This is a genomic window from Burkholderia sp. 22313 (genome assembly GCF_052045245.1).
Lineage (GTDB): Bacteria > Pseudomonadota > Gammaproteobacteria > Burkholderiales > Burkholderiaceae > Burkholderia.
Genome location: NZ_JBQEON010000013.1, coordinates 1 through 57,000 on the forward strand (window position 1 = coordinate 1; position 57,000 = coordinate 57,000).

Here is a 57,000-nt window from a genome sequence, read left to right on the forward strand (position 1 = left end):
GCTCCAGCCCTTGTAGTCCTTCACGTTGTCGCGCGTGACGAGCGTCGGCTCGATCAGGATCATCGGGTTGGCCGGCTTCCGGCCGTTCATGATCCCGTAGCCGACGTTGACGGCCTGCTGCGCCATCGCCCACGGATCCTGGCTCGACGACGCCTGCACGAGCGTGTTGGACTTCAGCGCCACCTCGATGTCGGGCGCGCCGTCGACCGACGTGATCACGATGTTCGGGCGGTTCAGCTGCTTCGCCGCGAGATCGCTGCCGATCGCCTGCGGGTCGTTGATCGTGAACACCCCGTCGAGCTTCGGAAAGCGCGTGAGGTAGCCCTGCATCGTGTTCATCCCGCCTTCGCGCGAGCCCTTGCCGTCCTGGTCGCTCGACAGCAGCTTGATGCCCGGATTCTTCGCGAGCACGGCCTTGCAGCCGTTCACGCGGTCGATCACGGCCGACACCTGCGGGCCGTTCTCGATGATCACGTTGCCCTTGCCGTTGAGTTTCTTCGCGAGGTAGTCGCATGCCAGCTCGCCGGCCTTCACGTTGTTGGTCTGCACGGTCGCGTTCGCGCCCGCGGCCGCGACGTCCACCGCGACGACCGTGATGCCGGCCGCCTGCGCCTTCTTCACCGCCGGCTCGATCGCCTTCGGGTCGGTCGCGTTGAGCAGGATCATGTCGACGTGCGCGGAGATGAAGTTGTCGATCTGCGTGAACTGCTTGTTCAGGTCGTAGTCGGCCGACACCGCGGTGACCTTCGCGTTCGGACTGAGCTGTTTCGCGCGGGCCTCGGCGCCTTTCACGATCGTGACGAAGTACGGGTTGCCGAGCGAGCCGACCGTGACGCCGATCGATTTCAGCGGCTTGTCGGCGGCATGGGCGGCGGCAGCGCCGAAGGCGAGTGCGCAGGCGACGGCGGTCAGGGCGGCGTGGTGCTTGAACATGTCGTTGTGTCTCCGGAAGGTCCGTTGGCAAACGGGCGCAGGAGGACCTGCCTGCGCCCCGATGGTTGAACAGCGAGGGAAGCGGTATCAGGTGCGGGCCGAGTCGCGCTGGCGATAGCGGTCGAGCGCGACCGCGCCGATGATCACGAGCCCCTTGATGATGTACTGCCAGATGTCGGACACGCCGAGCAGCACGAGGCCGTTGGTCAGCACCGCGATGATCAATGCGCCGATCAGCGTGCCGACGATCGACCCGACGCCGCCGACGAAACTCGTGCCGCCGAGGATCACCGCGGCAATCGCGTCGAGCTCGTACGACTGGCCGAGCTGCAGGCCGTTGGCCGCGTAGAGCCGGGCGGCCGACATCACCGCGCCGAGACCGGCGAGCAGGCCCGATGCCGCATACACGAACAGCTGGATCGCCCGCACGTTGATGCCCGACAGCCGTGCGGCTTCCGGGTTGCCGCCGACCGAATAGATGCGCATGCCGAGCACCGTGCGGCGCAGGATGAACCACGACAGCGCGATCACCGCGACCGCGATGATGACGAGCCAGGGCACGCCGAGCACCGTGCCGTTGCCGATGAACGCGAACGGCAGTTGCGGGTTGAAGATGGTCGTGTCGTTGCCGATCAGGCGGGCGACGCCGCGCACGGCGGTCATCGCGCCGAGCGTGACGATGAACGGGGGCAGGCGCAGGAACGAGATCAGGCCGCCGTTGATCGCGCCGAACACGAGGCCGACGGCGAGCGCGAACGGCACGCCGAGCCAGCCCCAGCCGGGGAGGGTCGAGGCGAGCAGCGCGGCGACGGCCGACGCGGCGAGCACGGAGCCGACCGACAGGTCGATGCCGCCCGTCAGGATCACGAAGGTCATGCCGGCGGCGAGCACGATGTTGATCGATGCCTGCTGCGTGACGATCGACAGGTTCTGTAGCGTGAAGAAGCCGTCGGTCAGGAAGCCGAAGCCGATGCACAGGACCAGCAGCACCGGCAGCATGCCGGCGGTGCGCAGCAGCGACTGCATGCGCGCGCGATGATCGGCGCCGCGCATCAGCGGCGTGCGGTTGGCGACCGGTTGGGCCGGCGCGGAAGCGAGGTTCCGCTGCTTGGTCGGGTTGATCATTTCGGTACCTTGAATGAAGAGGGAAATGAAGGGGCCGTGGTCAGTGCGCGTCGGCGAGTTCGGCTTGCGAGCCGGTGGCGAGCGCGATGATCGCTTCCTGCGTGATCGGGGTGTGCGTGTGGCCGCCGAGTTCGCCGGCGATCTCGCCTTCGCGCATCACGAGCACGCGGTCGGCGACGCCGATGATCTCCGGCAGTTCGCTCGAGATCACGATCACGCCGACGCCCGCGCGGGCCAGTTCGTTGATGATCCGGTAGATCTCGGACTTCGCGCCGATGTCGACGCCGCGCGTCGGTTCGTCGAGGATCAGCACGCGCGGCTTCGTCTCGAGCAGGCGCGACAGCAGCACCTTCTGCTGGTTGCCGCCCGACAGCGCGCCGACGTTCACGTTCGCGTGCGGCACGCGGATCGACAGCGATGCGATCGCGTCGCGTGCGCGTTCGGCGCCGCGCGGGAGATCGAGCGCGCCGAGCCGTGCATCGCGGTTGCACACGGCGATGTTGATGTTGTCGCGCACGCTCATGTCGAGGAACAGGCCCTGGCGCTTGCGGTCTTCCGTCAGGTAGACGAGGCCCGCGTCGATCGATTCGCGTGGCGAATGGGCGCCGAACGCGCGCTCGCCCAGCTTCACGTCGCCGCGCGTGCGCGGCTCCGCGCCGAAGATCAGTCGCGCGAGCTCGGTGCGGCCCGCGCCGACGAGCCCCGCGATGCCGAGCACTTCGCCGGCATGCAGGTCGAGGCTGCAGCCGCGCACGCGCTCGCCGTCGGCGATGTCGCGCACCGACAGCAGCAGGTGGCCGGGGTCGTACGGTGCGTGTTCCTTCTTGTAGAAACCGGAGATGTCGCGGCCCACCATCATCGCGACGAGCCGCTCGGCCGACAGCGCGTCGCGCTCGAGCGTGCCGATGTACGACCCGTCGCGCAGCACCGACACGCGATCCGACAGTTCGTAGATCTCCGCCATCCGGTGGCTGATGTAGATGATCGCGAGACCTTCCTCGCGCAGTTGCCGGATCAGGCCGAACAGGTGCTCGGTCTCGCGCGAGGACAGCGGCGTCGTCGGTTCGTCCATCACGAGGATGCGGGCGCGGGTGTGCACGGCGCGCGCGATCTCGACGAGCTGCTGTTCGGCGATCGACAGCGTGCCGACGAGCGTGTCGGGCCCGAACGGCGCGCCGAGACGCGCGAGCACGTCCTGGCAGCCGCGCGCCATCGCCGCGCGGTCGATCGTGCCCCAGCGCCGGTTGCCGTGCCGCAGTTCGCGGCCGACGTAGATGTTTTCCGCGACGGTCAGGTTCGGGGCGAGGCACAGCTCCTGGTAGATCACGGCGACGCCCGCATCGCGCGCGGCGAGCGGGCCGTCGACGTCGATGCGCTCGCCGTCGATCAGGATCTCGCCGCCGGCATCGGCGCGGTAGGCGCCCGACAGGATCTTCATCAGCGTCGATTTGCCTGCGCCGTTCTCGCCCATCAGCGAATGGATCTCGCCGGGGTAGACGGTCAGGCTGACGTTGTCGAGCGCGCGCACGGCCGGAAACGTCTTGCTGATCCGGCGCATCTCGAGCAACGGCCGGGGCGACTCAGTACGCGACATAAGCGACCTCTTGCGTATCCAGGCTCGCACCTCGCAGGATGCCGGAGCGCGGGGAGAAGTTGAAGAACATCGGCAGCGTCGCGGCGCCGATCGCACCGGCGTCGGCGCCGAACGAACCGCGCACGAGTTCCGGCGCGCTGCGCGCTTCCGGCGTGATGTCGGCGAGCGCTACGCCCAGACGCTGGATGAGCGTGTCGAGCAGGCCGACATCGACGTCCGAATCGAGGACGACAACGGGCAAATCGAGTACCGACAGCACCGCGCGCAGGGCGAACGCGAGGGCATCGACACAATCGTCGATCCATTCATCGACGGCCGGCACGCCGCGTGCGATGCAGTCGTCGAGATCCGCGCGGCTGTCGACGGTCTCGCCGCAATAGCGAAGATGCCGGATCAGCGCGCTCAACGACGCACGCGTAAGGAGGATGTCCCAGGCGCTGTGTGGGGCGGGCGCCGAGCGCAGGCGGCTCGGTTGCACGGGCATCACGGCGAAATCGCCGGCGTTGCCGGTGCGGCCGTGCAGGCAGTCGCCGTCGATTGCGATCCCGCCTCCGATGACCGGCCCGAGGAACAGATAGACGAAATTGTCGCGCTGACGGCCACAGCCGTAAAAGAGCTCGGCGATGGCGGCCGCATTGCCGTCGTTTTCGCTGAACACCGGCAGCGGAATGACGCCGGCGAGTTCTCTGGCCAGGTCGATCTCCGCCCACGCGCGGAAGGCTTCGGCCGGAAGGCCGAGTTCGCGTAGCCAGCTTCCCAGGTTGAAGGGGTGGGCCACGCCGACGCCCGCCAGCCGGTCGCGGTCCTTTGCGGGCAGAAGCCGTTGCATCTCCTCGATGTCGCGGCGGACGAGTTCGAGCACGTCGGCGGGCGGGGGGAGCAGCGTGTCATGGGAGCGGCAGCCGATCACGTCGCCCGCGAAATTGACCAGCGCAGTTTCAATGCGCATGCGGTCTACGCGTACGCCGATACCGAATGCGCCATTGGGATCGAGGCGGATCAACGAGGCCGGCTGGCCACGCTGGCCTTCGGTACGGCCGGCGAATTCGATCAGTTTCGCATCGGCGAGCGACGCAATGATGCCGCCGACCGCCGCACTCGTCATGTTCGCGTGGCGGGCGAGGTCGGCCTTCGACGCGCTGCCGGTACGGCGCAGCGTCTTCAACAGCAGGCGCTCGTTGTAACGGCGCACGTTGACCGAGTTGCTCCCCTGGCCGATGTGCGGACTTCTCATGGCGCCTCCCTCCCTGTTGCGCCGGCTCCCGACGCATTAAATAAATCAAGTTGATTTATTTAAGCACGCGCGCCTCATCGCGTCAGTTAGGTAAACCCCGGAAATGGCAGGTTCGCGGACGGAGGCGGTTGCAAACCTCGATAAATCAGACCGGAGGGCGGTGGTGTCCGCAGCGGGGGCATGGAATATGCGTCCGCGCCGGAACGCCGCTGAAAGTCGTGACGTCTATCGCCACAGAGCCATCCATCGTCGACCGACGTGGATGATCGTTCGGCTGCCATTCCACTGGAGAATTCACATGACGCTCATGCACAAGCTATCCGTCGCGGCACTGCTGTCCACGCTGTCGCTCGCCGCCTCTGCGCAAGGCACGCAACTGACGGACCCGCAGATCGCGGCGATCGTCTTGACGGCCAACCAGGTCGACATCGACGCCGGCACCCTCGCGGAAAACACGACGCATACGAAACCGGTCAAGAACTTTGCCGAGTTGATGGTCACCGATCACACCAATGTGAACAAATCGGCGGTCGCACTCGCGACCAGGCTGAACCTGAAACCCGAATCCAACGCGACGAGCGACGCGTTGAAGAAAGAGGGCGACGACAACGTCGCCGCGCTCAAGGCGCTCAAGGGGCACGCATTCGACAAGGCCTATGTCGATCACGAGGTGGCCTATCATCAACAGGTGATCGATGCGATGGACAAGCAACTGATTCCGTCGGCGAAGAACGACGAACTGAAGGCGCTGCTGGTGAAGGTGCGGCCGGCGTTCGTCGCCCACCTCGAGCATGCTCGCGCGCTGCAATCGACGCTCGGCGGCGGCAATGAGAAGAAGTCCTACTGAGCCGCGGCGCGCCGTGTGCCGGATCGTTGTACTGGCGGCGCTGGCGTTCGCGGCCGCGGACGTTGCGGCCGGCACGACGCACCAGGTCACCATCGAAGGCATGCGCTTCAACCCGGCCAGCCTGACGGTCGCGCGCGGCGACACGATCGTCTGGGTGAACCGGGATCTCGTCGCGCACACAGCCACCGCCACGGGCGTATTCGACTCGCATGAAATCGCGCCCGATGCGGCATGGACGTATGTCGCCAATACACCGGGCCGCCACGCGTATCGCTGCACATTTCATCCTACGATGAAAGCAACACTGATCGTGAAGGGCCAGCCATGATGCGCAATGCAGGCGTTCCCGAGCCGCACCCGCTGCCGCTTTCCGAAGAAGACGACCGCGCGCTCGCTGCGCGAGTCGCGCGCGGCGAGCGCGCGGCGTTCGAACAGTTGATGCGTCGCTACAACCGGCGGCTGTATCGGCTTGCGCGCACGACGTTGCGCGACGACTCGGAAGCCGAGGACGCGCTGCAGGATGCGTATCTGGCCGCGTTCCGCGCGATCGCAGGCTTTCGCGGCGACGCGTCGCTGTCGACCTGGCTGTCGCGGCTCGTGCTCAATGCGTGCCATACGCGTCAGCGCCGCGGCGCGCGACGCGACACGATCGCACCGATGGTCGCGATGTCGGCGATCACCGATTTCGAGCGGGACATCATGGATGCAGATCACAATGATTCGCCGGACCGCGCGCTGATGCGGACCGAATTGCGCGCCTTGCTGGAGCGCAAGCTCGATGCGTTGCCTGAAGCGTTTCGCATCGTGTTCGTGATGCGCGGCGTCGAGGAATTCAGCGTCGAGGAAACCGCCGAGTGCCTGGGGATACCGGAGGCAACCGTGCGTTCGCGGCATTTCCGGGCAAGGAGCCTGCTGCGCGAGTCGCTCGCCCGGGAAATCGACCTGGCTGAACGCGACGTGTTTTCGTTCGACGGGGAACGCTGCGACCGGATCGTGAGCGGGGTGCTGGCGAGACTGGGGGCGCGTTGACCTTGGCAAGGAGCAAGGCATCCTCGCCCAGCCGGTAGAAGCCCGCGGTCATCCCGGCACGTGCGATCACGGCTCCACGTCGATGCGGCCATAGAGCCCGTCCGATTCGTTGTTCGAGCCGGCCGCGAAGAACAGCGTATGAGTGGGCTGACGGTTGAGCCCGTTCTTCGAGCAGGCCGGCCTGGTGATTCACGGTGCCACGACAAGCGCCGTGTGCATGCCGGATTCATAGTGCCCCGGCTTGTTGCAAATCAGCACGTAGTGGCCAGGCGTGAGCTTGATTGACACGCGCTTGCTCTTGCCGGGCTCGATATCTTCGACTTCCCCGATTTTTCTCAGCTTGCGCTCCGTTACCGTTCCGTGGCTAACCGGGAGCGCACCGTCAGCGAGATCCGTCTTGAGCACGACGAGTTCGTGCTCCATGTTGTTGTCCGCGGCATTCTTGACATCCAGTGTGACGCGACCCGACTTCACGTTGTGCGTCTTGAGCTGGATCGAACTCGACAGCAATGTCGCATTGATCGTTTGCTGCGCCCGGCTCGCCTGTGATGCCGCGCCAAGCGCGGTCACTCCGGCGACGATGATGATTCTGCAACTGACATGCATGGCAGCCTCCCTATGCGTTCGAGCATCGCGCCTGCCGAGCGTCGAGCGATCGCCGTGCACGATTCGTCGAGCACACACGTGCCCCTGCCGGTGCGACGGCATGAACGTTGTCGGTGGCGCGCGATACGTTCCATAAACGTTCGCGCCGGGCGACTTATTCCGGGTGTCGTACCGACATCGTGTCGAGCACGGCGCGCGCCTGCTCGAACGACGGGGCGTCGTCGACCGGCCGCATCGGCGTGGCCTATACCCCTCCCCCCTATATGGAAAAATCGATTTGGTATATAGTCCCCCCCGGTATATGAAGGGACTGCCATGAGCCACACCATCAAGGAAAAGCAAAAGCTGCTGAACCGTGTCCGCCGCATCAAGGGACAGGTCGAAGCGATCGAACGCGCGCTGGAAGACGAGCGCGGTTGCAATGAAATCCTCCGCCTCATCACGAGCGGCCGCGGCGCGATGAACGGCCTGCTCGCGGTCGTGCTCGAGGATCACATCCGCAGCCATCTGGTCGACGCGGAAGATCACCACGACGAGGGCAGCGCCACCGAACAGCTCATCGAAGTCGTGCACAGCTACTTCAAGTAACAAGGGATTGAAATGAACGACTTCACAAACGACGCCTTCGGCGCAGGGCACGACCACATCTTTCTCGGCGCCGCACACGAGCAGAACGAACGCCGGACCTGGATGGTCATCGCGCTGTGCGCGGCGATGATGGTGGCCGAGATCGTCGGCGGGTCGATTTTCGGCTCGCTGGCGCTGATCGCCGACGGCCTGCACATGTCGACGCACGCGGGCGCGATGCTGATCGCCGCGATGGCGTACACCTATGCACGCAAGCATGCGAACGACCCGCGCTTCGTGTTCGGCACGGGCAAGCTCGGCGATCTGGCGGGGTTCACGAGCGCGATCGTGCTCGCGATGATCGCGCTGCTGATCGGATACGAAGCGATCGCGCGATTGCTCGCGCCGGTGCCGATCCATTTCGGCGAGGCGATTCCGATCGCGGTGGCGGGCTTGCTCGTCAACGTCGCGAGCGTCTGGCTGTTGAGCGGCGATCATCACGGCCATGGTCACGGTCATGGCCACGGCCATCATCACGGTCATGCGCATGACGATCACCACGATCACGGCCATGAAGAGGAAGCACACCGGATCTTCGATCGGCAGGGCGTATTCGTCGTGTCCGTGTTCGAGGAGGGCGTGCCGCCGGTTTTCCGCGTGGCACCCGCGACGAACGACACGCAGCGCGTCGATGCGAGCGCCGTGTCGGTGACGACGATCCGTCCGGACGGCAAGCGGCAGACATTCGCGATGCAAAGCCGCGGCGGCTACCTGGAATCGACCGAGGCCATTCCCGAACCGCACGAATTCAAGGCGATTGTCCGGTTGAACGGCCGCGAGCATGAACTGGCGTTCGAGGAACACGACCACGGCGCATCCGCGGCCGCCGCGCGCGATCACAACATCCGCTCGGCCTACATCCACGTGATTGCCGACGCGGCCGTGTCCGTGCTGACGATCGTCGGGCTGCTGCTCGCGCGTGCCTTCGGCTGGCTCTGGATGGATCCGCTGGCCGGCATCATCGGCGCGCTGGTGATCGCGAACTGGTCGTACGGCCTGATGCGCGACACGGGCGGCATCCTGCTCGACATGAATTCGGACCGGCGTCTGACCGACAACGTGCGCGGCGCGATCGAAGGCCACGGCGACCGGGTCGGCGACCTGCACGTGTGGCGGCTCGGGCCGGGGCACATGAGCGCGGTCGTGTCGGTGGTGACGGACGATTCACAGCGGGATGCGCGCTTCTATCATGGTCTGCTCCAGCGCTTCAAGAACCTGTCGCACGTCACCGTCGAAGTCGTGCCGGCGACGCGGGGGCAGTGAACATGGCGGTCAAATCCCCTTGCGTCGACGTGTGTTCGTTCGACGGCCGCACCGGCTACTGCGTCGCGTGCCTGCGAACGCGCGAAGAAGCACGCGGCTGGAAGAAGATGACGGATCACAAACGTCATCAGATCGTGAACGACCGCGCGCGGCGGCACGCGAAGCTGACGCGGGAAACCGCCGACTGATTGCCGGCCCGGGCGGGCGGCATTCGGACGGCACCTTCGCGGCGAGCGCCTTCGCATGCCGGTGCGTCCGATGGGCGAGCGGCGTCGCCGTCGCGGGGTGCCGTCGGCGCCCGGCACGGCGCGTGCGATCCGCGATGTCGCGTGGCAGAATCAATCCGGCTTGCGAACCCCGGGAGAACATCTTGCGCGTACTCGTCATCGAAGACGACGCCGGCATTGCCGCCAATCTCTACGACTATCTGGAAGGTGCCGGCTACGAGGTCGACATGGCGATGAGCGGCCCCGCGGGCCTGACGCTTGCGGTGTCGCAGCCGTGGGACGCGATCCTCCTCGACTTGTCGCTGCCGGGCATGGACGGGCTCACGCTGTGCCGCAAGCTGCGCGAAGAGAACCATCGCGATACGCCGGTGCTGATGCTCACGGCCCGCGACACGCTCGACGACAAGCTCGACGGATTCGATCATGGTGCCGACGATTACCTGGTCAAGCCGTTCTCGCTGAAGGAAGTCGGCGCGCGTCTCGGCGCGCTGGTCAAGCGTTACCGCGGGCAGGTTGCCGAGACCGCGCTGTGCTGTGCCGACGTCAGCCTCGACCTGAAGACGCTGACGGTCGAGCGTGCGGGGCGGCCGGTCAGGATGCCGCCCAAATGCCTGCATCTGCTGCGCCTGCTGATGCAGGCGCCGGGCCGTGTGATCGGTCACGCGGAGCTCGAGGCGGAGGTGTGGGGCGATGCGCTGCCGGACAGCGACACGCTGCGTACGCACGTCTATACGCTGCGCCGCGCGCTCACCGCGCAGGGTGAAGCGGATCCGATCGAGACCGTGCATGGCATCGGCTACCGGTTCGTGGCGGGCGAAGACCGTGCGCGTTAGCCTGCGCGCGAAGGTCGCGCTGTTCTTCTCCGCGCTGACGATCGTGCTGCTCATCGCGCAGGCATTGGGCGTCAAGGCGCTGGCCGAGGCGCAGGAGGAGCGGCTCATCACCGCGCTGATTCGCGACGATCTCGCGAGCGTGCTGCGTTCGTATCGCAGCGATCCGGCGCTGGTGCCGCCGTTCGACGTCCGGTTGAACGGCTATGTGTCCGCGGCGGACCGGCCGCAGCCGACCTTGCCGGATTCGGCGCGACAACTCACGGACGGCACGCACGAGATCATTCTCGACGATCGCGAGATCCACGTCGCGATCGTGGCGTTCGGCAACGGCCGCCTCTATCGCGTGTACGACTTCAGTGCGTATGAACGGCGCTTCCGGCAGGCGATCAACGTGCTGATGGCGGGCACCGGCGTGTTCGCGCTGTTCACGATCTGGTGCGCGTTCTGGCTGTCGGGGCTGCTGGTGCGCCAGGTCGCGAGCCTGGCGCAGCAGGTGAAGACGCTGCGGCTCAGTGGGGCGGCCGCGATCAATACCGGAAAGTACGACGAACTGGAGGTCGGCGAACTCGCGGACGCGTTCAACGATTACCACCGGCGCATGGCGGAGATGGTCGCCCGCGAAAAGGAGTTCGCCGGCAACGTCAGTCACGAACTGCGCACGCCGCTGACCGTGATCAAGACCAGCTGCGAGCTGCTCGAGCACGACGCGTCGATCGGCGCGAAGTCGCGCGTCCGGCTTCAGCAGGTCGAGCGCGCGGCGGACGGCATGAAGGATCTGGTCGATGCATTGCTGCTGCTCGCGCGCGAGCAGCAGCCCGCCGATGTCGAGGCCGTGCCGCTTGCCGGCGCGATCGAGGCGGCCGTCGAGCCGGCGGCGGCGACGCTGAACGCGAAGGGTATTCGGGCCCGCATCGACGTCGGGCGCGGCGTGCAGGTGGAAGCGAGCCGGCCCGTGCTCGGGCTGGTGCTGTCGAACCTGATCGACAATGCGGTCCGCTACACGGATCGCGGCGAGATCGCGTTCTCGTTCGCGGACGGCTGGCTGCATATCGACGACACCGGGCACGGGATCCCCGCCGACGCGCTGCCGCACGTGTTCGATCGCGGCTACCAGGCGCGCACGGCCGCGCCGGGATTCGGCATCGGCCTGTCGATCGTGAAGAAGATCTGCGATCGTCATGGATGGGCGATCCGGATCGGCAGCGAACCCGGCCGGGGCACGCGCGTGTCGCTGCGGTTGCCGGCGGTCGACCCGGCGGGCACCGAGCCGACCTGACCCTTTGTTGACGAAAACTTCACAACCGGTTGCGTAGTATCCGGGCCGGAAGCCGACCTGCCGTCGGCAAGGACCCTGGATATCCGTATGCGCGGAGCGCTGCTTGTCGTCGGTGCGTTGCTGGGCGGCTGTGCGACCTATCATCCTCAGCCGATCGCGCCGTTACAGCTTGCTCGTCAATTCGAGAACCGGACGCTCGCGAGCGACGAACTGCATGCGTACCTCGCGCGCGAACTCGGCCACGACGTCGCGCCGTGGCCGCTGCCGCGCTGGAATCGCGAGACGCTGACCCTTGCCGCCTGGTACTACAGCCCGGCGCTGGATATCGCACGCGCGCAGTGGGGGACGGCCAAGGCCGGCATCGACGTGGCCGGCGCGATCCCGAATCCGGTGCTGCAACTGCCGTTCCAGTGGGCGACGCCGAATCCGGGGCCGGGCGCACCGTTTACGACCGGCCCGGCGCTCGATATCCCGATCGAGACCGCGGGCAAGCGCGGGTACCGGATCGATCAGGCGTCGCACCTGTCGGAATCGGCGCGCCTCGCGATCGGCAATGAAGCATGGAAGGTCGGCGCGCAGGTACGCGACGCGCTGCTTGGGCTCGACACGAGTCGCACACGCAGCGCGCTGCTGTCGAGCAAGGTCGACGACGAACGACAGATCGTCGCGATGGTGACGAAGCGGCGCGCCGTCGGCGAAAGCGCCGGGCCGGACGTCGACGCGGCCATCGCCGCGCAGACCCAGGCGCAGGCCGATCTCGCCGCCAGCCGGGCCGCCGAACAGGACGCCCGCGCGCAACTGGCCGCGGCGATCGGTGTGCCCGCACCGGCGCTGGAGCACGTTGCGTTCGATCTCGACGGATTCGACCACGCCGCGCCGCCGCCACCCGCGGCCGATGCGCAGCGCGATGCGATCCTCCATCGTGCGGACCTGCTTGGTTCGCTCGCCGACTATGCGGCCGCCGAATCGGCGTTGCAGCTGGAAGTCGCGAAGCAATATCCGGATCTTCACCTCGGCCCCGGCTACACGTACGACACCGGCACGCACAAGATCGCGTTCGGGCTGGCCGGCATCACGCTGCCGATCTTCGATCAGAACCAGGGCGGTATCGCGCAGGCGGAAGCGAAGCGCAAGGAAGCCGCCGCGCGCACCGCCGCGCTGCAGGACACGATCCTCGGTGATCTCGACCGCGCGCTGGCGCGCTATCGCTCGAGTCTCGACGCGTTGACGCTGGCCGATGCGCACCGGGCCGCGGCACGCCGGCAGCTCGACGGCCAGGAAGCCGGATTCGCGGCCGGCGACGTCGATCGCCTGACGCTCACGCAGGCGAAGGCCGACTACCAGGCCAGCGAGATCGCTCGTCTGGACGCGGCCGTCGCGGTTCGCCAGGCGGGCGGCGCACTGGAGGACGCGATGCAGCGTCCGCTCGTGCCCGATGCCGGCCCGACTTTCTCCCTGTCACGCCAGAGGGCGCGATGAAACGCCGACTGCTCGTCTTCTCCGTCATTTCGATCGCGCTGCTCGCCGGCGCCGGGTGGTACATCTACCGGACGCTCGGCCCGGGCGCGCCGGCGCCGGTCGCCGCGACGCCCGCCGCGGCCCAGCCCGCCGTGCAGACCGTGAACGGCGAAACCGTCGTCGTCGTGCCGCTGGACGCCCAGCGCGCCAGCCGCATCGAGGTGACGCCGCTGGCCGCGGCCGCCGTGCGCACCGACCGCATCGCCTATGCGACGGTCATCGATCTGCAGCCGCTGTTCGATCTGCGCAACCGGCTGGCGTCGGCCCTCGCGGACCGCGCTGCCGCGCGCGAACTCGCGGCAACGTCGCAAGCGCAATACGAGCGAAGCCGGACGCTGTTCGCCGACGATCGCAACGTGTCGCAAAAGGCGCTGCAGGACGCGCAGGCGGCCGCGCAATCGGCCCGCGCGAAGCTGCAGTCCGCCGACGCGGCGCAGGGCGCGCTGGCCGCGACGATGCGCCAGCAGTTCGGCGACGCGCTGACGACGGCGGCGATGGCACCGCAATCGGCGTTGTTCCAGCGGCTGCTCGCCGCGCAGGCGGTCGTCGTGCGCGTGACGTTGCCGGCCGGCGACGCGGATGCCGCCCCCGACCGCATCACGCTCGACGGCCCGGACGGGCAACCGGTGGCCGCGCAGAAGCTGTCGGCGTCGCCGCAGGGCGATCCGGCCGTGCAAGGCATGCCGTGGCTTTACGCGGCGGCGCGCGCGTTGCCGGTCGGGACCCGCACGAGCGCGCACGTGCCCGGCGCGCATCCGGCGGCGGCCGCGCTGGCGATCCCCGACCGCGCGGTGGTGTGGTACGGCGGCCAGCCGTGGGTCTATGTGCGCACCGCGCCCGAGCGCTTCACGCGCCGTGCCGTGCCGGCCGATGCCGGCGGCGGCCAGGGTTTCGACGTGACGACGGGGTTCCATGCCGGCGATGCCGTCGTGACGCAGGGCGCGCAATTGCTGCTGTCGGAGGAACAGAAGCCGCAGGGCATCGCGACGGCCTGCAAGGATCCGCCCGAATGCGACGACTGAACCCCGCGGCTGCCGTGCCCGCCCCTCATCCGAACCCTGCCCATGCTTGACGCGATCATCCGGTTCTCGCTGCGCTTTCGCGGCATCGTGTATGCGCTCGCCGTGCTGGCCGCCGGCTACGGGCTCTTTTCGCTGACGCGCGCGAAGCTCGACGTCTTTCCCGAATTCGCGCCGCCGACGAGCATCGTCCAGGTCGAGGCACCGGGCCTGACCGGCGAGCAGGTCGAAACGCTGGTGACGCAGCCGCTCGAGAACGGACTCGGCGGCATGGTCGGCCTGCAGTCGATGCGGTCCCGCTCGATGCAGGGCCTGTCGTCGATCACGCTGATATTCGATGCGCATGCGAACGTGATGCAGATTCGCCAGCTCGTGTCCGAACGCGTGAATGCGCTGGCCGCGACGCTGCCGGCCGGCGTGCTGCCGCCGCACCTGTTGCCGTTGACGACGACGACCAGCGTGGTGCGCACGATCGGGCTGACGTCGAGGACGCGCTCGCTGGCCGACCTCTACGACGCCGCGCAATGGATCATGCGGCCGCAGCTGATGAGTGCGCCGGGCGTGGCCGATGCGATCGTGTTCGGCGGCCAGGTGCGCCAGCTGCAGATCCAGGTCGATCCGGCGAAACTGATGCGCTACGGGCTGTCGATCCAGGACGTGATCGCCGCGGCGCGCCAGTCGACGGGCGTGCGCGGCGCCGGCTTCATCGAGAACGACAACCAGCGGATCGCCGTCAACGCGGACGGCCAGATCGCGACACCGGCCCAGCTGGCGGGCGTGGTGCTGCGCTGGAGCAACGGGGTCGCGGTGCGCCTGTCCGACGTCGCGACCGTCACGTGGGGCGACGCGCCGGCGATGGGCGCCGCGTCGATCATGGGGCGGCCCGGCGTGATGCTCGTGCTCGAAAGCCAGTACGGCACGAACACGCGGGCCGTGACGCGCGACATCGACAGGGTGCTGGCCGGGCTGCGTCCGGTGCTGGCGAAACAGGGCGTCGACGTCGAGCCGGACGTGTTCCGGCCGGCCGCCTTCATCGACGCGTCGGTCGGCCACCTGCGCACCGCACTGCTGGTCGGCGCGGTGCTGGTGATCGCGGTGCTGTTCCTGTTCCTGCTCAATGTCCGCACCGCGCTGATCTCGGCCATCGCGATCCCGTTGTCGCTGCTGGTCGCGATCATCGTGCTCGTGTCGTTCGGCGTGAGCCTGAACACGATGACGCTGGGCGGCCTCGCGATCGCGCTCGGCGAGGTGGTCGACGATGCGATCATCGACGTCGAGAACATCTACCGGCGGCTGCGCGAGAATCGTGCGCGAGCGACGCCGTTGCCGGTGTTTCGCGTCGTGCTGCGCGCGTCGCTCGAAGTGCGAAGCGCGGTGGTGTTCGCGACCTTCATCGTGATGCTGATCTTCCTGCCGGTGCTCACCCTGTCGGGCGTGGCCGGCAAGCTGTTCGCGCCGCTCGGCACCGCGTACATCCTCGCGGTGCTGGCGTCGCTCGGCGTCGCGCTGACGCTCACGCCGGCGATGGCGCTCGCGCTGCTCACGCGCGGCCCGCTGCCGGCCAGCGAGCCGCGCCTGATGGCCGGCTTGAAGAAGCGCTACACGGCACTGTTGCTGAAGGTCGAGCAGCGCGTGAAGGCCGTGATGGTCGCGGTCGCGCTGATGTGCGTCGCGGCCTTGGCGGCGCTGCCGTTCATGGGCGGCAACTTCATCCCGGAATTGCGCGAAGGGCACTACATCGTGCACATGGGGCTCGCGCCCGGCACGTCGCTCGCCGAATCGATGCGCATCGGCACGCAGGTCACGCATGCGCTGATGCAGGTGCCGGGCGTGCGTCTCGTCGCGCAGCGCGCGGGGCGGGCGAACGAAGTGGTCGATCCGATGGGCGTGCAACTGAGCGAATTCGAGGTCGACCTGGTGCCGATGAGCGCGTCCGGGCAAAGTGAAGCGCTGCGTCGCATCCAGCAGTCGCTGGCACGGTTTCCCGGCCTCACGACGTCGGTCAACACGTTCCTGGTCGAGCGCATCGACGAGACGATCTCGGGCGTCACGGCGCCGGTCGTCGTCAACGTGTTCGGCGACAACCTCGACGTGATCGACCGCAAGGCGCGGGAGATCGCGCATCTGCTCGGCACGCTGCGCGGCGTCGCCAGCGTCGGGGTCGAGTCGCCGCCCGGCATTCCCGAGCTCGACGTGCGGCTCAAGCCCGACCAGCTGAGCCGCTGGGGCTTCCGGCCGGTGGACGTGCTCGATGCGATCCAGAGTGCGTACCAGGGCACGACCGTGTCGCAGGTCTATCAGGGCAGCCGGACTCACGATGTCGTCGTCATCCTGGCGCCCGACGCGCGCCGCGGCTTCGCCGACATCGGCGCGCTGATGCTGCGCAATCCGGACGGGCTCGCGGTGCCGCTGCGGGCGCTCGCCACGCTCGGCCAGGTGTCGGGCCGCTACCAGATCACGCACGACGGCGGCCGGCGCATGCAGACGGTCTCGGTGACGCTCGGCAGCCGCGCCGTCAGCGATTTCGTGAAGGAGGCGCAGGCACGCGTGAGCCGCGACGTCGCGATGCCGCAGGGCACCTACGCGGTGTTCTCCGGCGAAAGCGCGGCGCGTTCGCAGTCGCAGCACGATCTGCTCGTCTACGGCGCGATGTCCGCCGTCGGCATCGCGTTGCTGCTGTTCCTCGCGATGCGCAGCCGCCGCGGGGTCGTGCTCGTGATGGCCAATCTGCCGTTCGCGCTGGTGGGCGGCGTGCTGAGCGTCGTGCTGACGGGCGGTGACCTGTCGCTCGGCGGGATGGTCGGCTTCGTCACGCTGTTCGGCATCTCGTTGCGCAACTCGATCATGCTGATCAGCCATTACGAACACCTGGTCCATGTCGAGGGCCTGCGATGGGGCATCGATACCGCGGTGCGGGGCGCGTCGGAGCGGCTGATCCCGATCCTGATGACCGCGCTGGTGACCGCGCTCGCGCTGTTGCCGCTCGCGTTGACGAGCGGCGCCGCGGGCAACGAGATCGAGGGGCCGATGGCGATCGTGATCCTCGGCGGCCTGCTCACGTCGACCGCGCTGAACCTGATCGTCCTGCCGACGCTCGCGGCGAGATACGGGCGATTCGAACTGGACACGCCGGCCGACGCACCGGCCGCTTCGTCGAACGGGTAAGCCATGCGCGTTCGGACTCTTTCTCGCTGACCGGAACTGTTCATGCATGCGTGGCTTGTCGGTATCGCGGCTCATCCGGCGCTCGTGCTGTGCGTCGTGTTCGGCGTGGCCTGCGCGGAGTCGCTCGCCATCGTGGGCACGCTGGTCCCGGCCGGCATCGTGATGTTTGCGGCCGGCGCGCTGATCGGCGCCGGCGTGCTGGACGTGTGGGCGACGCTCGGCATCGCGGCGCTCGGCGCGATCGCGGGCGACGGCATCAGCTTCGAGCTGGGCCGCCGACATGCCGGCGACGTGCGCGCCTGGTGGGCCGGCCACGGCCAGGCGGCGGCGTGGGCGCGCGGCGAGCAGTTCGTCGAGCGGCACGGCCGCGCGAGCATCGCGATGGCGCGCTTCCTGGCGCCGGTGCGCGCGATCGTCCCGCTCGTGGCCGGCGCCGCGCGGATGCCGCGCCACACGTTCTATCCGGTGAATGTCGCGTCGGCGCTTGCATGGTCGCCCGCGCATATCGTGCCCGGAATCGTGTTCGGCGCGTCGGCCCAGCTCGCGGCGGCCGTGAGCGAGCGCCTTGCGGCGATGCTGCTCCTGCTCGCCGCGCTGATCTGGTTGATCGTCCGGGCCGTGCGCGTCGCGATGCGATACGGCGTGCCGGCCGCGCGGACCGCCGCGTGGCGGGCCATGGCATGCCTCGGACGCCGGCATCCGCGCCTCGTCGCCGGGATGTCGGGCATCGTCGGCCGCGAACACCCGGAATCGCCGACGCTGATGGTGCTCGCGCTGCTGTTCGTCGCGAGCGTATGGTTGTACGTCGGCATTCTTCAGGACGTGGTCGCGCACGATCCGCTGATCGATGCCGACGTCGCGATCGACAATTTCCTGCGCACGCTGCAAACGATGCCGGTCGACTACCTGATGACGGCGGTCGTCGACCTGAGCGGATGGGGCGTGGCCCTCATCGTCGCGGCCGTGGTGCTGCTGTGGCTGGCGGCGCGGCAATGCTGGCGCACGGCCGCCTACTGGCTGCTGGCGGTCGGCGTCGCCGCGGCCGTCAGTCCCGTGCTCGAGCCGTCGGACTACACGCGGTCGCTGGCCTGGCAGGCCGGCATGCCGCACGCGCCGTCGCCGAGCGGCAACGCGACGCTCAATCTGCTCGTGTACGGATCGTTGGGCTGGATCCTGATTCGCCGCTGGCCGTCGCGATGGCGCGGCGCGGTGCTCGTCGCGATCACCGGATGGATCGTGCTGGTCGGCTTCGCGCATCTCTATCTGGGGGCGAACTGGCTGGCCGACGTGCTCGCCGGATGGGCGCTCGGACTGGCATGGTTTGCCGTGCTGGCCGGCATTCACACGCACTGGGACGTGCACGACGACGTGCGGCCGGCCCTGCTGACGTGCGTCGTGGCCGGCACGCTGGCCGTCTACGGCGTGTGGGGGAGTGTCGGCGGCGCGAATCGCGAGGTCGACCGGACCCGCCTGGCCTCGCCCGCGACGGCCCTGACGGTCCGGCAGTGGACCCAGGGCGGCTGGCGCGCGCTGCCGGCGACCCGCATCGACCTGAGCGGCGATCGCGAGGAGGCGCTGCCGCTGCAATGGGCCGATGCCCCGGCCTCCGTCGCCATGCGGCTCGACGCGACCGGCTGGCGGCCGGCGCCGGCATGGTCGGTGCAATCCGCGTTGCTGTGGCTGACGCCGCATGCGTCCGTCGGCGCGTTGCCGGTGCTGCCGCGGCTGTCGAACGGCCGTGGCGCGGCGCTGACCTTCGTCCGGATCGATCCGGCGCGGCCATCGAACCGTTCGGTACTGCGGCTCTGGCGCTCCGACTACGAGGTGGCGACCGACGGGGCGGCGCGCGTGCCGGTCTGGTATGGTGCGCTGTATCCGGAGACGTTCAGGCGACCGTGGCGTCTCGCGACGGTCGGTGTCACGAACCGGCCGGATACTGCCGGGATGTCCGGCCTGGCGGACGTGGCGGCGGCGGCATCGCGTGTCGAGGTGGCGGGCGATCCGGCGAATCGGCACGTCACGCTGATATTGCCGCGCGGTGTGCGGGTCGCCGGCCGCTGACGCGTTCCCGCGCAGCCGCGCATCGGGGCATTCGGGCCATTCGGGCATGCGTTGCGACAGCGAACCCCGGGGCATGCCGCGCCGCCCCCAACCTTGACGTCGACCCATCATGAGCGCTCCATCACCGATTGCCGCCAAGCCTGCGATTCCACGGACCGTGTGGGCCCTGGGCCTCGTGAGCCTGTTCATGGACCTCTCGTCCGAACTGATCCACGCGCTGTTGCCGATCTACCTGGTGTCGACGATGGGCATGAGCGTCGTCGCGCTCGGCGTGCTCGAAGGGGCGGCCGAAGCGACGGCGATGATCGTCAAGGTATTCTCCGGCGCGATCAGCGACTGGCTCGGGCGTCGCAAGGGGCTGCTGCTGGTCGGCTATGGTCTCGCCGCGTTGACCAAGCCGCTGTTTCCGCTGGCGTCCACGCCGGCGCTCGTCGTGACGGCCCGTTTGCTCGACCGCGTCGGCAAGGGGATTCGCGGCGCGCCGCGGGACGCGCTGGTGGCCGACGTCGCCCCGCCCGAGATCCGTGGCGCGTGCTTCGGCTTGCGTCAGTCGATGGATACCGTAGGCGCGTTTCTCGGCCCGCTGCTCGCGATCGTGCTGATGCTGTGGTTCGGCGATCGCATCCGGACCGTGCTGTGGTTTGCCGTGGTGCCGGCGTTCGTCGCGATCGCGTTGATCATGTTCGGCGTGCGGGAGCCCGATCACGCGAAATCGCCCGGCCGCTTTCGTTCGCCGCTGCACTGGCGCGCCTTGCGTGAGTTTCCCCGCAGCTACTGGTTCGTCGTCGGGGCCGGCGCGACCTTTACGCTCGCGCGCTTCAGCGAGGCGTTCCTGGTGCTGCGCGCGCAGCAGACGGGGCTCGATCCCGCGTGGATTCCGGCCGTGATGGTCGCGATGAGCGTCGCCTATTCGCTGTCCGCGTGGCCGGTCGGCATCCTGTCGGACCGGCTGGATCGCCGCGTGCTGCTGGCGGCCGGCATGGTGCTGCTGATCGCGGCCGATCTGCTGCTCGGCATCGGCGCGTCGACGCTCTCGATGTTCGTCGGCGTGGCCGTGTGGGGGCTGCACATGGGCTTCACGCAGGGCATCCTCGCCGCGATGGTGTCGGAAACCTCGCCGGCTGCGCTGCGCGGCACCGCGTTCGGCGTATTCAACCTGGTGAGCGGGATCGGCATGCTGCTCGCGAGCAGCATCGCCGGCGCGCTGTGGACGCGCTTCGGCGCATCGACCACGTTCCTCGCCGGCGCCGCGCTGGTCGTGGTGCCGCTGTGCCTGTGCCGGTTCATGCCGCGGCCCGTCACGTCGGCGGCGTGACGCGGCGCGGGCGAACGCCCGCCCCGCGCCGCCTTCCCGTGCCGCGCGCCACCGTCTGCTTTCAGATTTGAAAGCTTGTCCGGCGTTTGCGATAGAATGCCCCCCCTGTTCGCCGTGGTCATGCCCACGGACGGGTTCCGGCACCCGAAACGGCGCGCCGCGCTCGCGGAATTCCGTCCCCGTTTCAATCCCGGCGATCGATCTGCCGTTGGAAAACCATGTTCTGTAATTTGGATTGCTAATGAAGAAGCACAACATCACCCGCTACATCGTCATCGCGATGGCGCTGGGCATCGCCGTGGGCTACGCGTGTCATAGCGCGTTTCCCGACCCGAAAATGGCCAGGGAAGTCGCCGGCTACGTGTCGCTGCTGTCCGACGTGTTCCTGCGCCTGATCAAGATGATCATCGCGCCGCTGGTGTTCGCGACGCTGACGGTCGGCATCGCGCAGATGGGCGACAGCGGGTCGGTCGGCCGCGTGGGCGTGAAAGCGTTCGGCTGGTTCTTCATCGCGTCGTTCACGTCGCTGGTGCTGGGCCTCGTGACCGCGACGATCCTGAGGCCCGGCAGCCACCTGAGCCTGCCGCTGCCGGCCGCCGATGCCGCGCTGGGCCTGAAGACGAGCGCGTTCACGCTGAAGGATTTCATCGTCCACCTGGTGCCGAAATCGATCGCCGAGGCGATGGCGAACAACGAGATCCTGCAGATCGTCGTGTTCTCGATCTTTTTCGGTACCGCGTTGTCGGCGCTCGGCGATGCCGGCAAGCGCCTGACCGGCGTGATCGACGATCTCGCGCAGGTCATGCTCAAGGTGACGGGCGCGGTGATGTGGTTCGCGCCGGTCGCCGTGTTTGCCGCGCTGGCGTCGACGATCACGACGGAAGGGCTCGGTATCCTGCTGACCTTCGCGAAGTTCATGGCGAGCTTCTATCTGGCGCTCGCGCTGCTGTGGGGCGTGCTGACGCTCGCCGGCGTGGCGTTCCTCGGCAAGCGCGCATTCACGCTGATCCGCCTGATTCGCGAGCCGTTCCTGCTGTCGTTCGCGACCGCGAGCTCCGAAGCCGCGTATCCGAAGCTGCTCGACGCGCTCGACCGGTTTGGCGTGAATCGCAAGATCTCGAGCTTCGTGTTGCCGATCGGATATTCGTTCAACCTCGACGGCTCGATGATGTATTGCACGTTCGCGGTGCTGTTCATCTCGCAGGTGTACGGGATCGACCTGCCGCTCGGCACGCAGATCACGATGCTGCTGATGCTGATGGTCACGTCGAAGGGGATGGCGGGCGTGCCGCGCGCGTCGCTCGTCGTGATCGCCGCGACGCTCAACCAGTTCCATTTGCCGGAAGCCGGGCTGCTGCTGATCATGGGCGTCGACATGTTCCTCGACATGGGCCGCTCGGCCACCAACGCGGTCGGCAACTCGATCGCGGCGGCCGTGGTCGCGAAGTGGGAAGGCCAGCTCGGCGGGCCGCGCGACGAGGCGGATTCGGACGGCGGCGGCGGCGAGATCAGGCAGGTCGAGGTGCGCGAGACGGCGACGTCTGCGTGATGCTTCGATAGTCAATGATGTGTGCCGGCCTGGATTCGACAGGAATTCAGGCCGGCGCGAGACCCGCCGGCGTTTTTCCCGATTCGCCGCACATGCCCTCCGCCAGTTCTTCAATACACCCCATGCCAGCCAGCGGCGACATGCCCGCAGGCGAACACCCGTTTTCCCCGATAGTCGTGCCGGACGCGTAAGTGGTCATTCACTCTCTCGCAGTCATCTGCGGCGCATTCATCGCAGGCGCGGGCGGCCCGCAATTTTTTTCGATTTATCTGAAGTTATTCTCGGCGCAGCCGAGTATCGAATGCACGGCCGATGTAATTCCGACTGCGCCGGATGATTCAGCGGAAGTATTTACGCATTGTCGATTTCAAACCATCCGGCCGCCCCTTCACACGAATGACGCCACCATTCAGGAGCGCATCAGCCATGGTCGCCAGAAAACCGCTTCAGGCCGTGCTGCTCGCCGCCGCGATCGCCGCGATTGCGCCGGCCGGATACGCGGGCAATACCACCGACTGGATCGCGAATACCTACGGCACGCTCGCCGCGCACGTCGGCAACGTCGCGCGTTCGATGTGGGTCGCGCCCGAAGGCGTGATCTACACCGCATCGATGTGGGACGAGGACGAAGGCGGCGTCGCGATCTACCGGGACGGCAAGAGCGCCGGCTCGATCGGCACGCATTCCGAATTCCAGGGCAGCGCGATCACGGGCAACGCGACGTCGCTGTTCGTCGCGCTGCAGCCGGGGAGCGGGTACGGCAGCGGGGCGGTCGGGCGCTATAACCGCACCACACGGTTCCGCGACAAGCTGATCCAGGTCACCGCGGCGACCAACCAGCCGCGCATCGACGTCGTCACCGGGCTCGCCACGGCCGGCTCGCTGCTCTATGCGAGCGATTTCTACGGCAATCGCGTGCGGGTGTTCACGACCGACGGCGTCTGGCAGCGGGACATCGGCGTGTCCGCGCCGGGTGCGCTCGCGCTCGACGGGGCCGGCAACGTGTGGGTCGCGCAGAAAGGCGCGGGCGCCATCGTCGAATTCAGCCCGGCCGGTGCGCTGCTGAACACGATCCGGCTGGGCGCCGGGGCGCAGCCGTCGGCGCTCTATTTCGATGCAGCGGCGGGGCAACTGATGGTCGGCGACGAAGGCCCCGACATGAACATCAAGCGCTATACGGTCGCCGGCCGGCCCGCGCTTGCCGGCACGTTCGGCGTGCGCGGCGGCTATCTCGACACGACGACGGGTATCAAGGGGCAGGTCGGCGCGAAGCGCTTCACCCGCATCGCCGGGATCGGCAAGGACACGGCCGGCAACCTGTACGTGCTGAACAATCCGTGGGGCGGCAGCTGGGATCTCGGCCGCAACGGCGCGACCGACATTCATGCGTACAGCAGCGCCGGCAGCCTGCGATGGACACTGCAGTCGCTCAATTTCGAAGGCATCGCCGCGCCGGATCCGGTCACGGACGGCTCACTGTTCTACAGCGCCACGCACATCTATGGCGGCACGGCCGGCGGCACCTTCGTCGCGAACACCGTCGATCCGTTCACGTATCCGTCGGACCCGCGCATCGACATGCACGACACGCAGCGCGACGAGCACTTCGGGTTGCTGACGTCGGTCGGCGCGAACCGGATCCTCGTCGCCGCGGGCCAGAATCCGCCGGTCTACGCCTTCTTCCACTTCAACGCGGCCAACGGTTACGTCGCGATTCCGGACGGATCGATCCCGGGGCCCGCGTTCAACACGACCCGACGCGTGTCGGCCGGCTTCAGCGTCGACAGCCGGGGCGGCGTCTGGGCCGGCCTCGACAAGACCGGCGCCATTTATCACTATCCGCTGACCGGCTTCGATGCGAGCGGCAAGCCGTCGTGGGGGCCGGGCGTGCCGACGCCGGTGCCCGCCAGCATCCAGCCGCTCACGCGTATCGTCTATCTCGCCGACAGCGACACGATGGTGCTCGCGCAGGGCGTCGTCGGCAGTACCGACTGGACGTCGATCGGCACGCGCATCGAGGTGTATCACGGCTGGAGCGCGGGCAACACGACGAAGCCGAATCCGGTGATCACGCTGCCGCACGGCGGCGCGAAGTCGATCGACGCGGCCGGCAACCATCTGTTCGTCGGCTACTGGTTCAGCAGCAGCGGGCCGCTGTGGCCGAACATCGACGCGTTCAACCTCGACACCGGCAATCTCGACACGACGCTCGTCAACGCGAGCCCCGCGACCGTGGACACCAGCAGTGCGATCGATGCGATGTACAGCGTGCGCGCGTACCGCCGGTCGAACGGCGAATACGTGGTGACGAAGAACAACGTGAAGGGGAACAGCATCACCGTGTATCGGTGGACGCCCTGAGGGCGGGCCCCGCATGCCACGATGACACCGCGATGGCTGTCATCGAAACGCCTTCGCTGTAACGAGATGTAATAGGCCGGCCTGCAATGGGGCCGGTCATCCGCTTGACATTGGGTGGGGATGTAATTGCCGGCACGTCGGCGATGGCCGACGCAACCCGTTCGATCGCTTGGCCCGGGCCCTCGCCGCCGCGCGACACGGGCAGACACGGCCAGGATCACGCCGGACACGTCAGACTGCAATTGCCCCACTGTTCAAGAGGATTCCTATGAAAAAAGATCAGGTCAAGCGCGCGCTCCGGCTCGGCGCCGTCATGTCGGCCGTGCTGCTTGCGTCGCACGCGCAGGCGGACGGGTTCAACGCCGCCGATGCCGCGCGCGTGCCGAGCGGTCAGTTCGTCACGCCGCTGGCCGTGCGCGGCGCGGTCCAGCAGTTCCTGAATCCCGGGCTGCCGGCCTATCCGCATTTCGTCGCGGGGGAAGCGGTGCGCTCGCAATTGAGCCCGGACGGCAAGACGCTGGCGATCATCACCGCCGGCCAGAACTCGCTGTACAAGCCGGACGGCACGGCCGACACCGCGGCCTCGACGCAATTCATCTTCCTGTACGACGTCGCGGGCGCGAACAAGACCCGCCCGGCGCTCAAGCAGGTGCTTCAGCAGACCAACGCGTTCGTCGGCCTGGCGTTCTCGCATGACGGCGGCAAGCTCTATGCGACCGGCGGCAGCGACGATGCGGTCTACGTCTATGCGCAGCACGGCGGCACCTGGGCGCTGTCGACCACGATCGCGCTGGGCCACGCCGGCAAGGGCGTCGGCATCCGCGTGCAGCCGAATGCGGCCGGACTCGCGCTGTCGGCCGACGGCAAGACGCTCGTCGTCGCGAACAACTACAACGACTCGATCAGCGTGATCGATACCGCGACCAACAACGTGCGCTATGAGCATGACCTGCGTCCGTTCTTCTCCGGCAACGAAGGCCGCGGCGGCGACGCCGGCGGCACGTTTCCGTTCGCGGTCGTCATGAAGGGCAACGGCGTCGCGTACGTGTCGTCGGATCGCGATCGCGAAATCGTCGCGATCGACGTGTCGTCGCCGTCGCGCGGCCGCCTGGTCAAGCGCATCAAGCTGGACGGCAACGCGCTCGGCATGACGCTCGACGCGTCGCAATCGATGCTGTTCGTCGCGCAGGACAACGCCGACCAGGTCGCGGTGATCGACACGAACACCAACGCGGTCGTGAACCGGATCGACGCGCGCGCGCCGGCCGGCGTGCTGGCGCATGGCCAGGCACACACGGGGGCGGCGACCTACGCTGTCACGCTGTCGCGCGACGGCCGCACGCTGTATGCGACCAACGCCGGCGCCAACGAAATCGCCGTCATTCCGCTCGTGGGCGAGCGCGCATTTCGCGTGACCGGCCTGATTCCGACCGCCTTCGAGCCGCACGACGTGACGTTCAGCGCGGACGGCACGTGGATGTACGTGGTCAACGGCAAGAGCACGACCGGCCCGAACCCGGACCACCTGTTCGGCGCCACCCCGGCGCAGGCGGCCGCGTCGCGCGCGTCGAACGAATACCAGTTCCAGCTCGAGCGCGCGTCGCTGGTGAGCGCGCCGGTGCCGGCGGCGCACGAATTGCCGAAGCTGACGCAGCAGGCCGCGCGCAACAACTTCTATCGTCCGGAAGACAACGACCGCGACAACGAAGTGATGGGCTTCCTGCGCCGCCACATCAAGCACGTGATCTACGTCGTCAAGGAAAACCGCACGTTCGACCAGGTGCTCGGCGACATCGGCAACGGCGCCGACGCCGATCCCCGGCTGGCGCAGTTCGGCCGCAACATCACGCCGAACTTCCACCGGCTGGCGAGCCAGTTCGTCACGCTCGACAACTTCATGAACCCGGGCGACGGCAGCATGGACGGCTGGTCGTGGGCGCTGCAGGGGCGCGTCACCAACACGGAGACCCTCACCCAGCAGATCAACTACGCGGCGGTCAATCGTGGCCTGTCGTACGAGAGCGAGGGCACGAACCGCAGCGTGCCGGTCAACTGGGAAACCGTGCAGCAGCGCGATGCCGCGGCCGGCCCGGCCGGCACCACGAACTACAGCAACGCGGCCGCGGCCCTGCCGGGCGGTGCGGCGAACCTGCTGCCCGGTACCGGCAACCATGCGTCGTCCGATGCGCCGTTCGGCCGTCAGCGCGGCTACATCTTCGACGCGGTGCTGGCCGGCGGCGGCACGGTGCGCAACTACGGCTTCCTCGTGAACAACATCGGCAGCATCGGCACGGCCGCGAACCCGATCGTCGACCCGCACGCGGCCGGCGTCGTGCAGGCCGCCGCGCTCGACCCGCGGCTGGCGTCGCTGACCGACGTGTACTTCCGCGGCTTCGACCAGACCTATCCGGACCAGTGGCGCCTCAATGAGTGGAAGCGCGAGTTCGACCAGTACGTCGCGAGCGGCAACCTGCCGACGCTGTCGCTGGTGCGCCTGTCGCACGATCACATGGGCGCGTTCGGCACGGCGTTCGCCGGCGTGAATACGCCGGAAACGCAGCAGGCCGACAACGACCTGGCCGTCGGCCGGCTCGTCGAGGCCGTCGCGAAGAGCCCGTATGCGAGCGACACGCTGATCGTCGTGACCGAGGACGACGTGCAGGACGGCCCCGATCACGTGGATTCGCACCGCGGGCCCGCGTATATCGTCGGGCCGTACGTGAAGCAGGGCGCGGTGATCCGCACGCGCTACAGCCAGGTCAACGCGCTGCGCACCATCGAGGACATGCTCGGCACGCAGCACATGAACCTGAATACCGCGTACCAGCGGCCGATGACCGACGTGTTCGACGTGCATGGCCCGGCGTCGTGGAGCTACACGGCCGTCGCATCGACGGCGCTGAAGGGCACCGGGCTGCGCGTGGCCGACGGGGCGGGCGAGAACCTGCCGCGCTACGCGGCCGGGCCGGACGTCACGCCGACGCATGACGCGGCGTACTGGGCGAAGGTGACGGCGAAGTTTGACTTCGACGATGCCGACGAGGTGCCGGCGGATCAGTTCAACCGCGTGTTGTGGAAAGGCATGATGGGTGCGAAGCCGTATCCGAAGCTGCGGGGCGTGACGCAGAAGGTGGCGAGCCGCGACGACGACTGATCGTTAGGCGGGTCGATGCGGAAGCAGGCCCTCCCGGCGGGAGGGCCGGTGTTTTTCGCGAGGTGTGCGGCCAGGGTCCGCGTGGGCGGCATCCGGCGTGCCACGTGAGCGATTGGCCGGGTTGCGCTACGTCACGCGTGCCATATCAGGTTCGCGCAGCTGTCCGTTTCGGACAGGAGCCGAAACCCGAGCCGCTCGTAGAGGCGCCGCGCCGGGTTGCCGTGCAGCACGCTGAGCGATACGGATACGTGCTCGCGTGCGGCTTCGGCCAGCAGTTCGCGTAGCACGGCTTCGCCGATGCCTTGCCCTTGTCGCGACGGATGGATCTGGACCTGGTGGACGTGCCATTCAGCGGCGGCGCGTGTCACCTTCAGCAATCCGATCGAGTGGATGCCGGCGTCGGCGCTTTCGCAGACGATCATCGCGTCGTCGAAGTGCGCCGCGATGCGCTGGTGGTGCGCTTCGTCGTCGGTGGGCGCGCCGACGCGCTGCAGATGCTCGGTCATCGTGAGTTGGCGGAGCGTCAGCAGGAAGGGCAGGTCGGACGGGGAGGCGGGACGCAGGCGGATCGCCGGTTTCATGATCGATGTGGATGCGCTCGGGGCGAGCTTCGACGCCGATGATTCCAGCATTTACGATGCAGGTCAAAGGCTCGGCAACGGAATCTGCCGCTCGCCCGGGCGATGCTCGAGGACATTCTCGCGCCCGCGCAACCGACCAGCGCGCGCCGGCGTTCCATTTCGATGCGGGCATGGACGTGCTCATTGGTCACCCCTGTCTTTCGTCGATTCGTGACGTCCAGCGTAAAGGCGCCCCCCAGGGCCGGGTCAAGCCCGTTCACGCAATCCGGTACACGCGCATCGCGTTGTCGTGCCAGATCGCGTTACGCGCCGTATCGTCGAGATCCGCCATCGCACGGGTAAACGTGCGCAGCAGCGCCGGATACGACACGCGCAACCCCGCCACCGGAAAATTGCTTGCGAACAGGCAGCGCTGCCAGCCGAATATCGCGATCGTGTCGCGGATGATTCGCGCGTTGTCGACTTCGTTCCACACCGCGTCGCGCAGGCCCAGTTCCGAAATCTTCACGCTCACGCGCGGCGATGCCGCCAGCGCCTCCATGCCACGCCGCCAGCGTGCAAGCCCCGCTTCCGACCGATCCCACGGCAAGCCTGCGTGTTCGAGCACGACATCCACATCGGGCGCGTCGGCCAGCAGCGCGGCCGCGTCGCCGAGATGCCAGAACGGCACGCGCAGGTCCCAGCTCAGGTCATGCGCGGCCAGGCGTTCCAGCGCGACCGGCCAGCGCGGATCGCGCAGCGTGGCCGGTCCTTCGAGCGCGGCATCCGGCGCCGAAGCAGTGCGCGGCTTGAACCGCACGCCGCGCACGCGCGGCCACGCGGCCTGCCCGGCAAGCCGTTCGTCCGCATCGTGCGCCAGCAGATCGACCCACGCGACGACCGCCGACGGCAGCCCATGCTCGGCCGCCACCTCGTGCAGCCAGCGCGTTTCCGCGAGCGCCTCGTCGTGTGCCCGTTCGGCCTCGACGTGCACGCTCGCGACGATCGGGGCGCCTTGCGCGGCGTGCCGGTAGTCGGCCACGCTGAAATCGCGGCACAGCGCCGCGTACTCGCCGAACATGAAGCGTGCCGGGTCGTACCGTTCCTGCAGCCACGGATAGCGCGCCCCCGTACCGAGTTGCCACAGGTGGTGATGCGCATCGACGAGCGCCGCCGGCATCCCGTCGACCGGCGTGGCGCCGTCGCGCCGCTCAGCGCGCGCCTGCGAGCACATACGACGCATCCGGCTCGCGCAGCGTCGGCCATGCGCTGACGAATCGCCACGCATCGAGATCGAGCTCGCGCACGTAGTCGTCCTGGAACGACACGTACGCGACGCGCCGCGACGGATGGAACGACAGCGCGGTCGGGTTCGCGGGCAGCGCGACGCGCTCGATCTCCTCCAGCTGCCGCGCGTCGAACACCGAGATCGACCGTTCACCGGAATTGGTCAGCAGCAGCAGGTCGCGGCCGTCCGGCGCGGTGGTGCGGTAGATGCGGTTCGGATCGCTGCGCGTCTTCACGCGGCGGCCGCAGGTCATCGTATCGGTATCGATCTCGACGAGCGTATCGTCGCCGCGATTCGCGACGAACAGCGTGCGCTCGTCGCTCGACAGCGCGTTGCCTTCGGGCCGCGGGCCGGGCATCACCGCGCGCGGCGCGACGGTCGCGTCGCGCGGGTGGAACTGCGTGACCGTGTTCGACAGCAGGTGCACGCCGTATGCGCGGCTCGCATCGCGCGTGAGCGACACGAGGTGGGTCTTCACGCCGCCGGACGGCACGGCCATGTTCGGCACGGCCTGGCGGGCCGGCTCGTCGAACACGAGCAGCATGTCGTGCGCCTCGCTCATCGCGTACAGCCGGCCGTCGCGATCGGCCGCCATCCCGTGCGGCCGGTAGTACGGCCACAGGTCGAGCATCCGCGTGTGCGTGCGTTCGACGAGGTCGATCTCGGCGATCCGGTGATCGCCTTCATGGCCGCGCGACCACGCGGTCTCGATCCCGAAGATGCCGACGTACGCGAAGCGTTCGTTCACGTCGACGGTGAACTCGTGCGGGAAGTTCGGCAGCACGACGTGCTTGAGCGCGGCTTTCGTCTCGAGATCGTAGAAGCTGAAGGTGTGCGCGCATTTCTGCACCAGCAACAGGATGTCGTTCATGGGGAGTCTCCGTTGTTTCGTTCGCGTGCCCGTGTGTCGGCGCGCGGTCAATCAGTCTTCGCAGCGCCTGGGCAGCGTCAGCGCGAGCAGGCCGGCCACCGCGAGCGTGACGGCGAGGCTGTACACGCCGGCCGCCGCGCTCACGTGCTGGGTCAGCACGCCGACCGCATACGGGCCGCAGAAGCCGCCGAGGTTGCCGAGCGCGTTGATCAGGCCGCGTGCGCTGCCGGCCGTCTCGACGCTGCACAGCTTCGGCGGAATCGCCCAGAACACGCCGGCCGCCGCCTGCAGGAAGAAGCCGCAACCGATCAGGAACGCGAACGACACGGCCATCGACGCATGCGTGAGCACCGACAGCGCAAGGCACGCGGCGAAGCCGACGAGCGGCAGCAGCACGAACAGGCGGCGCTTGCCGGTCCGGTCAGACAAATACGACGTGCCGAACATCCCGATCATCATCGCGACATACGGCAGCATCGCGAGCAGGCCGACTTTCCCCATTCCGCCGTGCGTGAGGTTTTTCAGCAGCGTCGGCAACCACATCGTATAGCCGTAGATACCAACCTGATAGCAGAAGTTGATGGCGATCAGCAGCCAGATCGTCGGGTTGCGCAGCATCGCGCCGAACGATGCGGCGGCCGGCGTGCCGGCGGCCTGCTTGCGCGCCTGTTCGTCGCGCAGCGCGTCGAGGATGTACGCCTTCTCGCGCGGCGACACCCAGCGCGCGGTTTCCGGGCCGTCGTCGGCGAGCAGCAGCCAGGCGACGAGGCACAGCAGCGACAGCGCGCCGGCGCTGAAGAACAGGTGACGCCAGTCGTACGCGGCGAGGATGAAGCCGGACAACGGCGCGGTGATCATCCCGGCGAGCGGCACGAACATGATGACCATCGCGTTCGCGCGGCCGCGCTCGCGGTCGGGAAACCAGTGGCTGACCATCGTCAGCACGACGGGCAGCATCCCGCCCTCCGCCACGCCGAGCAGGAAGCGCAAGGTCAGGAGTTGCCAGGTATGGGTGACGAGCCCGGTCAGCACCGACAGCACGGCCCAGCTCACGAGCGACCACGCGATGAACTTCTTGCCGCTGCCGAGCGCCGCGCGCCGGCCGCCCGGAATCTGCAGGAACAGGTAGCCGAAGAAGAAGATGCCGCCGGCGAGGCCGGCCATCGTCGCGTCCATGCCGAGATCGGCGTTCATTCCGCCGGGCATCGCGAACGCGATGTTCACGCGGTCCATGTACGAAATGATGCAGGCGAGCAGCAGCGGCGGAATCACGCGCAGCCAGCGGCGGCGCGGGATGGCTTCGCCGGCTTCGTATGCCGGGCTGGCGGGGTTCAACAGGTTCATGGTGTCTCCGATCCATGTGGTGAGCGGCGACGGCCTTCTGTCGGGCCGCCGTCACGCCGATGAGCAACGCACGCGCGTTGCGGGGGCAGCAAGGTGGCTGGTCAGCGTCCCCAGCGCAGCACGAGCGGGTCGAGCCGCCGTGCCGCGTCGAGCAGGCCCGCGCGCACCGGCGGGGGCAGTTCGGGCCACGGCGCGCGCGGCCGGTCGCAGGCGATCACGCCGCCCTCCTTCATCAGCGCCTTCGCCGTGAGGAAGCCCGACTGGCGGTTCTCGTAGTTGATCAGCGGCAGCCAGCGCGCGTACTGCTCGCACGCTTCGTCGCGGTGGCCGGCGAAATACGCGTCGGTGATCCGGCGGATCCCGTCCGGATAGCCGCCGCCCGTCATCGCACCGGTCGCGCCGGCATCGAGATCGGCGAGCAGCGTGATGCCTTCCTCGCCGTCCCACGGCCCTTCGATCGCGTCGCCGCCGAGCGCGATCAGCTCGCGCAGCTTCGACGCGGCGCCGGGCGTCTCGATCTTGAAGTACGACACGGCGTCGATCTCGCGTGCGAGCGTCGCGAGGAACGACGCCGGCAGTGCGACGCCGCTCGCGGGCGCGTCCTGGATCATCAGCGGAATGTCGAGGCCGTCGGCGACATCGCGGAAGAACGCGCGCACCTGCGCTTCGGGCACGCGGAACGTCGCGCCGTGATACGGCGGCATCGCCATCACCATCGCGGCGCCGAGCGCCTGCGCGTGACGGTTGCGTTCCGCGCAGACGCGCGCACTGAAATGCGACGTCGTGACGATCACCGGCACGCGGCCGGCGACGTGTTCGAGCGTGGTGCGGGTGATGAGGTCGCGTTCGTCGTCGCCGAGCGCGAACTGCTCAGAATAGTTCGCGTGGATGCAGATGCCCTGCGAGCCCGCATCGATCATGAAGTCGAGACAGCGGCGCTGGCCGTCGAGGTCGAGCGCGCCGTGCGCGTCGAAGATCGTCGGCGCGACCGGAAAGACGCCCTGGTAGCGTGCGGTCATGGCAGCCCTCACTCGACGATGTCGAACTGGTCGAGGAACGCGGTCTTCAGCGTGAGACCGAGGCCCGGCGCGTCGTCGCGCAGTTGCAGGAAGCCGTTCTCGGCCACCGGTTCGCCGTCGAAGATGTAATAGAACAGCTCGTTGCCGACTTCCACGTCGAACATCGGGAAGTACTCGCTCATCGGCGACGCGAGCGTGCTCATCGTCAGGTGATAGTTGTGCATCTGGCCCGCATGCGGAATCACCGGCACGCTGTAGGCCTCGCACAGCGCGTTGATCTTGTGCGCCATCGTGATCCCGCCGACGCGGTTCGTGTCGTACTGCACGACCGACACGGCCTTGCGGTCCAGCAACTGCTTGAAGCCGTACAGCGAGAACTCGTGCTCGCCGCCGGAGATCGGGATGGTCGTGAGCCGGTTCAGTTCCGCGTAGCCGTCGATGTCGTCGGCGATCACCGGCTCCTCGAGCCAGCGCGGCTGGTACTTCTCCAGCTTCGGCAGGATGCGCTTCGCGTACTCCAGGTTCCAGCCCATGTAGCACTCGAGCATCAGGTCGTTGTCGTAGCCGATCACCTCGCGGATCGCCGCGACCGACTTCAGGTTTTCCATCACGCCCTGCTGGCCGTGCGCGGGCCCGTAGCCGAAGCGCATCTTGAACGCGCGGAAGCCTTCCTTCAGATACTGCTGCGCTTCCTCCTGCATCGCCTTCAGGTCGGTGCGGTAGAGCTTCGAGTAGTAGCAGGGGATCTTTTCCTTGGTGCGGCCGCCGAGCAGCTTGAACACCGGCTTGCCGACGCTCTTGCCGAGGATGTCCCAGATCGCGATGTCGACCGCCGAGATCGCCGCCATGCCGATGCCCTTGCGGCCCCACGCATGGGTTGCGCGATACATCCGCTGGTTCAGGTATTCGTAGTCCCACGGATCCTGGCCGATCACCAGCGGCGCGAGGTACTGGTCGATGATCGCCTTCGCGACGTGCGGCGCGAGCGCAACGTTGCCGAGGCCGACGATGCCGTCGTCGGTCTCGACCTCGACGACCGTCCACGCATGGAAGCGGAACGTGCTCATGGTTTCCTGCGGCGCGTACAGCAGGTCCATCGCGTTCGAGCAGAAGTTGCCTTGCGGCGGGACGGTCTTGCCTTTCCACTGGAATACGCGGGCGCGCACGGAGCGGATCTTCATGATGGTGTCTCCAGAATCGGTGTTGTCGTGTGTAGCGGGCGTGCGAGCGTCACGCCGAAACGGTGCGGATGCGCCGCGCGGCGCCCATCCGGCACGCGATCTGCAGCGCTTGCCAGGCCGCGCCGACGTCGGCGGCGCCGCGGCCCGCGATGTCGTACGCGGTGCCGTGCGCGGGCGTCGTGATCGGCACGGGCAGCCCGCCCTGCACGGTCACGCCGCGCGAGAAGCCGAGCAGCTTGATCGCGATCTGCCCCTGGTCGTGGTACATCGTGACGATCGCCTGGTAGTCGCCGGCCTGCGCCTTCAGGAAGATCGTGTCGGCGGGGAACGGGCCGTGGAACGGCGCGTCGGTCGGCCAGTCGCGCGCCTGCAGCTTGCGCACCGCCGGCTCGATGATGTCGACTTCCTCGCGGCCGCAGCTGCCGCCGTCGCCGCCGTGCGGATTGAACGCGGCAATCGCGACCTTCGGCGCCGCGACGCCGTTCGCGAGCAGCGACCGGTAGATCAGTTCGGATGCCTGTTCGATCCGCTCGACGCTCAGTTGGGCCGCCGCGTCCTTCAGCGGAATATGCGACGAGATCCGCGCGGTCCACAGTTCGCCGAGCGTGTTGAATTCGCAGAAGTAACCGGTCACGCCGAGCGCGGCGGCGAAGTGGTGCAGCTCGTCGTCGTGCTGGAGACCGCCGAGCTTCATCGCGTACTTGTTCAGCGGCGCGAAGCAGATCGCATCGATGTCGCCGGCGAGCGCGGCGTCGAGGCACTGGTCGAGCACGGCCAGCGTCGAGCGGCCGCCGGCCGCCGCTGCCTGGCCGACGGTGACCTGCGCGGGATCGATCGTGTCGACCGCGACGAACGCGGCGCGCGCGGTGGACGGCCGGCCGCGCGCGGCGGCGAGCGATGCAACGGGCTCGACCTCGACCGTCACGCCGGCGACGCGCTGGCCGGCTTCCCACAGCCAGCGGTCGCCGATCAGCACGAGGTTGGCGCGGGCGGTGGCGTCGGGCCGCGCGAGCAGTTTCGCGATCAGCTCGGCGCCGATGCCGGCGGGGTCGCCGAGCGTCAGCGCGACGACGGGCAGGGAGGCGGCGGACGTCATGCGGCGTCTCCGTGGCGGGCGGCGGGCGATGGGGTGTTCAAGCGGTGTCTCCGGTGGCGGCGCGAAGCCGTTGGTCTATGGGGTTCATGCTAGGTAGACGGAATGAGTCGGTAAATTGAAAACTCTTGATGAATCGATAACTTGGAGTAATCGAAATGGGCTCGATCGATCGACGAGACTCGACTCCCCAATTGCTGAACCGGCTGCGGATGCGGCAGATCGCGCTGCTGCTCGCCGTGGACGAATGCTCGACGCTGCGCGCGGCGGCCGGGCAGCTCGGCCTCACGCAGCCGGCCGCGACGAAGATGCTGGCCGAGCTCGAAAGCGCGCTCGGCCAGCGGCTGTTCGACCGCGTCGGGCGCGGGCTCGTGGTGAACCCGGCCGGCGAGCGCGTGCTCGGCTATTTCCGCGGGATCCGCGGCAGCGTGGAGGCGCTCAATCGCGAGCTCGGCGAGCTGCAGCTCGGCAGCGCGGGCCGGCTCGCGATCGGCAGCATCATGGCGGCGTCGCCGGGGCGGCTCACCGAGGCGCTGGTGCGGCTGAAGGCGCGCTATCCGCTGCTCGCGATCGACATCGCGGTCGATACCAGCGACCGGCTGATGCCGCAGTTGCGAGAAGGGGTGCTCGAGGTGGTGATCGGCCGCAACGTCGGCACCGATTGCGACTTCCGCGTGGTGGACGACGAGGCGCTCGCGATCATCGCGGGCCGCGACCATCCGCTCGCGGGTGCCGGGCCGGTCGAATTCGACGCGCTGCTCGATTACACGTGGATCCTGCAGCCGGCCGGCAGCCCGGCGCGCGAGGTCGTCGAGCGCGAGTTCCGCGCGCGTCACCAGCCGATGCCGCGCGGGCTGGTCGAAACGGGGTCGATCCTGACGACGATGAACCTCGTCGACCGTTCGCAGATGCTCGGCGTGATTCCGCTGACCGTCGCGCAGCGCAACGCGGCGCACGGGCTGGTGGCGATCCTCGATTACGCGCTCGACCAGAAGCTGCCGTCGTACGGCAGCCTCGTGCGGCGCGACCGGCCGCTGAGCATGCCCGCACAGCACTTTCTCGCGCTGTTTCACCGGGACGGAGTGGGCGATGACGGCGGCGCGTAACGGCGCGGTGTGCCAGCCGAGGCGGCCGAGCCAGCCGCGCCAGCCGAGGCGACCGAACCAGCCGAATCGGCCGAGCACGCCGAACAAGCCGAACAAGCCGAACAAGCCGAACAAGCCGAACAAGCCGCATCGGCCGAATCAGCCGCGCCAGCCGAACCAGCCGAACCAGCCGAACCACCCCCATCGCGGAACGCAGTGAAGCGTGACGGCGACGCCGGCGAGACGGGGGCGGCACGCGAACCCGAAGCGAACGGCTTCAGCGTGCCGACGGCGCGGCCGGCGCTTCGGCGAGCGACGGCGTCGATTCCGACAACGCGCGATCCGGCCGAATCCGCAGCGCGGCGGCGATGCCGATCAGCAGCATCGCGACCGACCCGATGAACGGCACCGTCCAGCTGCCGGTGCGATCCACGAGATAGCCGAACAGGATCGGCGACAGGATCCCCGCGATCGCGGAGCCCGCGTTCATCATCCCGCTCGCGATGCCCGCATGCGTCGGCGCGATGTCGCTGGGCACGGCCCAGATCGGCCCGATCGTCAGTTCGAGGCACAGGAACGCCCCGGACAGGCACAGGGCGACGCCGGCCGTCGAATGCACGAACGCGAGCGGCAGCAGGCAGACGAGCGCGCCGGCGAAGCTCGCGACGATCACGCTCTGGCGCGACCGCGCGAGGTTGCCGGTCTTGCGGTAGATGCGATCGCACAGCCAGCCGCCGAGCGTGTCGCCGACCACGCCCGCGAAGAACACGCCGGACGCGAACAGCGCGGTCGACTTCAGGTCGAGGCCCTTGCCGTTCAGGAAGAACGTCGGCAGCCACGTGAAGAACAGCCACGCGGTCCAGCCGTAGCAGAAGTACACGAAGATCGTCGGCGCCATCCGGCGGAACAGCGGGCCCCACGGCGTCGGGCCGGACGCCGGTGCCGAGCGGGCGGCGGCGCTGGCGGTGGCGCTGCGTGCACGGCCGTGGTCGCCGCCGTCGCCGGCCGGATAATCGCGGAAGCCGACGACCCACCACACGAGCCACACCAGCGTGACGGCGCCGATCACGAAGAACGCCGCGCGCCACGACAGCCACGTCATCAGCGCGGCGACGATCGGCGGCGTGACCGCGTTGCCGAGCCGCGAGAACGAATGCGTGAAGCCTTGCACGACGCCGCGCCGTTCGCGCGAGAACCAGTGCGTGATCGCGCGGGCCTGCGCCGGCAGCGTCGCGCCTTCGCCGATCCCGAGCAGCAGGCGGGCGGCGAACAGCAGCGCGAGGCTGTGCACGACGCCCGTCATGAACGTCGATGCGACCCAGATCAGCCCGCAACCGATCAGCGTGATGCGGGCGCCGAAGCGGTCGGCGATCCAGCCGCCGAAGATCTGGCAGATCGCGTACGAATACGCGAACGCGGAGAATGCGATGCCGAGCTCGGTGTTCGACAGCCCGAGTTCGGCCTTGATCGCGCCGGCCGCGGTCGCGAGGTTCACGCGGTCGACGTAGAGGATGAACGAAAGTGCGCACAGCAGCCACAGCGTGTGGCGCCGTTGACGATGATCGGTGGGCATCTGTCTCACTCCATGTTCGTGCGCGGCGTTGCAATGACGCCGCGGTCACGGGCCGGGCCAGCATCGCGCGCGGGAGGAGGCATCGTCTATTGAATCTTTTGGATCAATCGATAACCGGAGGTGTTCGGTTTTGCCGCGCTCGGGCGACGGGTCGAACGAAGTGCGGGTTTTCCACGGGCGGTTCCGGCATGATGCGGGAGGGCCGCGCACGGCACATGGCGCACGATGCTGGCAGGTGGCGAACGAGCGCGTGAAGAAGCAGGCCGCGCGGCCGTTCGGCGCGATGGCCCGGAACGCGGGTGGGCGTCAGGCCGGATCAGCCGCGCGCGCCGGGACGCGGGTTCGACGTCGCGGCGGCCTGCGCGGGAAAGCGCCGCTCGTCGGGCGTCAGCGCGAGATCGTCGGGCCAGCACACGTCGAACCGCGTGCCGCCGCCGGCCGCCGGCGTGCAGACGGCTTCGCCGTGATGCGCATGCGCGATCGCCGCGACGACCGCGAGCCCGAGGCCGCTGCCGCCGGCCTGCGACGCGTCGACGCGCCGGAACGCCTTGAACACGTGCGGCGCGAAGTCGGCCGGTATGCCGGGGCCGTCGTCCTCGACGCGCAGCCGGCACATGCCGTTCTCGATGCGCGTCTGGATCCGGACCGCGCCGGGCACCGCGTGGCGGCGCGCATTTTCCAGCAGCGCGAGCAGCGCCTGACGCATCCGCACCGGATCGCAGCGCATCGGCCGCGCGTCGAGATCGAGCGCCGGATGCTGGCCGGCGGCCTGCATCGCATGCGCGAACACGTCGACGACCGCGCGGATGTCCGCCGCGAGATCGGCTTCGCGGATCTCGATGCTCAGGTGGCCGCTATCGGCGAGACTGACCACGCGCAGATCCTCGATCAGTCGCGTCAATCCTTCCACTTGCGCGAGCAGGCTGCGGAACTGCGCTTCGCTCGGCGTGAACACGCCTTCGGCGAGCCCCTGCAGGCGTCCGCGCAGCACGGTGACCGGCGTACGCAGCTCGTGCGCGATCGCGGCGTTCCAGAACGTCTGCTCCTCGGTCACGCGCTGCAGCTCGCTCGCGAGCGCGTTGAAATTGTCGGCGAGCCGCGCGGCTTCGTGCAGCGAACGATCGCCGGCCACCGCGCGCGCGCCGAGATCGCCGCGCGACACGCGGCCGATGCTGTCCGCGACCGAGTTGAGCGGCACGAGGATGCGGCGCGCGAGATTGACCGCGACGGCCACCGACAGCACGAGGCCGACCAGCGTGGTCGCGACCAGCCACACCCATTCCGGGCCGGTCGGCAGCCAGTCCGTCGTGTTGAAGTTCGCGGGCCAGTAGTTGAACGCGACGTAATAGAAGACATAGGCCGTGAACACCACCAGCAGCGTCACGCCGAACGCCATCGCGGCCATCGTCAGCGCGATCTGGCGGCTCAATCCTTCCAGCTTCACTCGCCGCTCCACAGCTTGTAGCCGACGCCGCGCACGCTCGCGGGCACGCCGTTGATGCCGAGATCGTCGAGCTTCTTGCGCAGCTTGCTGACGTGGCTGTCCACCGTGCGCTCGAGCGTGTCGCCTTCCGGCAGGCAGGTCGCCATCAGCTCGGCGCGGCTGAACACGCGCCGCGGCGCGCGCGCGAGCTGCGCGAGCAGCTTGAATTCGGTGAGCGTCAGCACGAGCGTGTGGCGCGTGCCGTCGACTTCGACCGTTGCTTCGTGATGGTCGAGATCGATCTCGAACGGGGCGGCGCGCAGCACGCGCTGTTCTTCCTGACGCGAGCCGGCCATCGAGCGGCGCAGCACGGCCTGTGCGCGCGCGACGACTTCGGCGGGATTGAACGGCTTGACCACGTAGTCGTCGGCGCCGATGCGCAGGCCGGTCAGCTTGTCGATGTCCTGGTCGAGCGCGGTCAGCATGATGACCGGCGTGTCGCCGCGATGGCGAATCTCGGCGAGGACTTTCCAGCCGTCGACGTGCGGCATCTGCACGTCGAGCAGCACGAGGTCGGGCTTCAGCGACAGGTGGAGTTCGAGCGCGCGGCGGCCGTCGGCGGCGTGCACCGTGCGCAAGCCGTTGCGCGCGAAATAGGCGATCAGGATCTCGGCAATCCCGGGTTCGTCCTCGGCGATCAGGACGAGCGCCTGGCCGGCGGCGGAAGAGGAGGAAATATCGGACATGGCCGCGTGTTCAGGTGCATCGGGGTTCCATCGAATCGCCATACTACCGTAAGGGCAACACTGTCGAACCGAGGCCGGCTGCGGTGTGGCGGGCCGTTGATCGGCCGCGCGGGCAGGCACGCAGGCCCTCGGGCCCGCGTGCCGCGGCCGGTTTGCCGTGCATGGCTTGCTTTTGTAAAGAAGGCACGGCGGCGACACACGAAGAAGGCGCGCGCCTTCCCGTTCAAATGCGATCCAGCAGCACCAGTATCACGACGACGAGGACGATCAGCCCGACCGAGCCCGATGGCCAGTAACCCCAGTTTCGGCTGTGCGGCCATGCCGGAAATGCCCCGATGAGCAGCAGAATCAGAACGATGATAAGGATCGTACCGAGCATCGCATCCCTCCTGGAGGGGGTGGCATGACGGTGCTGGCATCCGCAATTCGCGTTCCGCGACGCGGGGCGGGCGACAGCCGGCGCAAGCGCGCTGTTTGAATACGAAGAATTCATGCGATGAATACTGCTCGATTCAGAAAATAAATTTCAAAAATGCAGACCCGGTCGCTATGCTGGGCCTTCGGTTTCCCACAGGCGAAGGCAATGGCTGAACTCTTTCTGGTACGGCACGGGCAGGCGTCGTTCGGCACGGACGACTACGACCGGCTCTCCGCGGCAGGCGAGCAGCAGGGCGTCTGGCTCGGCGAGTACTTCGCCCAGCAAGCACTCACATTCGACCGCGTGATGTGCGGCACGATGAACCGCCACGCGCAGACGGTCGCCGCGATCCTGCGCGGGATGGGCCGCGACGGCGTGCAGGTCGACCGCCATCCCGGCCTGAACGAATACGACTTCCACGGGCTGTTCGCGGCGGCGGCGAGTGACTACCCGGAAATCGCGCGGCTCGCGGCCGGCTCGATGAAGGAGCACTTTCGCGCGCTGCGGCAGGTGCTGCACCTTTGGTCGGAAGACAAGCTCGGCACCACCGCGCCCGAAACCTGGGCGCATTTCCAGCAGCGCGTCGCCGACGCGCGCGCCGCGATCCGCCACGGCGGCAGCCGGCGCGTGCTCGTGGTGAGCTCCGGCGGCCCGATTGCGGTGACGGTGCAGCAGGTGCTCGCCGCACCGTCGTCCAGCGCGATCGCGCTGAACCTGCAGATCCGCAACAGCAGTCTTTCGCAGTTTTTCTTCAACGCCGACGCGTTCCACCTCGCGTCGTTCAACGGCATCCCGCATCTCGAGGATCCGGAACGGCACGCGTGGCGCACCTACGGCTGACCCTACGAACGATCGCGACGATGACGAACTCTTCCCAGCCCCTCGACGCAGCCCGCCTCACGCGCTATCTGGAAGCGCACGTGCCGGGCTTCGAAGGCCCGCTCGACATGGAGAAGTTTGCCGGTGGCCAGTCGAACCCGACCTTCCTGCTGCACGCGAAGAGCGGCCGCTACGTGCTGCGCCGCCAGCCGCCCGGCGAGCTGCTGAAATCCGCGCATGCGGTCGATCGCGAATTCCGCGTGCTGAGCGCGCTGTCGGGCACCGCGGTGCCGGTCGCGCACCCGTATCACCTCTGCGAAGACCGCGACGTGATCGGCAGCCTGTTCTATGTGATGAGCTTCGAGGACGGCCGGATCTTCTGGGATCCGGCGCTGCCGGAACTGCCGAAGGCCGAGCGCGCGACCTGCTACGACGCGCTGCTTCGCACGATGGCCGCGCTGCACGACGTGGACGTCGATGCGGTGGGTCTCGCCGACTACGGCCGCCCCGGCAACTACTTCGAGCGCCAGATCGGCGTGTGGACCAAGCAATATCGCGCGGCGGAAACGGAGCGCCTCGATGCGATGGAGACGCTGATCGACTGGCTGCCGAACGCGTGCCCGGAAGACACGGGCCGGCCCGCGCTGGTGCACGGCGATTTTCGGATCGACAACCTGATGTTCGCGCGCGACGGCTATCGCGTGCAGGCCGTGCTCGACTGGGAACTGTCGACGCTCGGCAACCCGCTCGCCGATCTCGCGTATTTCTGCATGTGCCTGCGGTTGCCGTCGGGCGGCCAGGTGCGCGGGCTCGCGGGCCAGGATCGTGCGGAACTCGGCATTCCCGACGAAGCGGCGATCGTCGCGCGCTATTGCGAACTGCGCGGGATCGAGCCGATCCGCGACTGGCACTTTTATCTGGCCTTCAGTTTCTTCCGTCTCGCGGCGATCGCGCAGGGCGTGAAGGCGCGCGCGCTGCAGGGCAACGCGTCGAGCGAGCAGGCGCTGCGGGTGGGCGCGATGACCGGCCGGCTGGCGGAGATGGCCGTCGCCGTGATCGACGCGCATCGCTGACCTCGCCGGCCTCGCCGACATCGTTGAACCGCGGCACGGCAATCTATCAATGGAGGAGCACAGCAACATGGCAACGAATCTGTTCGACCTGACGGGCAAGATCGCGCTGGTGACGGGCGCGAGCCGCGGCATCGGCGAGGAAATCGCGAAGCTGCTCGCGCAGCAGGGCGCGCACGTGATCGTGTCGAGCCGCAAGCTCGACGACTGCCAGTCGGTCGCGGACGCGATCGTCGCGGCGGGCGGCCGCGCCGAAGCGCTGGCGTGCCACGTCGGGCGGCTGGAGGACATCGCCGCGACGTTCGAGACGATCCGCGGCAAGCATGGCCGGCTCGACATCCTCGTGAACAACGCGGCCGCGAACCCGTATTTCGGGCACATCCTCGATACCGATCTCGCCGCGTACGAGAAGACCGTCGACGTGAACATCCGCGGCTACTTCTTCATGTCGGTCGAGGCCGGCAAGCTGATGAAGGCGAACGGCGGCGGCGCGATCGTCAACACCGCGTCGGTGAATGCGCTGCAGCCGGGCGACCGGCAGGGCATCTACTCGATCACGAAGGCCGCGGTCGTCAACATGACGAAGGCGTTCGCGAAGGAATGCGGGCCGTTCGGCATTCGCGTGAACGCACTGCTGCCGGGCCTCACGAAGACGAAGTTCGCCGGCGCGCTGTTCGCCGACAAGGACATCTACGACACCTGGATGGGGAAGATCCCGCTGCGCCGCCACGCGGAGCCGCGCGAGATGGCCGGTACCGTGCTGTATCTCGTGTCGGACGCGGCGAGCTACACGAACGGCGAATGCATCGTCGTCGACGGCGGCCTGACGATCTGAGCGCGCGATGAAACTCGACAGCTACGCCGGACAGGCCGTGATGATCACCGGCGCCGCGAGCGGCTTCGGCGCGCTGCTCGCGAGCGAGCTGGCCGCGATGGGCGCGCGGCTCGCGCTCGGCGACCTGAACGAAGACGCGCTCGAGCGCGTGGCCGCGCGGCTGCGCGCCGGCGGCGCCGACGTGATCGCGCAGCGCTGCGACGTGCGGATCGAAGCCGACGTCGCGTCGCTGGTGCAGGCGGCCGTCGCGGGCTTCGAACGGCTCGACGTCGGGATCAACAACGCGGGCATCGCACCGCCGATGAAGACGCTGATCGATACCGACGAAGCCGATCTCGACCTGAGCTTCGCGGTGAACGCGAAGGGCGTGTTCTTCGGGATGAAGCACCAGATCCGCCAGATGCTCGTGCAGCGCGAGGGCGTGATCCTGAACGTCGCGTCGATGGCCGGGCTCGGCGGCGCGCCGAAGCTCGCGGCCTATGCGGCGTCGAAGCACGCGGTGGTCGGGCTCACGAAGACTGCCGCGCTCGAATACGCGCGCCACGGCATTCGCGTGAACGCGGTGTGCCCGTTCTACAGCACGACGCCGATGGTCACCGACAGCGACCTCGGCGATCGCCAGGACTTCCTGGCACAGGGCTCGCCGATGAAGCGGCTCGGCCGCCCCGATGAAGTCGTCGCGGCGATGCTGATGCTGTGCGCGAAGGAAAACACCTATCTGACCGGGCAGGCCGTCGCCGTCGACGGCGGTGTCTCGGCCTTCTGAACCGAGCGAACGGAAACCGGAATCTCGAGGAGTCGATCATGGACTTTGGCTACACCCCGAAAGTGGAAGAATTGTGCGAACGCGTGCGTGCGTTCATGGACGCGCACATCGTGCCGCGCATCCGTCAGTGGAACGAGGAAGTGCATGCGGGGCAGTATCCCGTGTCGTTCATGGAAGCGCTGAAGGAACGCGCGAAGGCCGAAGGTCTGTGGAACCTGTTCCTGCCGCACCTGAAGGACGACGAGCCGGGCATGGGCCTGACCAACCTCGAATACGCGCCGCTCGCGGAGATCATGGGGCGCGTGAGCTGGGCGTCGGAGGTGTTCAACTGCAACGCGCCGGACACCGGCAACATGGAGCTGCTGCACATGTTCGCGACGCCCGAGCAGCGCGAACAGTGGCTGCTGCCGCTGCTGCGCGGCGAGATCCGCTCGGCGTTCGCGATGACGGAGCCCGATGTGGCTTCGTCGGACGCGACCAACATCACCACGCGGATAGAGCGTGACGGCGACGACTACGTGATCAACGGCCGCAAGTGGTTCATCACGAACGCCGCGCATCCGAACTGCAAGATCTTCATCGTGATGGGCAAGACCGATCCCGACGCCGAATCGCACCAGCAGCAGAGCATGATCCTCGTGCCGCGCGACACGCCGGGCGTGACGATCGTGCGCAACATCACGGTGGTCAATCACCACGCGCCGGAAGGGCACTGCGAGATCACGTTCGACAACGTGCGCGTGCCGGCGCGCAACCTGCTGGGCGAGGAAGGCAGCGGCTTCGCGCTCGCGCAGGCCCGCCTCGGGCCGGGCCGCATCCACCACTGCATGCGCTCGATCGGCGCGGCCGAGCTCGCGCTGGAGCTGATGATCGATCGTGCGCAGTCGCGCGAGGCGTTCGGCAAGCCGCTGAACCGGCACGGCACGATCGGCGAATGGATCGCGCGTTCGCGCATCGAGATCGACCAGGCGCGCCTGCTGGTGCTGAAGGCCGCGTGGATGATCGACAAGGTCGGCGCGAAGGCGGCGCGCAAGGAAATCTCGATGATCAAGGCGCTGGTGCCGACGGTTTATACCGACGTGTGCGACCGCGCGATGCAGGTGTTCGGCGCGGCCGGGTTGAGCCCCGACACGCCGCTCGCCGACATGTGGACCTGGGGCCGCGCGCTGCGCTTCGCCGACGGTCCGGACGAGGTGCACCTGCAGGCGATCGCGCGCATGGAGATCAAGGACGCCGCGCGCGGGGCGAGCGAGCCGTACCTGACGCGGCCGCCGCGCGGCTGAACGGCGCACCGCGCGAGCCAGCGACGTGGGCGAACGGGCGCACGCCGTATTAAGATGTGGGGCCTGTTCCCGCTCATAACGGGCTTGCGCTGGCCATCAGAAGGGCCGAGCGCAAGGATTGCGACGAAGCGAATACTCGACGTATTCGCAAGGAGCATGACGCAGCGACCGGCCCTTCTGGCGGCCAGCCCCGCGAATGATTTTTTCCAAACGGGGGAACGCGCCTTGCCGGCCGTATTGCGGCGTCGATCGTCACTTGTTTGGCATGGCCAAACGGCGCTCCTCTCTCCTTGCACTACGACCGGCAAGGCGCGTTCGCAAGCCCGTTATGAGCGGGAACAGGCCCCTGGAGATCCGGCGATGCGCCTTTCGAAGATTGATCTGAACCTGTTCGTCGTATTCGAGGCGATCTACAACAAGCGCAACCTGACGCGCGCGGCCGAGGTGCTGAACCTCACGCAGCCGGCCGTCAGCAACGCGCTGGCGCGGCTGCGCAAGACGCTGAACGATCCGCTGTTCGTCAGCACGCCGGCCGGGATGATGCCGACGCCGATGGCCGAGAACATCGTCGGCCGCGTGCGCGAGGCGCTGCAGTTGCTCGATTCGAGCGCGCACGAAGGCGACGTGTTCGATCCGGCTTCGTCCGAGCGCGTGTTCCGGCTCAGCATGAGCGACCTGACCGAGGCGCTGCTGCTGCCCGCGCTCGGCGAACTGCTGCAGACGCATGCGCCCGGCATGCACGTGCGCAGCTACACGATGGACCGCCGCGAAGTGGCGACCGCGCTCGCGAACGGCTCCGTCGACATCGCGATCGACGCGCCGCTGATCGGCGATCCGCACCTGCACCAGGCGCTGCTCGTGCGCGACCGCTATGCGTGCATGATCCGCGACGATCACCCGTTCAAGGGCGACACGCTGACCATGGACGACTACCTGTCGATGGGGCACATCCACGTGTCGAGCCGCCGCAAGGGCAGCGGGCACGTCGATGCGGAACTGACGCGGCTCGGGCTGCGCCGCAACATCCAGATGCGCGTGCAGCACTACATGGTCGCGCCGCTGATCGCGATGCGCGGCGATCTCGCGCTGACGGCGCCGCTCAGGCTGCTGCAGCGCTATCCGGCGCGGATTCTCGAACTGCCGTTCGAGATGCCGGGGCTCGAATACTTCTGCTACTGGCATCGCAGCGCCGATCAGGATCAGGGGAGCCAGTGGCTGCGCGAGCAATTGATGATGCTGATGGGCGGGATGGGCGAGCCGCGGTGAAGGGCGCGGCGCGCTTGCCCGCTCAATACGACTCGTCGTCGAAGCGCGAAGCCATTGGCCGGCGCTTCATGTCCTTCAGCCAGTCCCTGACCTGATCCGGATCCTCGAATTCGCGCAGCGCGACGGTCAGGTCCTGGTTGCCGCGCTGCATGCCGGCAATGTCGCGCGTGAGCATGCGGATGACCGTATCGGGCGCGACCTTGGTGGACGACGCAATCCCGTACGTTCGCCGGAAATCGTTCTCGACGTGCACGATCTCCTGATCGAGCTCGCGCAGCTGTTCCTCGAGGATGCCGTTGTAGCGCGTGAGCCGCGCTTCGCTGAGGCCGTCGATCGCGCGCCGGTCGATCTGCTCGATCTCCAGCTGCAGTTCGAGCAGCTGCAGCAGGTTGCCCTTCTCGTAAGCGCGGTTGACCCGCTGCATCAGCACGGTCTTGCGTTGCTGTTCCTGCGGATCGGTTTCGCGATCGGGGTGCAATGCGCTGGCGAGCTTGCGATAGATCTCACGGATCGACTTGTTCGATTCGGCCTGCTCGGCCTCGATCCGGGCCTGCGCGGCCGATTGCTTCGGTGCCTTCTTGCGCTTCGCGCGCTGCGCCTCGCGAGCGGCGTGAGCAGCCATGTCGCGCTCGAACTGCGCGTCGAGTTCGGCCTGCATCCGCGCGGCGAGTTCGTCGGGCGACAGCGCGTCGAGATCTTCCGGCGGTTCGGGTTCGGGCGCCCGTTTGGCCTTCGCCGGTTCGGGATCGGCCGCTGCGTGGCGGCCATCCGCGGACGTGACATGCCGGTTGTAAATGACCTTCAGCGCCGCGTCGTCGCTGACGTTCAGCACATCGCGCGCCATGTCGGCGATCAGGTCGGACAGCGTGCGCTGCTCGGCCTTGCTCAGGCCCTTCCGCAGGAACGCGTCGTCGAGCAGATGGATCAGCTTGATCCGCAGCACGGTCGCTTCCTGTTCGAGCGGCAACAGGGCGTCGACGAATTTCTTCTGGAAGGCCGGCATCACGGCTTCCCACGCGCCGAGGCGCTCGCGCCGCTTCTCGATGTGCTTGACGAGCGTATTGAACGTAGTCTGGGCTTTCGACAGGCTGGCTGTCTCGTGGCCGGGCGCGATGGCGACCGCGGCACCGCGACGTGCGGTCATGGTGATGTCCTCCAGCCGCGGCAAGGGGGCGCGGCAGGCCGGTATTTTAGCCGGATGGGCGCGGTGCCACTGGCCGCTGTTCGGTGCCTGCTTCATCTCCGGTACGCGGCCAACCTTGCGAACGTGGTGCCTGGGGGCAACCGTCCGCCCGTGGTGCAGGGATCGGTCTGGAGGGGCCGATGCCGTCACTATCGCCGGTGCGTTACCGCTTCACCGCTGCCACGGCCGGTGCGCCCGAAAACGTGCCCGGTGCGCCGGTCGAACCGTACGCGGCTTCGCTGCTCTTGTGTTCGGCGAGGCGCTTCGCGGCCAGGCGTTCCTCCGCTGCGGTGATGTCGTCCGGGTAGTTGCCGTTGTCGCCGAGGGACGGCTCGTAGCCGACCGATTCGAGGTCGAGCAGCTCCTGGCGAACCTGCGCGCGCGTGAGCGTCGAGTGCGACGACTGCGCGTACGACGCGGTCGGTGCGGCGAGAAGAACGGCGGCGGTAGCGGCGACGGTGGCAAGGGTGACGATGATCGATTTCATGATTTCCTCAGAAGGTTTCGTTGCAGTTTGGCGCGAATGCGCTGGCCTGAACCGATGTGACAAGTTTAGGAACCCGGATCGCCCGGATATACGGCGAATCCTGGCGAGCTCTGTTCCGGAATGAGTGAGAGTGGCGACCCATGACGATGCGGTTCACGCATCGGCAGCCGCGGCGACGGCGACCCCCGGATGGATTGCGCCGACCGCGCGCGACGCCGTAAGCGACGGCAGCCTGAACCGTTCGGCGGCGAGATCGACGAACGCGCGCACCTTGCCGGGCAGGAATTCGCGGCCCGGGTACACGAGCGACACCGCCACGCCGTCGTTCACGATCCGGTAGTCGCCGAGCACGCGCGTCAGCGTGCCGATGCGCAGGTCGTTCGCGACCGCGTATTCCGGCAGCAGGGCGATGCCGCTGCCCGCGAGCGCGAGCTGACGCTGCATCAGCGCGCTGTTCACGGTGACGGGTGCGTCGAGCTGGATCGCGTCGAGCGTGCCGTTCGGGCCGGCCCACCGGTAGGTTCGCGTGCCGGCCGCGAGGCCGACGATCCGGTGGCCGTCGAGATCGGCCGGCCGCCGCGGCGCCGCTGCGTCGAGCAGGTAGCCGGGCGAGGCGACCGCGACGAGCGGCGCATGCACCAGCGTGCGCGATACGACCGACACCGACGTGATCATCGTGTCGGCGACGATGCCGGCGTCGAATCCGCCGCCGAGCAGGTCGACTTCCGTTTCGGTCAGCGTGATGTGCAGCGACACCTCCGGATGGCGCGACTGGTATTCGGCGAACAGCCCGGCCAGCTCCGTCGACATCAGGCTGTGCAGCACGACGACGTTCAGGTCGCCGCAGATCCGGCTCGACTCCTGCGTGGCGCGCGACTCGATTTCGGAGAGATCCATCAGCAGCGCGCGGCAGCCTTCCGCATAACGGATGCCGACTTCGGTCAGCACCGTCTTGCGGGTCGAGCGTTGCAGCAGCTTCACGCCCAGGTGCGACTCGAGATCGCCGACGTAGCGCGTGACCAGCGACGGCGAAAGATTCAACTGGTTGGCGGCATGGGAAAAATGATGCGTGTCTGCAACCTTGAGAAAGACCCGCATCGCACTGAACAGATGGTTCACGACGGTTCCTGTAGCAGGGGCGTTGGAGAGGCGGGGATCAGCTGCCGAAGTACACGTTGCAGAAGCTCACGGGGCCGACGCAGTCCGAATCCTGCGTGGCCGGGGTGCGGCTCGGGGTCTGGCGAAGCGGCACCACGACCTTCGGCGCGGCTTCGGTACGCACGCCGTTGCCGTCGTTCGAGCGCGCGGCGAGTTGCGTGGTGCCGGATTCGGTGACCGCGTTCGCCTGCTGCCGGACGGCGGGCGCTGCCGGCTGTTGTTGGGCGTATGCACAGGTGGTGACGGCGATGCCGGAGAATGCGATGAGGGTTGCTGCGACAGGGGTAATGACAGACTTGAACATTTAGGATTCCGATTAGACGAATGTAGTTTTATACCAATTCGATTCGGGATGTCGGCGTGGTCGAGTCGTCTTGTCGATGGCCGGGGGCGTGTCGGATTCTTCTTGTCGAATGTGTCGGCGTAGTGCGGAAGGATCGTGCGACATGGGCACCGGGGCCCTCGACGCCGGGATTCGGCGCGACCGATTCACCAGGAATCGATAACGAAAGGATGAAGGAAAACCCTGATCGTGTCCAAGGCGAATTTCCGATGTAGTCGATAAGGCAAATCGATCATTCGCCGATGAATCGTTCGCGCCTCCATGAATCTTTTGAATTCGGAATCCAAAGCAAATGTGACGATGCGCAGGCACGCAAGCGCCGCATCCGTCGTGCGGATGCGGCGTCGGGTCGAAACGACGGGGAGTGCACCGTTCGCGGCCGGCGGGGCCGCGCGGCGCACGTCAGGACGGGGTGCGTGCCGTCAGCGTGCGCAGCGACGACAGGCTGCCGTGTTCCAGCATCTCTCGCACCATCTGCGCGAACGCGGTCGACGCAACCGTGCGATAGGCGCCCTTGCGGCGCAGCAGGGCGACCGTGCGCACCGGAAACGGCGGATCCAGCGGCACGTACTGCAGGTCGCGATGTTCGAACTCGATCGTGCCGGGCAGGATCGTCGCGATCTTGCCGCGGCTCACGATCTTCAGCACCGCGCTGATCGAATTCGCCTGCAACGCGACGTCGGGCTGCATGTCGTACGACTGGAAATAGCTGTCGACGTAGAAGCGCGATACGAAGCTGGTCGTCAGCAGCGCGAGCGGCGTGCCGGCGAGCTGCGTCGGCGTGACGGGCTCGCGCTGCGCGGTCAGCGGATGCGTACGGCCGACCACCAGCATCAGCTGCTCGGGAAACAGCGCCTCGGCCTCGATTTCGTCGGAACGCACGTCGACGAAGCCGAACGCGAGGTCGACCTGGTCGTCGCCAAGCGCGGTCTCCACCGCGTCGAGCGACATCTCGGTGATCTCGACGACGATGCCCGGATAGCGTTCGTGAAACTGCTCGATCACAGGCGCGACGAGGTATTCGGTGAAGGTGGGCGTGAAGCCGATCCGCAGTTGCCCGCGCGACAGATCGTGCACGTCGTGCAGCGCGCGCTGCGCGGTCAGCAGGTCGTTGTACGCGCGACGCACGTATTCGAGGTAGACGCCGCCGAAGTCGGTGAGCTGGACCATGCGTCCGCTGCGGTCGAACAGCTGTGCGCCGAGTTCGTCCTCGAGCTGGCGCACCTTCTGCGACAGCGCCGACTGCGACACGCTGAGCGCTTCGGCGGCCCGCGTGAAATTGCGGTGCTCGTCGATTGCCAGCAGGTAGCTGATGTTGCGAAGCAGGGGGGGGCGTTGGGTGAACTTCATCTTCCGCGGATTGAGTCGCTGGTCGCATGGGTCGGGGATCGCGCCATTATGCGCCGGTTGCGGCGCGATGGATCGGGGCGAAGCGCGGCGCGGCGTGGCGTTGCCGCGCACGCCGCTGCCGGCGCCGGGCGCGTCCGCCGCCCCGGCGTGCAGCCATCCGGCCGCGGCGCCGGACTGCCGGGCCGCGTCACGGGCCGCCGGGCGTTCGATCGTCGGGTCGTCGGGCGCGCTCATTGCCAGCCGCCTCCGAGTGCCAGGAACGTCGCGATCTGATCGTTGTTCACGTCCTGCCGCGCGGCCGCGACGGCCGTTTCGGCGGCCAGCCACGTGCGCTGCGCGTCGAGCGCCACGAGCCCGCCGACCCGGCCGCCGCGCCGCAGTTCGTCGGTCCGCGCCATCACGTCGCGCGCGGCGTCGCGCGACGCCTCGAGGCGTTGCAGCCGCTCGAGCGCGCCCGCGTAGGTGTCGAGCGACGTCTCGGTTTCGCGCAGCGCGGTGAGCACCGTCGAATCGAAATGCGCGAGGCTCGCGCGGCTGTCGGCCTGCGCGGCTTCGATACGATCGCGGATCGTGCTGCGATGCAGATCCCACGTGACCATCGGGCCGATCGCGAAGCGGTTCGTCAGCGGCGTGAAGAACGCGGCGGCGCCGCCGGTCGAACCGATGCTCGCGCCGAGCTTGATGTCGGGATACAGCGCGGCCGTTTCGACGCCGATCCGCGCCGTCGACGCGGCGAGCCGGCGTTCGGCCGCGCGCACGTCGGGGCGGCGCTTGAGCAGTGCGCGTCCGTCGCCGGACGGAATCGGCTTCGACAGCTCGAGCGGCTTGCTGCATGACAGCAGCGCGCGATCGTAGTTTTCCGGCGGCTGCCCGGCCAGCGTCGCGAGGCGGAACGCCGCGTTCAGGCGGCGCGCCTGCAGCGGCGCGAGCAGCGCACGGCTGTTCTCGATGCCGCCCTGGTCGCGCTGTTGCTCGAAGGTCGGCGCGCGGCCGTTCGCGATCAGCTGGCGCGTCAGTGACAGGCGTTGCTGCTGGACCGCGATCGAACGCTGCAGCACGTCGATCTGGTTGCCGGCATTGCACAGGTCCGAATACGCGCGCGTGACCTCGGCGGCGACGTTTACGCGCACGAGATCGCGCGCCGCGGCGACGGCCTCGTTGTCGGCGGACGCCGCCTCGATCCCGCGCCGGATCCCGCCGAACAGGTCGAGGTCATAGCTCATCGTGAGCCCGATGTTGTAGATCTCGTGGCGCGGCGGCTCGATATGCGACAGCACCGACGCCGCCGACTGCTGCGTGTAGTTCGTCGACGCGTCGACGCCGGCGCTCGGCTCGCGCGCGGTGCGCGTTGCCGCGAGCAGCGCATTGCTGCGTTCGAGGTTCGCCTGCGCGGCGCGCAGGTCGACATTGCTCGCCAGTGCCTTTTCGACGAGGCCGTCGAGCACCGGATCGTTGTAGAGGCGCCACCAGTGATCGGGCAACGGATCGTTCGACGCGACCGATGCACCCGCAACGAACGTTCCGTTGGCCGCCGGGGCATTCACGAGCGCATTCGACGGCACGCGATAGTCGGGGCCGACCTCGGCGCAGGCGGCGAGCGCGATGCACAGCGCGGCGATGGCGGTGGTCCGCAGGCTTACCATGGCAGGCTCCGGCGCACCGTGACGTCGCCGGCGCGCGCATGAATCTCGACCGACGCGGTCTGGCCCGGCACGAGCCGCACGCCCGGCGGCACCGAATCGATCACGACGCGCACCGGGATGCGCTGCGCGAGCCGCACCCACGTGAACGCCGGGTTCACGTTCGCGAGTTGCGCATCGCCGCCCGCGCGCTCGCGGTCCTCGACGCCGCCGGCGATGCTCTGCACGTGGCCGCGGATCTCGCTCGCGACGCCCATCAGGTAGATGCTGGCCGGATCGCCGACATGAATCGCCGGCAGCTTGGTTTCCTCGAAGTAACCTTCGACGCGCAGCGACGTGTCGTTCACCAGCGCCATCGCGCCCTTGCCGGCGTTCAGGTACACGCCGGGCAGCAGCCCGACGTTGGTCACCGTGCCGTCGATCGGCGCGCGCACGAGCGTGCGCTCGAGGTTCAGCGCGGCGAGGTTGCGTGCGGAACGGGCCTGGGCGAGCGCGGCGCGCAGCTTCTCGACACGCGTCGTGCCCTGCTGCGTCGACTCTTCGGCGACGACGTCCGGCATCGCGCGATTGCGGCGATCCTCGCGAATCGCTTCGTCGAGATCGGCCTGGTCGCTGGCGACGTTTGCGTCGGCCTGCTGGAGTGCGATCTGGTAGCGCGACGGGTCGATCACGAGCAACACCTGGCCCTTCGTCACTTTCTGGTTGTCGTGCACGCGGACGTCGGTGACGAGACCGCTGACGTCGGGCGCGATCGGCACCACGTCGGCGCGCACCTTGCCGTCGCGCGTGAGCGGTTCGATCTGGTAGCGGATCCACAGCCCGTAGATCGCGCCGAGGATGCCGAGGATGATTGCGGCCGTCAGCACGGTACGCAACAGGGGAATGATTCGCTTCATTGTCAGGAGAGGAGGCGATACGGGAAATAGGCGTCGGCGAGACGGGCGATGCCCCACCACAGCAGGAAGAAGGCCGCGAGTTCGAGCAGCGCGGGTTGCCACAGCAGCACGCGCAGCGGCAGGCGCACCAGCACGCCGCGCAGCAGGAACGTGACGGCCAGCGCCACGACGGCCCAGGCGAGCGCGGACGGCATGTAGATGCCGAAAATGTGGATTTCTTCGATCATCGCGTCGTTCCTTCGACGAGTTGCACATGCGGGAACAGGTTGCAGCGCATGCCGACCAGCGCGAGCAGCGTGGCGTCGTCGCGGCCGGTGGTATTGCGCGCGGCCGCGCCGATCGCGCGGTTCAGCGCGCGCATCAGCGGTGCGCTGGCCGGAATCGGATGGTGCGCGTCGGCGCGTGCGCGATACAGGTTCGACACTTCCTCGAGCGCGGCTTCGATGGCGTCGCGCGTCTGCGCATCGCCCTTGTCGAGCCCTTCGCGCACCTGGATGATGTTGCGGCCGATGCGCAGGTCGCTCAGCCCGTCGACCGCATGCAGCGCGTCGCCCTGATTCGCGAACGCCATCCGTGCGGCGACCTGGCCGAGCCGGTCGACTGCACGGGCCGTCCACGTCGGCGCGTCGAGCGGCCGGTGCGGATCGGCCATCTGCGCGAGATCGGCCCAGTTCTGGCGCACGATCCGGTAGGCGGTCCAGCGCGTGCTGGCCGAGCGGAACAGTTTGGTCACGACCAGCGTCGTGACGATGCCGCCGACCTGCGCGAGCCCCGTATTGAGGAACAGCGCGAAGTCGGCCTGGAAACGGTCGAGAAAGCCCATGGCGACGATGAAGCAGGAGAACATCGGGAGCGCGCGAGCGGTGCGCGCGGGATCGGCCTGGATGTAGCCCATCCAGATGAAGGCCGGTGCGAGCGTCAGGATCAGCATCCCGGCGCCGTCGACACGCGGCAGGATCGCGAACAGGTACAGCGCGGCCAGCGGAAAGGTGACGAGCGTCGACACGAGGTAGCGGCCGATCACCGGCGCGGGGTCGTCCTGCGCGGCGAACGAGCAGGTGACGAGCGCGGCGAACGCGGCGGTCGCCGAACCGTTCGGCCAGGCCAGCAGGATCCACACCGCGCAGTAGATGATGATCGCGGTGGTCGTCGCGGCGCCCGCGAGCAGCGCGAGGCCGTGATCGCGCGCGAGCTTGAAGCGGTGCGTGCTGTCGACCGGCGGCAGGTGGCGCTCGAGTTCGGCATCGCTTTCCGCGAAGGTGCGCACCAGCCCGCGCGCCGCATGCAGCGTATCGATGAAATCGGCGGTGCGGTCGAACAGGTTCGCGGCGAGCAGCGACGTCCAGGTCGGATCGAGCAGGCGCTCGGCGGCCAGCGTGCGGCAGCGCGCGGCGAGGCCGGCGTCGAGCGCCTCGCCGACTTCCTGCGACGCGTGCAGGTCGTCGATCACCGCATTGACGAGCGCGGTGGTTTCCGCATCGACCGCGTTCAGCGAGCGCAACTGGTCGAGCCGGTTCGCGGCAGCCGACGCGATCGACAGCAGGGCGGCGAGGCGGTGCTGCAACGCGGTGACGGTATCGCGCGTCGCGAGCGCGAAGCGCTGGTCGAACGGCAGCGTCGTCGCGATCATCCCGAGCTCGGTGACGTCGGCCGCGAGCTTGCGGCGATGCTCGTGCTCGAGCCGCGCGTGGTGCGTGCCGAACGCGTCGGCCGTCCAGCGGCACGCATCGCCGAGAAACGACAGCGCGCGCTCGTGAATCACCGGCCGGCTGTTCGACGGCTTCAGCAGCATGTGCGTGATCGTCACGCACAGGATCGCCACCGTCATTTCCTCGACGCGCGACACCGCGGTGATGAAGATGTTGGTCGGATCGTCGAGATACGGAAAGCAGATCACCGCCGAACTGAACGCGGCCATCTGGAACAGGAACGCGCGCGGCGTGCGGTCGAGCACCGCGAGATAGATGCAGAAGCCGATCCACAGCGCGAGGCACAGCACCAGCAGCACCGGCGAGTTCTGCAGATTGGGTGCGACCATGACCGTCACCACCGCACCCGCGGCGATGCCCGCGAGCCGGTAGATCGTCTTCGGGCGGAACGCGCCGGCCATCGGCTGCGCGGTCACGTAGACCGTCAGCAGCGCCCACCACGGACGCGGGAAGCTGACGGTAAACGAGATCAGCAGCACAAGCGCGGCTGCGATGAAAGTGCTGATCGAGAAAAGGAGTTTTCTTGGATCGATAGAGAATCGATCGCGCGGCCGTAGCGGCGCGACAGTGGCTTGCGACACGTCGGTTTCCTTGGGCGAGACGGGCGGAGAGCGTTGCTGCGACTGCGTTACGGCGTCGGCGGCGGCGTGCCGCACGTCATGTCGTGCCGCGCCGGTATGCGGGATGCACGAAGGCGGGGGAAGGCGGGGCGTGTGGACGGGGCAGACCACACGGGGCGGATGGTTCTTGCAGGCATTTCAAGCACGGCGTGCGCGCCTTTTCCTTTTTATTCAAGCGCATGGCGAGGCCACATCGATAACTGCGGGTGCCACGAAAACTCGGTTGCGAAGGATCAGGGTTTCATTCGATTGCGATGCGCGAAATTGTGCGCCGCGGCGCGCGCGGCGTCCAAGTCGGATTTCCGACCGGGTCGATCGGTTTTACTTATCGCTCGAGGCGCGAGGCGGCTTGATTGCCGATCATGGGGCGCGCCATCCGACGAGAAATGGGGGCGCGACGCGGTTGCGAGCGCAACCGTACGACGATATCGGCGCACGCGATGCCACCGCGTCGCCGTGCCGTCAGTCGCCGAACAATTGGCCCTGTCCGGAAATCACGCGTTCGAAATCGTCGCGCAGGAACGGCAGGATCGCATCGGCCACCGGCTGCAGCTGGCGGCTCACGTAGAACGCGTAGTCGATCGGCGAGCGCATGGTCTCGAGCGGTTCCGGGCCGGCCGTCGTCATCACGTAGCTGATCCAGCCGCCGCGCTGGTACTGGAGCGGCCGGCCCCGTGCGTGGTTGAATTCGTCCGCGATCCGTGCGGCACGCACATGCGGCGGCACGTTGCGTTGATATTCGCTCAAAGGCCGCCGCACCCGCTTGCGATAGATCAGTTGCGCGTCGTATTCGCCGGCGAGCGTGCGCCGCACGTAGTCGCGAATGAAGTCCTGGTACGGCTCGCGTTTGAACACACGCCGATAGAGCTCGCGCTGGAATGCCTGCGCGAGCGGCGTCCAGTCGGTGCGCACCGTTTCGAGCCCCTTGAACACGAGGTCTTCGCCGCCATGCGCCGCGCGCGCGAGGCCCGCATAGCGCTTCTTGCTGCCTTCTTCCGCGCCGCGCACGGTCGGCATCAGGAAGCGGCGGTAATGCCGCTCGTACTGCAGTTCGAGCGCGCTCTCCAGCCCGAAGCGGTCGCGCAGGTGCGCGTGCCACCAGCGGTTGACGTGCTCGACGAGCGCGTGGCCCTGGGTGGCTGCCGCGTCGTCGTCGTGCTCGCGCCCGAGCCACACGAAGGTCGAATCGGTGTCGCCGTAGATGACTTCGTAACCCTGCGCCTCGATCAGCTCGCGCG

Annotated in this window: 51 protein-coding genes (1 of these 51 only partly in view); 24 read left to right on the forward strand and 27 right to left on the reverse strand. The window is 68.0% G+C overall.

All coding sequences use genetic code 11. The features are described 5' to 3' along the window. The 4 genes from ACTJKF_RS12890 to ACTJKF_RS12905 form a co-directional block, all read right to left on the reverse strand. Window positions 1-933 (reverse strand): ABC transporter substrate-binding protein (locus tag ACTJKF_RS12890; protein WP_440623312.1); only part of this gene is annotated, 933 nt, incomplete at its 3' end. Window positions 934-1,020: 87 nt separating this feature from the next. Next, window positions 1,021-2,058, reverse strand: coding sequence for an ABC transporter permease subunit (locus ACTJKF_RS12895; RefSeq protein WP_440623311.1), 1,038 nt, complete (start codon window positions 2,056-2,058; stop codon window positions 1,021-1,023). A 40-nt stretch (window positions 2,059-2,098) separates the two neighbouring features. Continuing rightward, on the reverse strand, window positions 2,099-3,652 hold the full coding sequence (locus tag ACTJKF_RS12900; protein ID WP_440623310.1) for a sugar ABC transporter ATP-binding protein: 1,554 nt from the start codon (window positions 3,650-3,652) through the stop codon (window positions 2,099-2,101). Next, a complete protein-coding gene (locus tag ACTJKF_RS12905; protein WP_440623914.1) occupies window positions 3,639-4,886 on the reverse strand; it encodes an ROK family protein in 1,248 nt (415 codons plus the stop codon). The genes ACTJKF_RS12900 and ACTJKF_RS12905 overlap by 14 nt, the downstream gene beginning before the upstream one ends. A gap of 298 nt (window positions 4,887-5,184) precedes the next feature. Here ACTJKF_RS12905 and ACTJKF_RS12910 point away from each other — a divergent pair, with 298 nt between their 5' ends. From ACTJKF_RS12910 to ACTJKF_RS12920, 3 genes are read left to right on the forward strand one after another with little or no spacing between them, the layout of a single operon-like run. Continuing rightward, window positions 5,185-5,733, forward strand: coding sequence for a DUF4142 domain-containing protein (locus tag ACTJKF_RS12910; protein WP_440623915.1), 549 nt, complete (start codon window positions 5,185-5,187; stop codon window positions 5,731-5,733). After that, entirely contained in the window at window positions 5,714-6,061 is a 348-nt protein-coding gene (locus ACTJKF_RS12915; protein WP_440623916.1) for a cupredoxin domain-containing protein, read from the forward strand. The genes ACTJKF_RS12910 and ACTJKF_RS12915 overlap by 20 nt, the downstream gene beginning before the upstream one ends. Beyond that, window positions 6,058-6,762 (forward strand): RNA polymerase sigma factor, encoded by a 705-nt coding sequence (locus ACTJKF_RS12920; protein WP_440623917.1) that lies wholly within the window; start codon window positions 6,058-6,060, stop codon window positions 6,760-6,762. The genes ACTJKF_RS12915 and ACTJKF_RS12920 overlap by 4 nt, the downstream gene beginning before the upstream one ends. Window positions 6,763-6,951: 189 nt before the next feature. Here the strand turns inward: ACTJKF_RS12920 and ACTJKF_RS12925 are convergent, their stop codons facing one another. Next, the gene (locus ACTJKF_RS12925) at window positions 6,952-7,368 is read right to left on the reverse strand and encodes a cupredoxin domain-containing protein (protein ID WP_440623919.1); all 417 of its coding nucleotides are present in this window, start codon (window positions 7,366-7,368) and stop codon (window positions 6,952-6,954) included. 315 nt (window positions 7,369-7,683) lie between these two features. On the opposite strand from ACTJKF_RS12925, the gene ACTJKF_RS12930 reads away from it, so the two are divergent. The 11 genes from ACTJKF_RS12930 (at window position 7,684) to ACTJKF_RS12980 (ending at window position 22,221) form a co-directional block, all read left to right on the forward strand. Beyond that, window positions 7,684-7,956, forward strand: coding sequence for a metal/formaldehyde-sensitive transcriptional repressor (locus ACTJKF_RS12930; protein ID WP_096503105.1), 273 nt, complete (start codon window positions 7,684-7,686; stop codon window positions 7,954-7,956). 12 nt (window positions 7,957-7,968) lie between these two features. Next, window positions 7,969-9,258, forward strand: coding sequence for a CDF family Co(II)/Ni(II) efflux transporter DmeF (gene dmeF, locus ACTJKF_RS12935; RefSeq protein ID WP_440623920.1), 1,290 nt, complete (start codon window positions 7,969-7,971; stop codon window positions 9,256-9,258). A 2-nt stretch (window positions 9,259-9,260) separates the two neighbouring features. Continuing rightward, the gene (locus tag ACTJKF_RS12940) at window positions 9,261-9,446 is read left to right on the forward strand and encodes a DUF1289 domain-containing protein (protein WP_440623921.1); all 186 of its coding nucleotides are present in this window, start codon (window positions 9,261-9,263) and stop codon (window positions 9,444-9,446) included. A gap of 182 nt (window positions 9,447-9,628) precedes the next feature. After that, complete coding sequence (locus ACTJKF_RS12945; protein WP_440623922.1) at window positions 9,629-10,318, forward strand: response regulator transcription factor; 690 nt, start codon at window positions 9,629-9,631, stop codon at window positions 10,316-10,318. Next, on the forward strand, window positions 10,272-11,594 hold the full coding sequence (locus tag ACTJKF_RS12950; RefSeq protein ID WP_440623924.1) for a sensor histidine kinase: 1,323 nt from the start codon (window positions 10,272-10,274) through the stop codon (window positions 11,592-11,594). Before ACTJKF_RS12945 ends, ACTJKF_RS12950 begins: the two co-directional genes overlap by 47 nt. Window positions 11,595-11,681: 87 nt before the next feature. Next, entirely contained in the window at window positions 11,682-13,073 is a 1,392-nt protein-coding gene (locus tag ACTJKF_RS12955) for a TolC family protein (RefSeq protein WP_440623925.1), read from the forward strand. Further along, window positions 13,070-14,134 (forward strand): metal transporter, encoded by a 1,065-nt coding sequence (locus ACTJKF_RS12960; protein ID WP_440623926.1) that lies wholly within the window; start codon window positions 13,070-13,072, stop codon window positions 14,132-14,134. Before ACTJKF_RS12955 ends, ACTJKF_RS12960 begins: the two co-directional genes overlap by 4 nt. A gap of 42 nt (window positions 14,135-14,176) precedes the next feature. Then, on the forward strand, window positions 14,177-17,296 hold the full coding sequence (locus ACTJKF_RS12965; RefSeq protein WP_440623927.1) for an efflux RND transporter permease subunit: 3,120 nt from the start codon (window positions 14,177-14,179) through the stop codon (window positions 17,294-17,296). 42 nt (window positions 17,297-17,338) lie between these two features. After that, window positions 17,339-19,357 carry a VTT domain-containing protein gene (locus tag ACTJKF_RS12970; protein WP_440623928.1) on the forward strand — a complete coding sequence of 673 codons (2,019 nt, stop codon included), beginning with the start codon at window positions 17,339-17,341 and terminating at the stop codon, window positions 19,355-19,357. 109 nt (window positions 19,358-19,466) lie between these two features. Further along, a complete protein-coding gene (locus tag ACTJKF_RS12975; RefSeq protein ID WP_440623929.1) occupies window positions 19,467-20,672 on the forward strand; it encodes an MFS transporter in 1,206 nt (401 codons plus the stop codon). 241 nt (window positions 20,673-20,913) lie between these two features. Next, complete coding sequence (locus tag ACTJKF_RS12980; RefSeq protein ID WP_440623930.1) at window positions 20,914-22,221, forward strand: dicarboxylate/amino acid:cation symporter; 1,308 nt, start codon at window positions 20,914-20,916, stop codon at window positions 22,219-22,221. Between the two features lie 46 nt (window positions 22,222-22,267). On the opposite strand, the gene ACTJKF_RS12985 is transcribed toward ACTJKF_RS12980, so the two are convergent. Then, window positions 22,268-22,420 (reverse strand): hypothetical protein, encoded by a 153-nt coding sequence (locus ACTJKF_RS12985; protein ID WP_440623931.1) that lies wholly within the window; start codon window positions 22,418-22,420, stop codon window positions 22,268-22,270. 227 nt (window positions 22,421-22,647) lie between these two features. On the opposite strand from ACTJKF_RS12985, the gene ACTJKF_RS12990 reads away from it, so the two are divergent. Together ACTJKF_RS12990 and ACTJKF_RS12995 are read left to right on the forward strand one after the other, a co-directional pair. Then, window positions 22,648-24,582, forward strand: coding sequence for an SMP-30/gluconolactonase/LRE family protein (locus ACTJKF_RS12990; protein WP_440623932.1), 1,935 nt, complete (start codon window positions 22,648-22,650; stop codon window positions 24,580-24,582). 268 nt (window positions 24,583-24,850) lie between these two features. Continuing rightward, window positions 24,851-27,736 carry a beta-propeller fold lactonase family protein gene (locus tag ACTJKF_RS12995; protein WP_440623933.1) on the forward strand — a complete coding sequence of 962 codons (2,886 nt, stop codon included), beginning with the start codon at window positions 24,851-24,853 and terminating at the stop codon, window positions 27,734-27,736. A 131-nt stretch (window positions 27,737-27,867) separates the two neighbouring features. Here the strand turns inward: ACTJKF_RS12995 and ACTJKF_RS13000 are convergent, their stop codons facing one another. The 7 genes from ACTJKF_RS13000 to ACTJKF_RS13030 form a co-directional block, all read right to left on the reverse strand. Further along, window positions 27,868-28,317, reverse strand: a complete 450-nt coding sequence (locus tag ACTJKF_RS13000) for an N-acetyltransferase family protein (RefSeq protein WP_440624043.1) — start codon at window positions 28,315-28,317, stop codon at window positions 27,868-27,870. A 256-nt stretch (window positions 28,318-28,573) separates the two neighbouring features. Beyond that, window positions 28,574-29,530 carry an amidohydrolase family protein gene (locus ACTJKF_RS13005; protein WP_440623934.1) on the reverse strand — a complete coding sequence of 319 codons (957 nt, stop codon included), beginning with the start codon at window positions 29,528-29,530 and terminating at the stop codon, window positions 28,574-28,576. Next, window positions 29,508-30,455 carry a YncE family protein gene (locus ACTJKF_RS13010; protein WP_440623935.1) on the reverse strand — a complete coding sequence of 316 codons (948 nt, stop codon included), beginning with the start codon at window positions 30,453-30,455 and terminating at the stop codon, window positions 29,508-29,510. Before ACTJKF_RS13010 ends, ACTJKF_RS13005 begins: the two co-directional genes overlap by 23 nt. Before the next feature lie 51 nt (window positions 30,456-30,506). Further along, window positions 30,507-31,799 carry an MFS transporter gene (locus tag ACTJKF_RS13015; protein WP_440623936.1) on the reverse strand — a complete coding sequence of 431 codons (1,293 nt, stop codon included), beginning with the start codon at window positions 31,797-31,799 and terminating at the stop codon, window positions 30,507-30,509. A gap of 101 nt (window positions 31,800-31,900) precedes the next feature. Continuing rightward, entirely contained in the window at window positions 31,901-32,818 is a 918-nt protein-coding gene (locus ACTJKF_RS13020; RefSeq protein ID WP_440623937.1) for a dihydrodipicolinate synthase family protein, read from the reverse strand. Window positions 32,819-32,826: 8 nt separating this feature from the next. Beyond that, on the reverse strand, window positions 32,827-33,999 hold the full coding sequence (locus ACTJKF_RS13025) for an L-rhamnonate dehydratase (protein ID WP_440623938.1): 1,173 nt from the start codon (window positions 33,997-33,999) through the stop codon (window positions 32,827-32,829). A 49-nt stretch (window positions 34,000-34,048) separates the two neighbouring features. Further along, window positions 34,049-35,095: a 4-hydroxythreonine-4-phosphate dehydrogenase PdxA gene (locus ACTJKF_RS13030; RefSeq protein ID WP_440623939.1), complete on the reverse strand. Its 1,047-nt coding sequence runs from the start codon at window positions 35,093-35,095 to the stop codon at window positions 34,049-34,051. A 155-nt stretch (window positions 35,096-35,250) separates the two neighbouring features. Here ACTJKF_RS13030 and ACTJKF_RS13035 point away from each other — a divergent pair, with 155 nt between their 5' ends. Further along, complete coding sequence (locus ACTJKF_RS13035) at window positions 35,251-36,198, forward strand: LysR family transcriptional regulator (protein ID WP_440623940.1); 948 nt, start codon at window positions 35,251-35,253, stop codon at window positions 36,196-36,198. Next, window positions 36,182-36,397 (forward strand): hypothetical protein, encoded by a 216-nt coding sequence (locus ACTJKF_RS13040; RefSeq protein WP_440623941.1) that lies wholly within the window; start codon window positions 36,182-36,184, stop codon window positions 36,395-36,397. Before ACTJKF_RS13035 ends, ACTJKF_RS13040 begins: the two co-directional genes overlap by 17 nt. Before the next feature lie 57 nt (window positions 36,398-36,454). Here the strand turns inward: ACTJKF_RS13040 and ACTJKF_RS13045 are convergent, their stop codons facing one another. The 4 genes from ACTJKF_RS13045 to ACTJKF_RS13060 form a co-directional block, all read right to left on the reverse strand. Next, a complete protein-coding gene (locus ACTJKF_RS13045) occupies window positions 36,455-37,750 on the reverse strand; it encodes an MFS transporter (RefSeq protein ID WP_440623942.1) in 1,296 nt (431 codons plus the stop codon). 316 nt (window positions 37,751-38,066) lie between these two features. Further along, entirely contained in the window at window positions 38,067-39,194 is a 1,128-nt protein-coding gene (locus tag ACTJKF_RS13050; RefSeq protein ID WP_440623943.1) for an ATP-binding protein, read from the reverse strand. Continuing rightward, entirely contained in the window at window positions 39,191-39,919 is a 729-nt protein-coding gene (locus ACTJKF_RS13055) for a response regulator (RefSeq protein WP_440623944.1), read from the reverse strand. The genes ACTJKF_RS13050 and ACTJKF_RS13055 overlap by 4 nt, the downstream gene beginning before the upstream one ends. Window positions 39,920-40,142: 223 nt before the next feature. Next, entirely contained in the window at window positions 40,143-40,298 is a 156-nt protein-coding gene (locus ACTJKF_RS13060; RefSeq protein ID WP_440623945.1) for a DUF3309 family protein, read from the reverse strand. Window positions 40,299-40,502: 204 nt separating this feature from the next. Here ACTJKF_RS13060 and ACTJKF_RS13065 point away from each other — a divergent pair, with 204 nt between their 5' ends. The 6 genes from ACTJKF_RS13065 (at window position 40,503) to ACTJKF_RS13090 (ending at window position 46,376) form a co-directional block, all read left to right on the forward strand. Beyond that, window positions 40,503-41,177, forward strand: coding sequence for a histidine phosphatase family protein (locus ACTJKF_RS13065; protein ID WP_440623946.1), 675 nt, complete (start codon window positions 40,503-40,505; stop codon window positions 41,175-41,177). A gap of 20 nt (window positions 41,178-41,197) precedes the next feature. Then, on the forward strand, window positions 41,198-42,229 hold the full coding sequence (locus tag ACTJKF_RS13070; RefSeq protein WP_440623947.1) for a phosphotransferase: 1,032 nt from the start codon (window positions 41,198-41,200) through the stop codon (window positions 42,227-42,229). A 67-nt stretch (window positions 42,230-42,296) separates the two neighbouring features. Then, a complete protein-coding gene (locus tag ACTJKF_RS13075) occupies window positions 42,297-43,061 on the forward strand; it encodes an SDR family oxidoreductase (RefSeq protein WP_440623948.1) in 765 nt (254 codons plus the stop codon). Between the two features lie 7 nt (window positions 43,062-43,068). Next, entirely contained in the window at window positions 43,069-43,827 is a 759-nt protein-coding gene (locus ACTJKF_RS13080; RefSeq protein WP_440623949.1) for an SDR family NAD(P)-dependent oxidoreductase, read from the forward strand. Between the two features lie 38 nt (window positions 43,828-43,865). Further along, window positions 43,866-45,110 (forward strand): acyl-CoA dehydrogenase family protein, encoded by a 1,245-nt coding sequence (locus ACTJKF_RS13085; protein WP_440623950.1) that lies wholly within the window; start codon window positions 43,866-43,868, stop codon window positions 45,108-45,110. 360 nt (window positions 45,111-45,470) lie between these two features. Then, window positions 45,471-46,376, forward strand: a complete 906-nt coding sequence (locus ACTJKF_RS13090) for a LysR family transcriptional regulator (RefSeq protein ID WP_440623951.1) — start codon at window positions 45,471-45,473, stop codon at window positions 46,374-46,376. 22 nt (window positions 46,377-46,398) lie between these two features. On the opposite strand, the gene ACTJKF_RS13095 is transcribed toward ACTJKF_RS13090, so the two are convergent. The 10 genes from ACTJKF_RS13095 to ACTJKF_RS13140 form a co-directional block, all read right to left on the reverse strand. Beyond that, complete coding sequence (locus ACTJKF_RS13095; RefSeq protein ID WP_440623952.1) at window positions 46,399-47,520, reverse strand: molecular chaperone DnaJ; 1,122 nt, start codon at window positions 47,518-47,520, stop codon at window positions 46,399-46,401. Window positions 47,521-47,722: 202 nt separating this feature from the next. Next, entirely contained in the window at window positions 47,723-48,046 is a 324-nt protein-coding gene (locus tag ACTJKF_RS13100; RefSeq protein WP_440623953.1) for a DUF4148 domain-containing protein, read from the reverse strand. A 153-nt stretch (window positions 48,047-48,199) separates the two neighbouring features. Further along, a complete protein-coding gene (locus ACTJKF_RS13105; protein ID WP_440623954.1) occupies window positions 48,200-49,165 on the reverse strand; it encodes a LysR substrate-binding domain-containing protein in 966 nt (321 codons plus the stop codon). 37 nt (window positions 49,166-49,202) lie between these two features. After that, on the reverse strand, window positions 49,203-49,508 hold the full coding sequence (locus ACTJKF_RS13110) for a hypothetical protein (protein WP_440623955.1): 306 nt from the start codon (window positions 49,506-49,508) through the stop codon (window positions 49,203-49,205). Window positions 49,509-49,949: 441 nt separating this feature from the next. Beyond that, entirely contained in the window at window positions 49,950-50,897 is a 948-nt protein-coding gene (cynR, locus tag ACTJKF_RS13115) for a transcriptional regulator CynR (protein ID WP_440623956.1), read from the reverse strand. A gap of 230 nt (window positions 50,898-51,127) precedes the next feature. Beyond that, entirely contained in the window at window positions 51,128-52,540 is a 1,413-nt protein-coding gene (locus ACTJKF_RS13120) for an efflux transporter outer membrane subunit (RefSeq protein WP_440623957.1), read from the reverse strand. Further along, the gene (locus ACTJKF_RS13125; RefSeq protein WP_440623958.1) at window positions 52,534-53,433 is read right to left on the reverse strand and encodes an efflux RND transporter periplasmic adaptor subunit; all 900 of its coding nucleotides are present in this window, start codon (window positions 53,431-53,433) and stop codon (window positions 52,534-52,536) included. The genes ACTJKF_RS13120 and ACTJKF_RS13125 overlap by 7 nt, the downstream gene beginning before the upstream one ends. A 2-nt stretch (window positions 53,434-53,435) precedes the next feature. Next, window positions 53,436-53,660, reverse strand: coding sequence for a DUF1656 domain-containing protein (locus ACTJKF_RS13130; RefSeq protein WP_440623959.1), 225 nt, complete (start codon window positions 53,658-53,660; stop codon window positions 53,436-53,438). Next, on the reverse strand, window positions 53,657-55,723 hold the full coding sequence (locus ACTJKF_RS13135; RefSeq protein ID WP_440623961.1) for an FUSC family protein: 2,067 nt from the start codon (window positions 55,721-55,723) through the stop codon (window positions 53,657-53,659). The genes ACTJKF_RS13130 and ACTJKF_RS13135 overlap by 4 nt, the downstream gene beginning before the upstream one ends. A gap of 501 nt (window positions 55,724-56,224) precedes the next feature. After that, window positions 56,225-57,000, reverse strand: partial view of a DNA polymerase II gene (locus ACTJKF_RS13140; RefSeq protein WP_440623962.1) — the end only. Its footprint extends 1,597 nt past the window's final position; the window shows 776 of its 2,373 coding nt (coding positions 1,598-2,373); the start codon falls outside the window, past its right edge — the gene reads right to left on this strand; it ends in the stop codon at window positions 56,225-56,227.

Coding starts and splice junctions, on each gene's coding strand:
- ACTJKF_RS12895 (WP_440623311.1), bottom strand. CDS start 2,058: ATGATCAACCCGACCAAGCAGCGGAACCTCGCTTCCGCGCCGGCCCAA.
- ACTJKF_RS12900 (WP_440623310.1), bottom strand. CDS start 3,652: ATGTCGCGTACTGAGTCGCCCCGGCCGTTGCTCGAGATGCGCCGGATC.
- ACTJKF_RS12905 (WP_440623914.1), bottom strand. CDS start 4,886: ATGAGAAGTCCGCACATCGGCCAGGGGAGCAACTCGGTCAACGTGCGC.
- ACTJKF_RS12910 (WP_440623915.1), top strand. CDS start 5,185: ATGACGCTCATGCACAAGCTATCCGTCGCGGCACTGCTGTCCACGCTG.
- ACTJKF_RS12915 (WP_440623916.1), top strand. CDS start 5,714: ATGAGAAGAAGTCCTACTGAGCCGCGGCGCGCCGTGTGCCGGATCGTT.
- ACTJKF_RS12920 (WP_440623917.1), top strand. CDS start 6,058: ATGATGCGCAATGCAGGCGTTCCCGAGCCGCACCCGCTGCCGCTTTCC.
- ACTJKF_RS12925 (WP_440623919.1), bottom strand. CDS start 7,368: ATGCATGTCAGTTGCAGAATCATCATCGTCGCCGGAGTGACCGCGCTT.
- ACTJKF_RS12930 (WP_096503105.1), top strand. CDS start 7,684: ATGAGCCACACCATCAAGGAAAAGCAAAAGCTGCTGAACCGTGTCCGC.
- dmeF (WP_440623920.1), top strand. CDS start 7,969: ATGAACGACTTCACAAACGACGCCTTCGGCGCAGGGCACGACCACATC.
- ACTJKF_RS12940 (WP_440623921.1), top strand. CDS start 9,261: ATGGCGGTCAAATCCCCTTGCGTCGACGTGTGTTCGTTCGACGGCCGC.
- ACTJKF_RS12950 (WP_440623924.1), top strand. CDS start 10,272: ATGGCATCGGCTACCGGTTCGTGGCGGGCGAAGACCGTGCGCGTTAGC.
- ACTJKF_RS12955 (WP_440623925.1), top strand. CDS start 11,682: ATGCGCGGAGCGCTGCTTGTCGTCGGTGCGTTGCTGGGCGGCTGTGCG.
- ACTJKF_RS12960 (WP_440623926.1), top strand. CDS start 13,070: ATGAAACGCCGACTGCTCGTCTTCTCCGTCATTTCGATCGCGCTGCTC.
- ACTJKF_RS12965 (WP_440623927.1), top strand. CDS start 14,177: ATGCTTGACGCGATCATCCGGTTCTCGCTGCGCTTTCGCGGCATCGTG.
- ACTJKF_RS12970 (WP_440623928.1), top strand. CDS start 17,339: ATGCATGCGTGGCTTGTCGGTATCGCGGCTCATCCGGCGCTCGTGCTG.
- ACTJKF_RS12975 (WP_440623929.1), top strand. CDS start 19,467: ATGAGCGCTCCATCACCGATTGCCGCCAAGCCTGCGATTCCACGGACC.
- ACTJKF_RS12980 (WP_440623930.1), top strand. CDS start 20,914: ATGAAGAAGCACAACATCACCCGCTACATCGTCATCGCGATGGCGCTG.
- ACTJKF_RS12985 (WP_440623931.1), bottom strand. CDS start 22,420: ATGACCACTTACGCGTCCGGCACGACTATCGGGGAAAACGGGTGTTCG.
- ACTJKF_RS12990 (WP_440623932.1), top strand. CDS start 22,648: ATGGTCGCCAGAAAACCGCTTCAGGCCGTGCTGCTCGCCGCCGCGATC.
- ACTJKF_RS12995 (WP_440623933.1), top strand. CDS start 24,851: ATGAAAAAAGATCAGGTCAAGCGCGCGCTCCGGCTCGGCGCCGTCATG.
- ACTJKF_RS13000 (WP_440624043.1), bottom strand. CDS start 28,317: ATGAAACCGGCGATCCGCCTGCGTCCCGCCTCCCCGTCCGACCTGCCC.
- ACTJKF_RS13005 (WP_440623934.1), bottom strand. CDS start 29,530: ATGTGCTCGCAGGCGCGCGCTGAGCGGCGCGACGGCGCCACGCCGGTC.
- ACTJKF_RS13010 (WP_440623935.1), bottom strand. CDS start 30,455: ATGAACGACATCCTGTTGCTGGTGCAGAAATGCGCGCACACCTTCAGC.
- ACTJKF_RS13015 (WP_440623936.1), bottom strand. CDS start 31,799: ATGAACCTGTTGAACCCCGCCAGCCCGGCATACGAAGCCGGCGAAGCC.
- ACTJKF_RS13020 (WP_440623937.1), bottom strand. CDS start 32,818: ATGACCGCACGCTACCAGGGCGTCTTTCCGGTCGCGCCGACGATCTTC.
- ACTJKF_RS13025 (WP_440623938.1), bottom strand. CDS start 33,999: ATGAAGATCCGCTCCGTGCGCGCCCGCGTATTCCAGTGGAAAGGCAAG.
- ACTJKF_RS13030 (WP_440623939.1), bottom strand. CDS start 35,095: ATGACGTCCGCCGCCTCCCTGCCCGTCGTCGCGCTGACGCTCGGCGAC.
- ACTJKF_RS13035 (WP_440623940.1), top strand. CDS start 35,251: ATGGGCTCGATCGATCGACGAGACTCGACTCCCCAATTGCTGAACCGG.
- ACTJKF_RS13040 (WP_440623941.1), top strand. CDS start 36,182: ATGACGGCGGCGCGTAACGGCGCGGTGTGCCAGCCGAGGCGGCCGAGC.
- ACTJKF_RS13045 (WP_440623942.1), bottom strand. CDS start 37,750: ATGCCCACCGATCATCGTCAACGGCGCCACACGCTGTGGCTGCTGTGC.
- ACTJKF_RS13055 (WP_440623944.1), bottom strand. CDS start 39,919: ATGTCCGATATTTCCTCCTCTTCCGCCGCCGGCCAGGCGCTCGTCCTG.
- ACTJKF_RS13060 (WP_440623945.1), bottom strand. CDS start 40,298: ATGCTCGGTACGATCCTTATCATCGTTCTGATTCTGCTGCTCATCGGG.
- ACTJKF_RS13065 (WP_440623946.1), top strand. CDS start 40,503: ATGGCTGAACTCTTTCTGGTACGGCACGGGCAGGCGTCGTTCGGCACG.
- ACTJKF_RS13070 (WP_440623947.1), top strand. CDS start 41,198: ATGACGAACTCTTCCCAGCCCCTCGACGCAGCCCGCCTCACGCGCTAT.
- ACTJKF_RS13075 (WP_440623948.1), top strand. CDS start 42,297: ATGGCAACGAATCTGTTCGACCTGACGGGCAAGATCGCGCTGGTGACG.
- ACTJKF_RS13080 (WP_440623949.1), top strand. CDS start 43,069: ATGAAACTCGACAGCTACGCCGGACAGGCCGTGATGATCACCGGCGCC.
- ACTJKF_RS13085 (WP_440623950.1), top strand. CDS start 43,866: ATGGACTTTGGCTACACCCCGAAAGTGGAAGAATTGTGCGAACGCGTG.
- ACTJKF_RS13090 (WP_440623951.1), top strand. CDS start 45,471: ATGCGCCTTTCGAAGATTGATCTGAACCTGTTCGTCGTATTCGAGGCG.
- ACTJKF_RS13095 (WP_440623952.1), bottom strand. CDS start 47,520: ATGACCGCACGTCGCGGTGCCGCGGTCGCCATCGCGCCCGGCCACGAG.
- ACTJKF_RS13100 (WP_440623953.1), bottom strand. CDS start 48,046: ATGAAATCGATCATCGTCACCCTTGCCACCGTCGCCGCTACCGCCGCC.
- ACTJKF_RS13110 (WP_440623955.1), bottom strand. CDS start 49,508: ATGTTCAAGTCTGTCATTACCCCTGTCGCAGCAACCCTCATCGCATTC.
- cynR (WP_440623956.1), bottom strand. CDS start 50,897: ATGAAGTTCACCCAACGCCCCCCCCTGCTTCGCAACATCAGCTACCTG.
- ACTJKF_RS13120 (WP_440623957.1), bottom strand. CDS start 52,540: ATGGTAAGCCTGCGGACCACCGCCATCGCCGCGCTGTGCATCGCGCTC.
- ACTJKF_RS13125 (WP_440623958.1), bottom strand. CDS start 53,433: ATGAAGCGAATCATTCCCCTGTTGCGTACCGTGCTGACGGCCGCAATC.
- ACTJKF_RS13130 (WP_440623959.1), bottom strand. CDS start 53,660: ATGATCGAAGAAATCCACATTTTCGGCATCTACATGCCGTCCGCGCTC.